Origin of the sequence: Streptomyces sp. L-9-10, assembly GCF_004151105.1 — a bacterium.
Lineage (GTDB): Bacteria > Actinomycetota > Actinomycetes > Streptomycetales > Streptomycetaceae > Streptomyces.
This window is the reverse complement of the sequence record NZ_PHRF01000162.1, coordinates 91,409-148,157: the sequence shown is the minus strand read 5'-3', so window position 1 is coordinate 148,157 and position 56,749 is coordinate 91,409. Positions and strand designations below refer to the sequence as shown.

General features: G+C 69.8%; 51 protein-coding genes, 1 tRNA gene and 1 pseudogene (1 of these 53 only partly in view). 16 read left to right on the top strand and 37 right to left on the bottom strand.

The window, feature by feature from the left end:
- From CU044_RS34115 to CU044_RS34080, 8 genes are all read right to left on the bottom strand, one after another.
- A protein-coding gene (locus CU044_RS34115; protein WP_129772622.1) for a hypothetical protein crosses the window boundary here: on the bottom strand, positions 1–9 show its beginning. It extends 189 nt beyond the left edge of the window; only the first 9 of its 198 coding nucleotides appear in the window; its start codon is at positions 7–9; the stop codon falls past the left edge of the window.
- Between the two features lie 79 nt (positions 10–88).
- Positions 89–349 (bottom strand): hypothetical protein, encoded by a 261-nt coding sequence (locus CU044_RS34110; protein ID WP_129772621.1) that lies wholly within the window; start codon positions 347–349, stop codon positions 89–91.
- A gap of 35 nt (positions 350–384) precedes the next feature.
- On the bottom strand, positions 385–1,341 hold the full coding sequence (locus tag CU044_RS34105) for a WYL domain-containing protein (RefSeq protein ID WP_129772620.1): 957 nt from the start codon (positions 1,339–1,341) through the stop codon (positions 385–387).
- Positions 1,342–1,358: 17 nt separating this feature from the next.
- Complete coding sequence (locus CU044_RS34100) at positions 1,359–2,315, bottom strand: WYL domain-containing protein (RefSeq protein WP_129772619.1); 957 nt, start codon at positions 2,313–2,315, stop codon at positions 1,359–1,361.
- Positions 2,316–2,453: 138 nt separating this feature from the next.
- On the bottom strand, positions 2,454–2,828 hold the full coding sequence (locus tag CU044_RS34095) for an FKBP-type peptidyl-prolyl cis-trans isomerase (protein ID WP_129772618.1): 375 nt from the start codon (positions 2,826–2,828) through the stop codon (positions 2,454–2,456).
- 42 nt (positions 2,829–2,870) lie between these two features.
- Positions 2,871–3,806: an FKBP-type peptidyl-prolyl cis-trans isomerase gene (locus tag CU044_RS34090; protein WP_129772617.1), complete on the bottom strand. Its 936-nt coding sequence runs from the start codon at positions 3,804–3,806 to the stop codon at positions 2,871–2,873.
- A gap of 122 nt (positions 3,807–3,928) precedes the next feature.
- A complete protein-coding gene (gene pafA / locus CU044_RS34085; RefSeq protein WP_030354603.1) occupies positions 3,929–5,290 on the bottom strand; it encodes a Pup--protein ligase in 1,362 nt (453 codons plus the stop codon).
- Positions 5,291–5,299: 9 nt separating this feature from the next.
- Positions 5,300–6,559: an MFS transporter gene (locus CU044_RS34080; protein WP_129772616.1), complete on the bottom strand. Its 1,260-nt coding sequence runs from the start codon at positions 6,557–6,559 to the stop codon at positions 5,300–5,302.
- 148 nt (positions 6,560–6,707) lie between these two features.
- Between CU044_RS34080 and CU044_RS34075 the strand changes: the two genes are divergently transcribed.
- On the top strand, positions 6,708–7,745 hold the full coding sequence (locus tag CU044_RS34075) for a LacI family DNA-binding transcriptional regulator (RefSeq protein WP_129772615.1): 1,038 nt from the start codon (positions 6,708–6,710) through the stop codon (positions 7,743–7,745).
- A 71-nt stretch (positions 7,746–7,816) separates the two neighbouring features.
- Here CU044_RS34075 and prcA read toward each other — a convergent pair whose 3' ends face one another.
- From prcA to arc, 5 genes are all read right to left on the bottom strand, one after another.
- A complete protein-coding gene (prcA, locus tag CU044_RS34070) occupies positions 7,817–8,713 on the bottom strand; it encodes a proteasome subunit alpha (protein WP_240046003.1) in 897 nt (298 codons plus the stop codon).
- Between the two features lie 52 nt (positions 8,714–8,765).
- Positions 8,766–9,611 (bottom strand): proteasome subunit beta, encoded by an 846-nt coding sequence (prcB, locus tag CU044_RS34065; protein WP_129772614.1) that lies wholly within the window; start codon positions 9,609–9,611, stop codon positions 8,766–8,768.
- Positions 9,612–9,754: 143 nt separating this feature from the next.
- A complete protein-coding gene (locus CU044_RS34060; RefSeq protein WP_030754525.1) occupies positions 9,755–9,973 on the bottom strand; it encodes a ubiquitin-like protein Pup in 219 nt (72 codons plus the stop codon).
- A 134-nt stretch (positions 9,974–10,107) separates the two neighbouring features.
- A complete protein-coding gene (dop, locus tag CU044_RS34055) occupies positions 10,108–11,619 on the bottom strand; it encodes a depupylase/deamidase Dop (protein WP_345790167.1) in 1,512 nt (503 codons plus the stop codon).
- A gap of 242 nt (positions 11,620–11,861) precedes the next feature.
- Positions 11,862–13,628: a proteasome ATPase gene (arc, locus tag CU044_RS34050; RefSeq protein WP_129772613.1), complete on the bottom strand. Its 1,767-nt coding sequence runs from the start codon at positions 13,626–13,628 to the stop codon at positions 11,862–11,864.
- 253 nt (positions 13,629–13,881) lie between these two features.
- Between arc and CU044_RS34045 the strand changes: the two genes are divergently transcribed.
- Complete coding sequence (locus CU044_RS34045; protein ID WP_129772612.1) at positions 13,882–14,202, top strand: ferredoxin; 321 nt, start codon at positions 13,882–13,884, stop codon at positions 14,200–14,202.
- Positions 14,203–14,246: 44 nt separating this feature from the next.
- On the opposite strand, the gene CU044_RS34040 is transcribed toward CU044_RS34045, so the two are convergent.
- The 3 genes from CU044_RS34040 to CU044_RS34030 all read right to left on the bottom strand — a co-directional run bounded on the left by CU044_RS34040 (position 14,247) and on the right by CU044_RS34030 (position 17,281).
- A complete protein-coding gene (locus tag CU044_RS34040) occupies positions 14,247–14,840 on the bottom strand; it encodes a hypothetical protein (protein ID WP_129772611.1) in 594 nt (197 codons plus the stop codon).
- A 228-nt stretch (positions 14,841–15,068) separates the two neighbouring features.
- Positions 15,069–15,971 (bottom strand): tRNA (adenine-N1)-methyltransferase, encoded by a 903-nt coding sequence (locus CU044_RS34035; RefSeq protein WP_030354613.1) that lies wholly within the window; start codon positions 15,969–15,971, stop codon positions 15,069–15,071.
- Positions 15,972–16,033: 62 nt separating this feature from the next.
- Positions 16,034–17,281 carry a site-2 protease family protein gene (locus tag CU044_RS34030; protein WP_129772610.1) on the bottom strand — a complete coding sequence of 416 codons (1,248 nt, stop codon included), beginning with the start codon at positions 17,279–17,281 and terminating at the stop codon, positions 16,034–16,036.
- Between the two features lie 196 nt (positions 17,282–17,477).
- Here CU044_RS34030 and CU044_RS34025 point away from each other — a divergent pair, with 196 nt between their 5' ends.
- Together CU044_RS34025 and CU044_RS34020 are read left to right on the top strand one after the other, a co-directional pair.
- Positions 17,478–18,287, top strand: coding sequence for a PD-(D/E)XK nuclease family protein (locus CU044_RS34025; RefSeq protein ID WP_240046002.1), 810 nt, complete (start codon positions 17,478–17,480; stop codon positions 18,285–18,287).
- Between the two features lie 97 nt (positions 18,288–18,384).
- Entirely contained in the window at positions 18,385–19,056 is a 672-nt protein-coding gene (locus CU044_RS34020) for a response regulator transcription factor (RefSeq protein WP_129772608.1), read from the top strand.
- 115 nt (positions 19,057–19,171) lie between these two features.
- Here the strand turns inward: CU044_RS34020 and CU044_RS34015 are convergent, their stop codons facing one another.
- The 3 genes from CU044_RS34015 to metH form a co-directional block, all read right to left on the bottom strand.
- On the bottom strand, positions 19,172–20,773 hold the full coding sequence (locus CU044_RS34015; protein ID WP_129772607.1) for an ABC transporter substrate-binding protein: 1,602 nt from the start codon (positions 20,771–20,773) through the stop codon (positions 19,172–19,174).
- A 506-nt stretch (positions 20,774–21,279) separates the two neighbouring features.
- A complete protein-coding gene (locus CU044_RS34010) occupies positions 21,280–21,981 on the bottom strand; it encodes an HAD family phosphatase (RefSeq protein ID WP_129772606.1) in 702 nt (233 codons plus the stop codon).
- A 175-nt stretch (positions 21,982–22,156) separates the two neighbouring features.
- A complete protein-coding gene (metH, locus tag CU044_RS34005) occupies positions 22,157–25,666 on the bottom strand; it encodes a methionine synthase (protein WP_129772605.1) in 3,510 nt (1,169 codons plus the stop codon).
- Between the two features lie 236 nt (positions 25,667–25,902).
- Between metH and CU044_RS34000 the strand changes: the two genes are divergently transcribed.
- The 5 genes from CU044_RS34000 (at position 25,903) to CU044_RS33980 (ending at position 31,743) form a co-directional block, all read left to right on the top strand.
- Complete coding sequence (locus CU044_RS34000) at positions 25,903–26,667, top strand: IclR family transcriptional regulator (protein WP_129772604.1); 765 nt, start codon at positions 25,903–25,905, stop codon at positions 26,665–26,667.
- Positions 26,668–26,890: 223 nt separating this feature from the next.
- Positions 26,891–27,682, top strand: coding sequence for an MIP/aquaporin family protein (locus tag CU044_RS33995; RefSeq protein WP_129772603.1), 792 nt, complete (start codon positions 26,891–26,893; stop codon positions 27,680–27,682).
- Positions 27,683–27,720: 38 nt separating this feature from the next.
- Positions 27,721–29,271 carry a glycerol kinase GlpK gene (gene glpK / locus CU044_RS33990; protein WP_129772602.1) on the top strand — a complete coding sequence of 517 codons (1,551 nt, stop codon included), beginning with the start codon at positions 27,721–27,723 and terminating at the stop codon, positions 29,269–29,271.
- A 54-nt stretch (positions 29,272–29,325) separates the two neighbouring features.
- Positions 29,326–30,936 carry a glycerol-3-phosphate dehydrogenase/oxidase gene (locus CU044_RS33985; RefSeq protein WP_129772601.1) on the top strand — a complete coding sequence of 537 codons (1,611 nt, stop codon included), beginning with the start codon at positions 29,326–29,328 and terminating at the stop codon, positions 30,934–30,936.
- Positions 30,937–31,071: 135 nt separating this feature from the next.
- Positions 31,072–31,743 (top strand): FadR/GntR family transcriptional regulator, encoded by a 672-nt coding sequence (locus CU044_RS33980; RefSeq protein ID WP_129772600.1) that lies wholly within the window; start codon positions 31,072–31,074, stop codon positions 31,741–31,743.
- A gap of 45 nt (positions 31,744–31,788) precedes the next feature.
- Here CU044_RS33980 and CU044_RS33975 read toward each other — a convergent pair whose 3' ends face one another.
- From CU044_RS33975 to CU044_RS33955, 5 genes are read right to left on the bottom strand one after another with little or no spacing between them, the layout of a single operon-like run.
- Positions 31,789–32,817 carry an ABC transporter permease gene (locus CU044_RS33975; protein ID WP_129772599.1) on the bottom strand — a complete coding sequence of 343 codons (1,029 nt, stop codon included), beginning with the start codon at positions 32,815–32,817 and terminating at the stop codon, positions 31,789–31,791.
- Positions 32,814–34,373, bottom strand: a complete 1,560-nt coding sequence (locus CU044_RS33970) for a sugar ABC transporter ATP-binding protein (protein WP_129772598.1) — start codon at positions 34,371–34,373, stop codon at positions 32,814–32,816. The genes CU044_RS33975 and CU044_RS33970 overlap by 4 nt, the downstream gene beginning before the upstream one ends.
- A gap of 2 nt (positions 34,374–34,375) precedes the next feature.
- Positions 34,376–35,449 carry a sugar ABC transporter substrate-binding protein gene (locus tag CU044_RS33965; protein WP_129772597.1) on the bottom strand — a complete coding sequence of 358 codons (1,074 nt, stop codon included), beginning with the start codon at positions 35,447–35,449 and terminating at the stop codon, positions 34,376–34,378.
- A 43-nt stretch (positions 35,450–35,492) separates the two neighbouring features.
- Positions 35,493–36,287, bottom strand: coding sequence for an SDR family oxidoreductase (locus tag CU044_RS33960; RefSeq protein WP_129772596.1), 795 nt, complete (start codon positions 36,285–36,287; stop codon positions 35,493–35,495).
- A complete protein-coding gene (locus CU044_RS33955; RefSeq protein WP_129772595.1) occupies positions 36,284–37,603 on the bottom strand; it encodes an enolase C-terminal domain-like protein in 1,320 nt (439 codons plus the stop codon). The genes CU044_RS33960 and CU044_RS33955 overlap by 4 nt, the downstream gene beginning before the upstream one ends.
- Positions 37,604–37,854: 251 nt before the next feature.
- Between CU044_RS33955 and CU044_RS33950 the strand changes: the two genes are divergently transcribed.
- Positions 37,855–38,925: a PAC2 family protein gene (locus CU044_RS33950; protein ID WP_240046001.1), complete on the top strand. Its 1,071-nt coding sequence runs from the start codon at positions 37,855–37,857 to the stop codon at positions 38,923–38,925.
- A gap of 160 nt (positions 38,926–39,085) precedes the next feature.
- Here CU044_RS33950 and mshC read toward each other — a convergent pair whose 3' ends face one another.
- The 4 genes from mshC to CU044_RS33930 form a co-directional block, all read right to left on the bottom strand.
- Positions 39,086–40,315, bottom strand: a complete 1,230-nt coding sequence (mshC, locus tag CU044_RS33945) for a cysteine--1-D-myo-inosityl 2-amino-2-deoxy-alpha-D-glucopyranoside ligase (protein WP_129772594.1) — start codon at positions 40,313–40,315, stop codon at positions 39,086–39,088.
- Positions 40,316–40,474: 159 nt separating this feature from the next.
- Positions 40,475–41,302, bottom strand: a complete 828-nt coding sequence (locus tag CU044_RS33940; protein ID WP_129772593.1) for an SCO1664 family protein — start codon at positions 41,300–41,302, stop codon at positions 40,475–40,477.
- Positions 41,266–41,856 carry a DUF3090 domain-containing protein gene (locus CU044_RS33935; RefSeq protein WP_129772592.1) on the bottom strand — a complete coding sequence of 197 codons (591 nt, stop codon included), beginning with the start codon at positions 41,854–41,856 and terminating at the stop codon, positions 41,266–41,268. The genes CU044_RS33940 and CU044_RS33935 overlap by 37 nt, the downstream gene beginning before the upstream one ends.
- A 136-nt stretch (positions 41,857–41,992) precedes the next feature.
- Positions 41,993–42,679, bottom strand: coding sequence for a histidine phosphatase family protein (locus CU044_RS33930; RefSeq protein ID WP_129772591.1), 687 nt, complete (start codon positions 42,677–42,679; stop codon positions 41,993–41,995).
- An 84-nt stretch (positions 42,680–42,763) separates the two neighbouring features.
- On the opposite strand from CU044_RS33930, the gene CU044_RS33925 reads away from it, so the two are divergent.
- Positions 42,764–43,816, top strand: coding sequence for a magnesium and cobalt transport protein CorA (locus CU044_RS33925; RefSeq protein ID WP_129772590.1), 1,053 nt, complete (start codon positions 42,764–42,766; stop codon positions 43,814–43,816).
- Between the two features lie 72 nt (positions 43,817–43,888).
- On the opposite strand, the gene CU044_RS33920 is transcribed toward CU044_RS33925, so the two are convergent.
- Positions 43,889–44,674: a ferritin-like domain-containing protein gene (locus CU044_RS33920; RefSeq protein ID WP_129772589.1), complete on the bottom strand. Its 786-nt coding sequence runs from the start codon at positions 44,672–44,674 to the stop codon at positions 43,889–43,891.
- Between the two features lie 288 nt (positions 44,675–44,962).
- Positions 44,963–46,015 (bottom strand): LLM class F420-dependent oxidoreductase, encoded by a 1,053-nt coding sequence (locus CU044_RS33915; protein ID WP_129772588.1) that lies wholly within the window; start codon positions 46,013–46,015, stop codon positions 44,963–44,965.
- Between the two features lie 128 nt (positions 46,016–46,143).
- Between CU044_RS33915 and CU044_RS33910 the strand changes: the two genes are divergently transcribed.
- Positions 46,144–47,127, top strand: a complete 984-nt coding sequence (locus CU044_RS33910; RefSeq protein ID WP_129772587.1) for an aldo/keto reductase — start codon at positions 46,144–46,146, stop codon at positions 47,125–47,127.
- A complete protein-coding gene (locus tag CU044_RS33905; RefSeq protein WP_240046000.1) occupies positions 47,124–49,493 on the top strand; it encodes a helix-hairpin-helix domain-containing protein in 2,370 nt (789 codons plus the stop codon). Before CU044_RS33910 ends, CU044_RS33905 begins: the two co-directional genes overlap by 4 nt.
- 92 nt (positions 49,494–49,585) lie before the next feature.
- On the opposite strand, the gene CU044_RS33900 is transcribed toward CU044_RS33905, so the two are convergent.
- Positions 49,586–50,236 carry a hypothetical protein gene (locus CU044_RS33900; protein ID WP_129772585.1) on the bottom strand — a complete coding sequence of 217 codons (651 nt, stop codon included), beginning with the start codon at positions 50,234–50,236 and terminating at the stop codon, positions 49,586–49,588.
- Positions 50,237–50,283: 47 nt separating this feature from the next.
- Here CU044_RS33900 and CU044_RS33895 point away from each other — a divergent pair, with 47 nt between their 5' ends.
- Positions 50,284–50,472: a DUF5703 family protein gene (locus tag CU044_RS33895; RefSeq protein ID WP_030354641.1), complete on the top strand. Its 189-nt coding sequence runs from the start codon at positions 50,284–50,286 to the stop codon at positions 50,470–50,472.
- Positions 50,473–50,582: 110 nt separating this feature from the next.
- Here CU044_RS33895 and CU044_RS33890 read toward each other — a convergent pair whose 3' ends face one another.
- The 3 genes from CU044_RS33890 to CU044_RS33880 all read right to left on the bottom strand — a co-directional run bounded on the left by CU044_RS33890 (position 50,583) and on the right by CU044_RS33880 (position 53,238).
- Entirely contained in the window at positions 50,583–51,386 is an 804-nt protein-coding gene (locus CU044_RS33890) for a chaplin (protein ID WP_129772584.1), read from the bottom strand.
- Between the two features lie 141 nt (positions 51,387–51,527).
- Complete coding sequence (chpH, locus tag CU044_RS33885) at positions 51,528–51,761, bottom strand: chaplin ChpH (protein WP_129772583.1); 234 nt, start codon at positions 51,759–51,761, stop codon at positions 51,528–51,530.
- A gap of 151 nt (positions 51,762–51,912) precedes the next feature.
- On the bottom strand, positions 51,913–53,238 hold the full coding sequence (locus CU044_RS33880; RefSeq protein ID WP_129772582.1) for a M20/M25/M40 family metallo-hydrolase: 1,326 nt from the start codon (positions 53,236–53,238) through the stop codon (positions 51,913–51,915).
- Positions 53,239–53,473: 235 nt separating this feature from the next.
- On the opposite strand from CU044_RS33880, the gene CU044_RS33875 reads away from it, so the two are divergent.
- Both CU044_RS33875 and CU044_RS33870 read left to right on the top strand, forming a co-directional pair.
- Positions 53,474–53,558 (top strand) — tRNA-Leu (locus tag CU044_RS33875).
- Between the two features lie 188 nt (positions 53,559–53,746).
- Positions 53,747–54,190 (top strand): PAS domain-containing protein, encoded by a 444-nt coding sequence (locus CU044_RS33870; RefSeq protein ID WP_129772581.1) that lies wholly within the window; start codon positions 53,747–53,749, stop codon positions 54,188–54,190.
- Positions 54,191–54,283: 93 nt separating this feature from the next.
- Here CU044_RS33870 and CU044_RS33865 read toward each other — a convergent pair whose 3' ends face one another.
- From CU044_RS33865 to CU044_RS39905, 3 genes and pseudogenes are all read right to left on the bottom strand, one after another.
- On the bottom strand, positions 54,284–55,198 hold the full coding sequence (locus CU044_RS33865; protein ID WP_129772580.1) for a carbohydrate ABC transporter permease: 915 nt from the start codon (positions 55,196–55,198) through the stop codon (positions 54,284–54,286).
- Entirely contained in the window at positions 55,195–56,127 is a 933-nt protein-coding gene (locus CU044_RS33860; protein ID WP_129772579.1) for a sugar ABC transporter permease, read from the bottom strand. Before CU044_RS33860 ends, CU044_RS33865 begins: the two co-directional genes overlap by 4 nt.
- Positions 56,124–56,749 (bottom strand): annotated as a pseudogene (locus CU044_RS39905) (carbohydrate ABC transporter substrate-binding protein); the annotation flags it as partial. The pseudogene CU044_RS39905 and the gene CU044_RS33860, both read right to left, overlap by 4 nt.

Here is a 56,749-nt window from a genome sequence, read left to right as displayed (position 1 = left end):
CCAGAACATGGGCAGAGCCTAGACCGTTCCAGGGAGTGGTTTCAGTGGAGTGGAGGTGGGTTCAGGGGGGTGTTTCAGGGGTGGTGACTCAGGGGGTGGAGTGGAGGCGCAGGGTACGTACCCCACCGCCGGTGAGGAGTTCCACGATCCGCTCCCCGGCGGGCTTGCGCACCATGGCCTCGCACTCGGGACAGGTGAAGGAGTAGAAGGTGGTCTTCGCGCTGGCGCCTATCGCCAGCCGCAGGGCACCGGCGGAGAGCTCGAAGCGGGCGCGGCACTCGGGACAGGCCGCTTTGAAGAGGACCGGAGCGACGGCCGAAAGTCCGGACAGCCCAGCTATGGTCGACATTGCGCGTGGTTCTCCTTGTCCTCGTCCTCAGCCGTTCACCGGTGCTCGTCGTAGGCCGCGAGCGCCTCGCCCGCCGCCAGCCGCGCGCTGTCCGCCAGCTCCGGCGGGGAGACGATCCGTCCGTCACCGCCGAGCCGCAGCGCCAGCCGTCTGAGCGAGGCGGGGGCGGGGGTGCGCAGAGTGATCCGCAGCCCGCCGTCGGAGAGTTCGACCGCGCTGTCGTGGGGGTAGTACTCCGCCACCCACCGGCCGCCGGGCCCGACCTCGATCACCACCTCGGGGTCCTCGGCGGAGGGCTGCACCAGCCCTTCCGACAGATCCCTCAGCTCCAGCTCCGGGGGCGCGGCCGGCGCGTCGAGCAGTCTGATCTCGGCGACCCGGTCGAGTCGGAACGTACGCCGCGCCTCGGAGAGCCGGCACCAGGCCTCCATATAGGTGTGTCCCACGGCGAACAGCCGGATCGGGTCGACCTCGCGCTCCGTCAGCTCGTCACGCGCCGGGGAGTAGTAGCGCAGCCACAGCCGGCGCCGCTCCGAGATGGCCCGGTCGACCTCGGCGAACACCCCGCCCTCGGACTCGAAGGTCACCGAGAGCCGGGAACTGGCCCCCGCGACCTCACCGGCGGCGGTCTCCAGCTTGGCGGTGGCGCGCAGCAGCGCCTGCCGGTCGCCCTCGCGCAGCCCCGGCAGGGTGGCGACGGCGCGGGCGGCGACGAGCAGCGCCGTCGCCTCGTCGGCGGCGAGCCGCAGCGGCTCGGCGACATCGTCGGGGTTGTGCCACCAGATGCGGTCGCCGTCGGTGTCGATGTCGAGGAGGTCACCGCCGCGGAAGCTGGTGCCGCACATGGGCAGCACATCGAGGTCGGAGATCAGCTCGTCCTCGGTGATGCCGAAGGCGCGGGCGACATCGCTGACATGCGCGCCGGGGCGCTCCCGCAGATAGGTCACCAGCGAGAGCATCCGCCGGGTCTGGTCGATGGCGTTGGCTGCCATGGTTGTACGAGTCCCCCTCAGCCCTTGGCCACGGCGCGCAGCCGGTCCAGGACGTCGGCCCGCAGGTCCGCGGGCTCCAGTACGACCACGTCCGGGCCGAACTCCACCAGCCAGGCGTCCAGCCCGTGTCCGTACGGGACCTCCAGCTCGTCCCAGCCGTCGCCCAGTTCCCGTGACGACAGTGCCTTGGCCCGCAGCGGATAGCCGCACCCGGAGCGCAGTTTGATGAGCGCGGAGCGGGTCGCGGTCTCGCCCGCCCAGCTCTCCACGGTCTCCCGTACGGTGACGACGTCCGGTACGGGCGCGCTGAAGACACCCGTGCGGGAGCGGACCCGGCCGGTGATCCGGGAGAGCCGGAAGACCCGCTCGGCGCCGCGGTCCCGGTCCCAGCCGGCCAGATACCAGTGGCCGCGCCAGCACTCCAGCGTCCATGGCTCGACCTGGCGCTGCTCCGGGCGGGCGGCGTTGGCCTTGCGGTAGTCGAAGGCGACGGGACGCCGGTCCCGGCAGGCGAGCATCAGCGGTTCGAAGGCGGCCTCGTGGACAGGGATACGGGGTTCGAGCGCGCCGTGGTGGGCCTCGTACGCGTCCTCGGCCTCCGGCATCCCGGCGGCGCGCAGCTTCTGCAGGGCGCCGCTCGCCGCGCCGGCCAGCCGTGCCTGCTGCCAGACCTTGGCGGCGAGACCGAGGGCGGCGGCCTCCTCGGCGTCGAGGGTGATGGCGGGCAGCCGGTTGCTGTCGCGGCGGGCGAGATAGCCGGTGTCGCCGTCGAGGTTCTCCACCGTCTCGATGACCAGGCCGAGTTCGCGCAGATCGTCCTTGTCGCGCTCGAACATCCGGTTGAACGAGTCGTCGGTGCCGGCCTCCAGATAGGCCTCGATGGAGCCCCGCAGCTCACGCTTGCTGAGCGGACGCCGGGTCCCGAGCAGACACAGCGCCAGATTCATCAACCGCTCGGCCTTGGCAATGGCCATCGACGCCTCGCACCCCTTTGATCGTGCCGCGCTGTGATCGTGCCGCGCTCACCCCGCTGACCGTACCGCCCCGGGGTGTCGCGGTAAAAGCCGAGGGCCCATGCCGGACAGCATGGGCCCTCGGGTGTCCGGATGTGATCAGACAGCGACCAGGTCGCAGACGAAGATCAGCGCCTCACCGGGGGCGATACGGCCGCCGCCGGCGCCGCGCTCGCCGTACGCCAGGTGCGAGGGGATGATCAGCTGGCGACGGCCGCCGACCTTCATGCCCTGCACGCCCTCGTCCCAGCCCTTGATGACCTGGCCGGCGCCGAGCTGGAACTGGAGCGGGGTACCGCGGTTCCAGGAGGAGTCGAACTCCTCACCGGTGGAGAACGCGACGCCCACGTAGTGGACGGACACGGAGTCGCCCGCCTTGGCCACCGCACCATCGCCTTCGATGATGTCCTTGATCTCCAGATCGGCCGGCGGCTCGCCACCCGGGAAGTCGACCTCGGGCTTCTCGATGCTCACTGAACTGCTCCTCTAAATGATGAACGGGCAACCGGGACAGTCTTACACCTTCGCCAGGATGTCCACCGCGAAGACCAGCGTGGAGTTCTTCGGGATGCCCTGCTGCTCCTGGTTGCCGAAGGCCTGGTCCGGCGGGATCACGATGAGGACCCGGCTGCCCACCTTCTTGCCGACGATGCCCGTCTTGAGGCCCTTCAGCGTGAGCTGCGGCAGCGGGAAGGTCTGCGTGCGGCCGGTCTTGTACGTGCTGTCGAACTGCTTGCGGTCCTTCCAGAGGTACGCGGCGTAGTTCAGCACGACGGTGTCCGAGTCCTTGACGGCCTCGCCGTCGCTCTCCAGCACGTAGTTGGAGACCAGCTTCTTGGGCGGCGCGCTCTTCGGGACGGTGACGGTCGGCTCCTTGCCGTCGTCGTTCGTCCCGACCTTGGGCAGGTCGATGTTGTCCTGCGCGACCGCGGTCCCCTTGGCGGAGGCGGGGACCTGGGTGGCCTTCAGGATGTCGACGACGAAGACGAGCGTGGAGTTGGGCTTGATGTCGCCCTGGCCCTGGGCGCCGTAGCCGAGCTCCGGCGGGATGCCCAGCTCGACACGGCTGCCGACCTTCTGGCCTTCCAGACCCTGGTCCCAGCCCTTGATGACCATGCCGGCCCCGACGGTCAGGTCGAACGGCTGCTTCCGGTCGAAGCTGTTGTCGAACGGCTTGTCGGAGTCCCAGCTCTGGCCCAGATAGTTGACCTGGATCGCATCGCCCTTTTTGACCGTCGCTCCGTCACCCTTGCTGAGGACATCGACCTTCAGCTCCTTGGGCGGCGTGCCCTCCCCCTTCTCGAGGGTCGGCTTCTGACCGAACTTGGCACCCGAGCTGATCGCGGGAAGTCCGTTCTTGGACGGGGTGGAGTCGGAGCCTCCATCGCTGCCACAGGCCGCTGTCGACAACAGCAGCAACGGGACGACGATGAGGCCGGCAAGTCGGCGCACGTGTTCCTCAGATCTCAGACGGCACAGTAGTTGCCCGCCACTCTAAGGCGTGCCGAGGGCCTCGTACGCGATACGTACGAGGCCCTCCGCACATTCCACCAATGCGTGTGTCCCCGGCCCGCTCACATACCGGCGATCAGTTTCTCCACCCGTTCGTCCACCGAGCGGAACGGGTCTTTGCAGAGCACCGTGCGCTGTGCCTGGTCATTGAGCTTGAGATGCACCCAGTCGACGGTGAAGTCCCTGCGCTGCTCCTGCGCCCGGCGGATGAAGTCGCCGCGCAGTCGCGCCCTGGTGGTCTGCGGGGGCACCGACTTGCCCTCGAAGATCTTCATGTCGTTGCAGATGCGGGCGGCCTGGCCCTTCTTCTCCAGCAGGTAGTAGAGACCGCGGCGGCGGTGGATGTCGTGATAGGCGAGGTCTATCTGAGCGACCCTCGGATGCGACATCGTCATATTGTGCTTCGCCCGGTACCGCTCGATGAGCTGGTACTTCATGACCCAGTCGATCTCCGTGCCGATACGGTCGAGATCCTCGGCCTCGATCGCGTCGAGCGTGCGGCCCCAGAGCTCCAGGACCTGGTCGACGGTGCCGGTGCGGATGCCCCGGCGCTCCACGAAGTCGACGGCCTTCTCGTAGTACTCGCGCTGGACCTCAAGGGCGGAGGCCTCGCGACCGCTCGCCAGGCGCACCTTGCGCTGGCCGGTGAGGTCGTGGCTGACCTCGCGGATGGCCCGGATCGGGTTCTCCAGGGTGAGATCGCGCATCACCGTGCCCGCCTCGATCATGCGCAGGACGAGATCGGTGGCGCCGACCTTGAGCAGCATGGTCGTCTCGGACATGTTGGAGTCGCCGACGATGACATGGAGCCGGCGGTAGCGCTCCGCGTCCGCGTGCGGTTCGTCACGGGTGTTGATGATCGGACGTGAGCGGGTGGTGGCGGAGCTGACGCCCTCCCAGATGTGCTCGGCGCGCTGGCTGACGCAGTAGACCGCGCCCCGCGGGGTCTGGAGTACCTTGCCGGCGCCGCAGAGCAGCTGACGGGTGACGAGGAAGGGGATGAGGATGTCCGCGAGCCGGGAGAACTCCCCGTGGCGGGCGACGAGATAGTTCTCGTGGCAGCCGTAGGAGTTTCCGGCGGAATCGGTGTTGTTCTTGAAGAGATAGACGTCGCCCGCGATTCCCTCCTCGTGCAGGCGGCGTTCGGCGTCGACGAGCAGCCCCTCCAGAATGCGCTCGCCCGCCTTGTCGTGCGTGACCAGCTCGGAGATGTTGTCGCATTCGGGAGTTGCGTATTCCGGATGCGAACCCACGTCGAGGTAGAGGCGGGCGCCGTTCCGCAGGAAGACATTGCTGCTGCGGCCCCATGAGACAACACGGCGGAAGAGGTAGCGCGCCACTTCGTCAGGTGACAGTCGGCGCTGTCCCCTGAACGTGCACGTGACGCCGTACTCGTTCTCCAGCCCGAAAATGCGGCGGTCCATGTCTGAACATTACGCCTGATGACCAGAGCTGAAACCGGGTTGGGCCGCACCGCTTCGATCATTTTCCGTCCGGATGGTGGCATCCGAAGGGGCGGTGGGAGCCTTCAGGACCCGCTGGGTGGCCAGGAGTACCAGGAGCGCGGCGAAACCCCCTCCCCCCGCCACGGCGAAGCCGGCCACGGTACCGCCGGCCTCCACGGCGGGGCCGGCGGCGCCGGTGCCGAGCGCGGCGCCGACACCGAACGTGGTGACGAGCCAGGAGAACGCCTCGGTGACCGTGCCGCGCGGGGCGTGCCGGTCGACGACGATGAAGGCGCAGGCCAGCGCCGGCGCCAGGAAGACACCCGCGAGGGCGGACAGCGCGGTCATCGCGACCACCCCGGGGGTGAGCATCAGCGGGAGGTAGCAGAGGGCCAGCAGGGCGACGATGCCCCGCAGCCGGCGCTCGGGGCCTCCGGCCCACTGCCGCGATCCGTACGCCACGCCGCCGATCAGCGCGCCGAGACCGAGGGCGGCCATCAGCCAGCCGTACACGGACTCGTCGCCGTGGTCGTCGGCGTAGGCGACGCCCGCGACGGTGATGGAGCCGAGGGCCATGCCGACGAAGAGGAAGGCGCCGAGCAGGGCGAGCAGTCCCGGCGAGCGCAGGGCACCGAGCCAGTGCGCCTCACGGGGCGCGGAACGCCAGGCCCTGGAGGGCCCGGACAGGACGACGGAGAGCGCGCCGAGTACGCCGACGATGTTGATGACGAGCAGCGCGGCGCCCGGGGACCAGAGCGCGACCAGCAGGGTCACGAAGAGCGGGCCGACCGTGAACATGACCTCCTGGGCCACGGCGTCCATGGCGTAAGCCCGGTGCACCCGGTCCTCGCTGCCCAGCACGCTCGGCCACAGCGCCCTGAGGCCGCCCTCCAGCGGCGGGGTGAAGAGGCCCGCGATCGCCACGGCCGGGTACGCGAGGGCCGGCACGTCTGTTCCGACGGCCACGAAGACCACCATGCCGAGGCCCGAGACCAGCGCCGCCGGGAGCTGCACACGGGGCTGTCCGAACAGGTCCACGGCCCGGCCCAGCAGCGGCTGGCCGATGGCCGTGGCGATGCCGTAGAGCGCCACGAACACCCCGGCCAGGGTGTAGCCGCCGTCCTCGGCCCGGATGAACAGGACGATCGCGATCGGGCCCGTGGCGTTCGGCAGCCGGCCCACCAGCGTGCCGGTGAGCAGCCGTGCGGCGTACGGCGCCTTGAGGATGTCCAGATACCCCGTGGCCATATCGCCTCTTCTTCCCCTTGGCTCGTCCCGGGCCGCCCGATCCGGCCCCGTCCGTGCAGTTTTACGTATAACGTGCAGCGCCATACGTACCATGATCGTAGTCCGCGGGTCCACCGCGATCGTCACCGCGCGACGGAGAACGGCAGTCATGACAGAGCAGTCCGCGAGGCCCACCAGCAAGGACGTGGCGCGCGCCGCGGGCGTGTCCCAGGCGACGGTCTCCCTCGTCCTCGGCGACAAGTGGCGGGGCAGGGTCTCGGAGCGGACCGCCGGGCTGGTGCGGGAGGCCGCGCGCGCCCTGGGCTACCGGCCCAATCTCGCGGCCCGCAATCTGCGGCTCGGCACCACCAGAACGGCGCTCCTGGTCGTTCCCGCGCTCACCAACGAGTTCTTCGCCCGTGTCTACACGGGAGCGGCCAGGGTCGCCGCGGAGCACGGCTTCGGAGTCGTCCTCTACCCGTCGCCGGCGGGGGTCGGTCCCGCCAGGGACCCCTTCGCCTCCGCGCGGGCCGCGCTGGACGGGGTGATCGCCTCCTCGATGGCGACGGACGCGCTGGACGCGATCCGCGGTTCGGACGGCGCGGATCTGCCGCTGGTGATGCTCGACAGCGATCCGGCGGCGCCCGGAGCCGCCGCTCGGGTGAATCTCGACATCGCCGACGGCATGCGGCAGGTCGCCGGGCATCTGCTGGACCTCGGCCACCGGCGGCTGGTCCATCTCTCCTCCGCCGTCGCCTCCTGGACCTTCGACGTACGGGCCGCGACACTCGCCGAGACGGTACGTGGGGTGCCGGGCGCGGTCCTGAGCACGATCTCCGCGCCGCTGGAGGTGGGCGCCGCGCGGGAGGCCACCGAGCGCGCCCTCGCCGGTCCCGGGCCCCGGCCGACGGCGCTGGTGTGCGACGACGACATCCTGGCCGCGGGCGCCTGCAAGGCCGTACGGAGGCTCGGTCTGCAGGTGCCGGAGGACATCTCGGTCAGCGGCTTCGACGATCTGGCGCTCGCGACGGCGGTCGAGCCGGAGCTGACGACGGTACGACTGCCCGCCGAACGGGTGGGCGAGCGCGGGATGTCGGCCCTGCTGGCCGTCCTGGACGGCCGCCGGCCGGAGACCGGCGACCTCCCGGTCTCGCTGGCGGTCCGGGACTCCACGGCGCCCCCGCCGCCCGCACGCCCCGTGCCCTGACACGAGCCGTGGCACGACGATGCCCCGGCGCGTACGAGCGCGCCGGGGCATGGTGAGACGTTTCCGCCGGGCTACTCGCCGGCGTCCTTGTCCTTCCCGTCCGGCTTGCCGCTGTCCTTGGCCTCGGTGCCCTCAGACGCCTTGGACTCCGGCTTCTCCGTGGACTCCGACGCCTCGGGGGCCTCGGACGGCGTCTTGGCCGGGGCGGGCGTGGCGCCGTCCGGCTCCTCGGTGTCCGAGGGGGCGTCGGTCGGCGTGGAGGCCGCGCCGTCCGCCTCCAGCAGCCGGGAGAGCTGGCGGCCGACGATCCGCTTGAACTTGCGCTGCTGCGGCCGCGTACGGTCCAGGACCGCCACCTCCAGCCGCTCGGCCGGGATCTCCCGCTCGCCGCCGTTGGTGTCCCTGGAGAGCGCCTGGACGGCCAGCTTCAGGGCCTCGGCGAGCGACATGCCGTCGCGGTGCCGCTGGTCCAGATAGGAGCTGATCTGCTCCGAGCTGCCGCCGACCGCGACCGAGCCGTGCTCGTCCACGATCGAGCCGTCGTGCGGCAGCCGGTAGATCTGGTCGCCGTCCGGCGTGGCGCCCACCTCGGCGACCACCAGTTCCACCTCGTACGGCTTCTCACCGGCGCTGGAGAAGATCGTGCCGAGCGTCTGGGCGTAGACATTCGCGAGACCGCGGGCGGTCACGTCGTCGCGGTCGTAGGTGTATCCGCGCAGATCCGCGTAGCGCACGCCGCCGATGCGCAGATTCTCGTACTCGTTGTACTTGCCGGCGGCCGCGAAGCCGATCCGGTCGTAGATCTCGCTGAACTTGTGAAGTGCGCGGGACGGGTTCTCGCCGACGAAGACAATGCCGTCGGCGTACTGCAGCACGACCAGGCTGCGACCGCGTGCGATGCCCTTGCGGGCGTATTCCGCCCGGTCGGCCATGGCCTGCTGGGGTGAGACATAGAACGGCGTCGACACCGGCTATCCGTCCCTTTCTGTCAGTGGCATGTTTTTTCAGAAGAGAGCGGCATCAGAGCAGCGCGGCGCGCGGGCCGTCGGGCTGTTCCAGCCGGCGCTCCAGGATCGAGCGGGCGATCTCGGCGGATTCCTCGTCGGTCAGCTTCCGGAAGCCCTGTTCGGTGATGACGGTGACGATGGGATAGATCCGGCGGGCCACATCGGGGCCGCCCGTCGCCGAGTCGTCATCCGCGGCGTCGTAGAGCGCCTGGATGACCAGGGTGGTGGCCTGGTCCTCGGTCAGATCCTCGCGGTAGAGCTTCTTCATCGCGCCACGGGCGAAGATCGAGCCGGAGCCGGTGGACGCGTAGCCCACCTCCTCGGAACGGCCGCCCGTCACGTCGTACGAGAAGATGCGGCCCTTCTCGCGGTCCACGTCCCAGCCCGCGAAGAGCGGGACGACGGCCAGGCCCTGCATGGCCATGGCCAGGTTGCTGCGGATCATCGTGGAGAGCCGGTTGGCCTTGCCCTCCAGGGAGAGCTGCGCTCCTTCGACCTTCTCGAAGTGCTCCAGCTCCAGTTGGAAGAGCTTGACCATCTCCACGGCGAGACCCGCAGTGCCCGCGATGCCCACGGCCGAGTACTCGTCGGCCGGGAAGACCTTCTCGATGTCGCGCTGGGCGATCATGTTGCCCATCGTCGCCCGCCGGTCACCGGCGAGCACCACACCGCCGGGGAAGCTGACCGCGACGATCGTCGTGCCGTGCGGCGCCTCGATGGCGCCCTGGAGGGGCGGCAGCGAGCGCTTGCCGGGCAGCATGTCCGGCGACTGGTGGGACAGGAAGTCCATGAACGAGGACGAGCCGGGCGTCAGGAAGGCCGCCGGCAGACGCCCGTTGTTACGAGGGTTGGCTTCCACGCGTTTCCTTCCGGATGGGCGGCGGCCCGCCGCTCGCGCCGGGCCGATCTTAAGAACTGTGCACGGACCTTACCCGCGCCGCCGCGTGTCATCCGTCCCGGTGCGACCGGCTTTCACCGGCGCACCGGGACGGACAACCGCTGCTACTGGCCGCCCTTTTGGACGAAGGAGCGCACGAAGTCCTCGGCGTTCTCCTCAAGGACGTCGTCGATCTCGTCCAGGACGGAGTCCACGTCATCGGACAATTTCTCCTGGCGCTCCTTGAGGTCCTCGGACGCCTGCGCCTCCTGCGCCTGCTCCTCGGTCTCCTCGGTGGAACGCGTCGCCTTCTGCTGTCCGCCGCCGGTGTCCTTGGTCGCCATAACCCTCACCCCGCTCGGTTCGCCCCGCTCGATGTGACCTACAAGATCAGACCCTACAAGGAGGGTCCGACATCGGCCCCGCACTTCCCACAACGTCCGGGTACCACCTCGATCATTCCCGGACCGGGACCATTTCAGCCTCCGGACAGCACCCGGACCAGCTCCTCCGCCGTACGGCACCGGTCGAGCAGCTCCTTGACGTGGTTCCGGGTGCCCCGCAGGGGCTCCAGGGTGGGCACGCGCTGGAGCGAGTCACGGCCGGGCAGGTCGAAGATGACCGAATCCCACGAGGCGGCCGCCACGTCGTCCGCGTACTGCTCCAGGCACCGTCCCCGGAAATACGCCCTGGTGTCCTCCGGAGGCTTCGTCCTGGCCCGCTCGACGTCCTGGTCGTCCAGGAGCCGCCGCATCTTGCCGCGGGCCACCAGACGGTTGTAGAGGCCCTTGGCGGGGCGTACGTCGGCGTACTGGAGGTCCACGAGGTGCAGCCGGGCCTCGTCCCAGTCCAGGTTGTCCCGGCGCCGGTAGCCCTCCAGGATCTCCCGCTTGGTGATCCAGTCGAGCTCTCCCGACAGGCTCATCGGATCGTTCTCCAGCCGGTTGAGGGTGTCCTCCCAGCGGCCCAGGACGTCCTTGGTCTGCTCGTCGGCGTCGACGCCGTAGCGCTCCTCCACGTACTTTCTGGCCAGCTCGTAGTACTCCATCTGGAGCTGGACAGCGGTGAGTGTCCGTCCGCTGCGGAGCGTGACCAGCCGGCCGAGGCCGGGGTCGTGCGAGACCTGGTGCAGCGTGCGGACCGGCTGGTCGACGGCGAGATCGACGTTGATGAAGCCGTCCTCGATCATGGAGAGGACGAGCGAGGTCGTGCCGAGCTTGAGATAGGTGGAGATCTCCGACAGATTCGCGTCGCCGATGATCACATGCAGCCGGCGGTATTTCTCGGCGTCGGAATGGGGTTCGTCGCGGGTATTGATGATGGGGCGCTTGAGCGTGGTCTCCAGGCCGACCTCGACCTCGAAATAATCCGCGCGCTGGCTGATCTGGAAGCCGTGCTCGTGCCCGTCCTGGCCGATGCCGACCCGGCCCGCACCGGTGACGACCTGCCGGGAGACGAAGAACGGCGTCAGATGGCGCACGATGTCCGAGAACGGGGTCTCCCGTTTCATCAGATAGTTCTCGTGCGTGCCGTAGGAAGCGCCCTTGTTGTCGGTGTTGTTCTTGTACAGATGGATCGGCTGGGCGCCCGGAAGCTGTGCCGCTCGTTCCGCGGCCTCGGCCATGATGCGCTCGCCCGCCTTGTCCCAGAGAACGGCGTCGCGCGGATTGGTGATCTCGGGAGAGCTGTATTCCGGGTGGGCGTGGTCGACGTACAGTCGTGCGCCATTCGTGAGAATCACATTGGCCAGCCCGATGTCCTCGTCGGTGAGCTGGCTGGAATCGGCCGTCTCGCGGGCGAGGTCGAAGCCACGGGCGTCCCGCAGCGGATTCTCCTCCTCGAAATCCCAGCGAGCACGTCGTGCCCGGTGCATCGCCGCCGCGTAAGCGTTGACGATCTGGGACGAGGTGAGCATGGCATTGGCGTTCGGGTGACCCGGAACGGAGATGCCGTACTCCGTCTCGATGCCCATTACTCGCCGTACGGTCATGCGGCCCTCCTTGCCCGGCGGCACTCCCCTCCGGAAGCGCCGCTCAAGTACCGCTGTCTCTCCGTCGCGTATGCGTGTGCGGTGCCCGACCCCGCACTGCGCGACGCGGCGGTAGGAAAGAGCCTAGAACGCCTCCGGGCCGGTGGGGAGATCATTTCCGTCATTGGCCTGGTGTGGTGGAAGGTACGGGGAAAGCAACCGGCTGCGGATGCCCTTCCGGACATCCGCAGCCGGGCCGCGCTCTACAGGTACTGACCGGTGTTCGCCACCGTGTCGATGGAGCGTCCGGTGTCCGCGCCCTGCTTTCCGGTCACCAGGGTACGGATGAAGACAATCCGCTCACCCTTCTTACCGGAGATACGGGCCCAGTCGTCCGGGTTCGTGGTGTTCGGCAGGTCCTCGTTCTCCTTGAACTCATCCACGCAGGCCTGGAGGAGATGGGAGACCCGAAGGCCCTTCTGGTCGTGGTCGAGGAATGCCTTGATGGCCATCTTCTTGGCCCGGTCGACAATGTTCTGGATCATCGCGCCGGAGTTGAAGTCCTTGAAATACAGGACTTCCTTGTCGCCGTTCGCGTACGTGACCTCCAGGAAGCGGTTCTCCTCGGATTCCGCGTACATCTGCTCCACGACGGACTGGATCATCCCGTGGGCCGCGGCCTCCTTGGAGCCGTTGTGCTCCGAGACGTCGTCCACGTGCAGCGGCAGCGAGGGCGTCAGATACTTCGCGAAGATGTCCTTCGCCGCCTCCGCGTCCGGACGCTCGATCTTGATCTTCACATCGAGCCGGCCGGGCCGCAGGATCGCGGGGTCGATCATGTCCTCGCGGTTGGAGGCGCCGATGACGATGACGTTCTCCAGGCCCTCCACACCGTCGATCTCGGCGAGCAGCTGGGGGACGATGGTGTTCTCCACGTCCGAGCTGACACCGGATCCGCGGGTGCGGAAGAGGGATTCCATCTCGTCGAAGAAGACGATGACGGGCGTGCCCTCGCTCGCCTTCTCCCGCGCACGCTGGAAGACCAGGCGGATGTGGCGCTCGGTCTCACCGACGTACTTGTTGAGGAGCTCGGGACCCTTGATGTTGAGGAAGTAGCTCTTCCCCGCGGGCCGGCCGGTCACCTCGGCGACCTTCTTGGCGAGGGAGTTCGCCACGGCCTTGGCGATCAGTGTCTTGCCGCAGCCGGGAGGGCCGTAGAGCAGGATGCCCTTCGGCGGTCGCAGTTCGTGCTCCTTGAAGAGGTCCGGGTGGAGGTACGGAAGCTCGACCGCGTCGCGGATCATCTCGATCTGGCCGCCCAGACCGCCGATCTTGTTGTAATCGACGTCCGGAACCTCTTCGAGGACGAGCTCCTCGACCTCGCTCTTGGGAACCACTTCGTAGACGTAGCCGGAGCGGGGTTCGAGCAGGAGGGCGTCGCCGGGACGGACGGTGATGTCCAGCAGCGGCTCGGCGAGCCGCACCACCCGTTCCTCGTCGGTGTGCCCGATCACCAGGGCGCGCTCGCCGTCCTCAAGGATCTCCTTGAGGGTGACGATGTCCCCGGCGCGCTCGTACTCCATGGCTTCGACCACATTGAGCGCTTCATTGAGCATGACTTCCTGGCCGCGCCGTAGCTCTTCGAGCTCGACGCCGGGGCTGACATTCACCCGGAGCTTGCGGCCCCCGGTGAAGATATCGGCCGTGCCGTCCTCATTGGCCTGCAGAAATACACCGAATCCGGCCGGCGGCTGCGCGAGCCGGTCGACCTCCTCCTTGAGGGCCACGATCTGATCGCGGGCCTCACGCAGCGTATTGGCGAGCCGCTCGTTCTGTGCGGACACACCCGCAAGATTCGTCTGCAACTCGACGATCCGCTCTTCGAGAATCCTCGTGTGCCGCGGAGAGTCGGCGAGCTTACGTCGCAGGACGGCGATTTCCTGCTCGAGATAGGCAACCTGGCCGGCTGGGTCTTCGGACCCCCGCCCGGGCCGGATGCCGCGGTTGATGTCGTCGTCGTGGGCTGCCACGGTCCTCACCTCCTCCAAGGGGAGCTGGACGCTTCCTGACCCTACCTGGGTGGGTGATGATTGAAACCCCTAGATCACAAAGACTGTCGGGGTAGGTCCGATCTTCACCCTTGCGCCCTCCCTCACGCCAGGGGAATACCCACCCAGGAACATCGGAAAGCTGTCGGTTGTATCGTCGAAGCGTTCAACACCCGTCAGGGCCGCCGCGACTTACTCCATAATGCGCTGCCCGGCGCAGTAAACGTCAGGAGAGATGACCGTGCAGCAGGAGGCTCCCACCGAAGGCGTCACCGAGAACGGTGAGCCGCTGGAGGTCTGGATCGACCAGGACCTCTGCACCGGGGACGGGATCTGTGCCCAGTACGCCCCTGATGTGTTCGAGCTGGACATCGACGGCCTGGCCTACGTGAAGAGCCCCGACGACGAGCTGCTCCAGGCCCCGGGCGCGACCACGCGCGTACCGCTGCCGCTGCTGCGCGATGTGGTGGATTCCGCCAAGGAGTGTCCTGGTGACTGCATTCATGTACGCCGTGTGACGGACCAGGTCGAGGTCTACGGCCCCGACGCGGCATAACTCCTTGTCACGGCCCGTCGCATGGTGCCATCCGTGGTGATCTTTCACACACTCCGTGCGACGGGACGCTCACCGCGTACGAACGCGCCGTTCTGCCACCGCCAGGAGACCCGCTGTTCCTCGTCGGGACAGCAGCTGGGGACCGTGGGGCCCGAGTAGCCGAACAGGGTCGCGAGGATCTCCCCGTCGCGTACGGCGAAGTCGGGGCCGACGGTGAGCTTGTCCTCGGGGTCCACCAGCGTCGCCACGATCCTGGCCCGCTCGCCCTCGCCGCCGGCCCTGGTCAGTACGTACACACCGTTGGGCGGGGTGCCGGAGCCGGCCGCGCAGCGTACGACCGCCACGGTCTCGGGGTTGCCGTCCCCGTCGAGGTCGCCCGAGGACTTCTTCGTGACGGTCGTGCCCACTCCCCCGCACTCCAGCGGGAAGTCCACTCCGGAGGGGTCTGGGGCGGGCAGCGGTGCCCGGCCCGGGTCCGCGGCCTTCGGGGATCCCGAGCCCGACTGGGACGCCGTGGCGGCGCCGGGCTGGAGCAGACCCGCCAGGGCCACGACAGCGGCCATCGCGGTGGCCGTCGCGAGCCAGTGCACGGCGCGGGGCCGGGTGTGCGCGAGGTCCGGGACGTCGGAGAGCTGCACGCGGAGTGTCTCCTGTGAAGGCGGTGACGTGTGAAGGCGGTGACGGCGAATAACCAACGGTGGGAGGGAGACAGCATCGTGCCACACGTCACAGGGCGGCGGAACAGCGGGGTCCGTAAGACCAACGTAAAGAGAGCGCCGCCGAGTTCCCCCGTTCCTGACGGGAACTCGGCGGCGCTGTCGCCGTGTTGACGGTCGCTGTGGCGAGAGGGAGAGCCGGCCGTACGGTCAGCCGCGTGAGCCGCTGCCGCTGCCGGGACCGTCGTAGTCGTCCCCGTACGCGCCCTTGGCGGGACGACGGCGGCGCAGCGGCGGCTCGACGCCGTCCGCGAGCCGGCGCGCGGTCACCAGGAAGCCGGTGTGGCCGATCATCCGGTGGTCCGGGCGTACGGCGAGACCCTCGACGTGCCAGTTGCGGATCATCGACTCCCAGGCGGCCGGCTCGTTGAACGTGCCGAACTCCCTGATCGTCTCGACGGTACGGGCGAGTTGGGTGGTCGTCGCGACGTACGCGCAGAGGATGCCGCCGGGCACGAGCGCCTTGGAGACGGCCTCGACGCACTCCCAGGGGGCGAGCATGTCGAGGATCACGCGGTCGACGTCCGTGTCGGACAGATTGTCCTGGAGGTCACCGACCGTCAGCTGCCAGGCGGGGTGCGGCTCGCCGAAGTAGCGCTCCACGTTCTGCCGGGCGATGTCGGCGAAGTCCTGGCGGCGCTCGTAGGAGTGCAGCATGCCCTGGTCCCCGATGACGCGCAGCAGGAAACTGCTGAGCGAGCCGGAGCCCACGCCCGCCTCGACGACGCGCGCGCCGGGAAAGATATCGGCGAAGGCCAGGATCTGGCCGGCGTCCTTCGGGTAGACCACCGCGGCGCCGCGGGGCATGGACAGGACATAGTCGGGGAGCAGGGGGCGCAGCGCGAGATAGGCGACGTTTCCCGTGGTACGGACAACACTGCCCTCGGGAGCACCGATCAGCTCGTCGTGCGGGAAGGACCCTTTGTGGGTGTGGAAATTCTTCCCGGCTTCGAGCGTGAAGGTGTAGTGGCGTCCCTTGGGGTCGGTGAGCTGAACCTGGTCCCCGACCTTGAAGGGGCCGCGACGTCGGGCGGCACCGGTCGGTTCGGACATGTTTGAAGCTTAGCCGCTTTTTCCGGGGGCTCGTTTCGCCCGGTGGGCGGCCCCGGCGGTGCTCACTTCCCCTGCGGGCGGGCCATCGCCGCGACAAAGGCGCGCTCGACGTCGGCGGTCGACAGGACCCCGTAGATCTCGCCCGTCTCCTCCAGCACCAGGTACTCCGTCGCGGGGCTGGCCCTGAGCCGTTCGAGGAGGGCCTCGCCCGCCAGGTCCGCGGGGACCTTCATGCCCTCCGTGAGGTCCTGGGCGAGGCCGCTGACCGCGACCCAGGGGCGTCGGTGCTGCGGTACGCCGACGATCGCGGACTCCCTGACCAGGGCCGTCGGGTCGCCCTGGCCGTCGACGACGACGAGGGCGCGGGCGCCCGCCTCGTTGGCCCGGCGCAGCGCCTCGGAGAGCGGGGTGGAGGACTCGACCGGAACCGCGCGCCGGGTGAGGGCGCGGGCCTGGAGTTCGGGGAGGTGTTCGCGGAGCCTGGCCATCCGCAGGCTGTTGCCCGCGCCGGTCCAGATGATCGCGGCGAGGATGGCGGCGAGCAGCGCGTCGGTGACGGTCTCCATGCCGCTGACGTTCCTGGCCGAGGTGCCCAGGGCGCCCGTTCGGGTGAGGAGCGGCAGGCCGATCAGCACGGCGACGGCGAGCGCCCGGCCGACCCAGGCGGCGGCGACGGTGCCGCTCATGGGCTTGCCGGTGATCTTCCAGACGACCGCGCGCAGCATCCGGCCGCCGTCCAGCGGAAGGCCGGGGAGCAGGTTGAAGGCGGCGACGATCAGATTGGAGATCGTCAGCCCCGCGAGCAGGACGCCGGGGACCGTACCGGGCTCGACGGCCAGCAGGCCGAGGTAGAAGATCCCGGAGAGCACCAGCGAGAGCAGCGGCCCGACGAAGGCCAGGATGAACTCGCGGCCCGGGGTCTCGGACTCCTTCTCGATCTCGGAGACGCCGCCGAAGAACTGGAGCTGGATCCGGCGCACCGGCAGCTTGAAGCGGAGCGCGGCGACGGTGTGGGCCAGTTCGTGGACGAGTACGGAGGCGTAGAAGGCGACGGCGAAGAAGAGCGCCAGCAGATAGCGGAGGCCGCCCAGTTGCGGGAGGACCCGCTCCAGCTGGCCGCCGAAGATCCAGGTGATGAGCGCGGCCACCAGGAACCAGCTCGGGGCGACGTAGACCGGCACGCCGAAGGGGCGGCCCATGAGAATGCCACCGCCTGGGTCTTCGCGGCGCGGTGGTTTGCCGCCGGGGCCCGTATCCCCCTTGCCGGGCTGCGACGGCTTGCTCTCGCCGCGCTCGTCGTCCTCTTTCACGGGTTCCCTTCGTCGGCAGCGTCGCTCGCTCGATCATGCAGTGCGAGAGGCTCTGTAGTCGATGGTATTCGGATCGCTGTCAGTGTCGGGCCATAGGGTCTGCGTCATGAGTACGAGCCTGCCGCCCACTTCTCCGAGCTTGCCGCCCGCCGCGTCTCCGGGCGAGCGGTCCGCCGCGTCTCCGGCCGGTCCGCCGATGTCGCTTTCGCCGTCGCGTGCGAGCGACTTCATGCAGTGCCCGCTGCTGTACCGGTTCCGGGTGATCGACAAGCTGCCGGAGAAACCGAGCGAGGCGGCGACCCGCGGCACGCTCGTTCATGCCGTGCTGGAGCGGCTCTTCGACGCACCGGCCGTGGAGCGTACGGCGCCCCGGGCGAAGGCGCTGGTCCCCGGCCAGTGGGACCGGCTGCTGGAGTCCCGTCCCGAGCTGGCCGGGCTGTTCGCGGAGGACGCGGACGGCGAGAGGCTGGCGCGCTGGCTGGCGGAGGCGGAGCGGCTGGTCGAGCGGTGGTTCTCGCTGGAGGACCCGACCCGGCTGGAGCCGGCCGAGCGGGAGCTGTTCGTCGAGACGGAGCTGGAGTCGGGGCTGCGGCTGCGCGGGGTGATCGACCGCGTCGACGTGGCGCCCACGGGCGAGGTGCGGATCGTCGACTACAAGACGGGCAAGGCGCCCCGGCCCGAGTACGCGGACGGGGCGCGGTTCCAGATGTCGTTCTACGCGCTGGTGGTCTGGCGGCTGAAGCGGGTGGTGCCGCGCCGGCTCCAGCTGGTGTATCTGGGCAGCGGGGAGGTCGTCACGTACGACCCGGTGCAGGCCGATCTGGAGCGGGTGGAGCGGAAGCTGCTCGCGCTCTGGGAGGCGATCAGGCTGGCCACCGAGACGGGTGACTGGCGTCCCCGTCCCACGAAGCTGTGCGGCTGGTGCGACCACCAGGCGGTCTGTCCGGAATTCGGCGGTACGCCTCCCGTCTATCCGCTGACGGTCGGTGTGCCGGGGAGCGCGTAGACGACGCGTCCGGCCGGCGGGACCGGCCGCCGCTCCCGGCGGAGTCACGGTGGGGTGGTCAGGGCAGAATGGGGCCGGTCTAGTGAAGGAGTTCCCTGTGACTGTCCGCGTCCTACTGGTCGATGACCAGCCGCTGCTGCGCACCGGCTTCCGGATGATCCTGGAGGCCGAGCAGGACATCGCGGTCGTCGGCGAGGCCGGGGACGGCCTCCAGGCCATCGACCAGGTCCGCGCGCTCCAGCCCGATGTGGTGCTGATGGACATCCGGATGCCCCGGATGGACGGCGTGGAGGCGACCCGTCAGATCACCGGCCCCGGCCGGGACGGTCCGGCGAAGGTACTGGTCCTGACGACCTTCGATCTCGACGAGTACGTGGTGGAGGCGCTGCGCGCGGGGGCCAGCGGCTTCCTGCTCAAGGACGCGCCCGCCAATGAGCTGGTCCAGGCGATCCGGGTGGTCGCGGCGGGTGAGGCGATGCTGGCGCCGAGCATCACGCGCCGGCTGCTCGACAAGTACGCGGATCACCTGCCGTCCGGCGAGGAGCCGGTGCCCGACACGCTGCACACACTGACCGACCGCGAGGTCGAGGTGCTCAAGCTGGTCGCCCGGGGGTTGTCCAACGCGGAGATCGCGGCGGACCTCTTCGTCAGTGAGACCACGGTCAAGACGCATGTGGGCCATGTGCTGACCAAGCTGGGGCTGCGCGACCGGGTACAGGCCGCGGTGTACGCGTACGAGAGCGGGCTGGTGCGCCCCGGCGCACAGTGACGACCCAGTGACGACGGCGGACCGCCGCCCCGACCCGTCCGGCCGCGTGGGCCTCGCCCACGCGGCCGGACCGCTGTTCAGAAGCTTCCGTAAGTCTCCCGGTGGCCCGGGAAGGTCACGCGCCGGGGCCGCGGCGGAGCTCCCAGAGGAGCAGTTCCGCCGAGGAGTTGACCGCCCACTCCACACCCGCGATGTCATCGCGCGAGGCGACGTACTGCTTGCCCTGCCACAGCGGCAGCACCGGCACGTCGTCGGCGACGATGTCCTGGATCCGGCTGAAGGTCTTCGTGGCGGCGCTGCGGTCGGCCTCGCGGCGCGACTGCGGGATCAGCTCGCCGCGCAGTGTGGCGTTGTTGTAGGGCATGTTGAGGAAGTTGTCCTTGTCCAGGAAGGGCGCCGTGTAGCTGTCCGGGTCCGGGAAGTCGGGGAACCAGCCCATCCCGTAGACCGAGTAGTCACCCTTGATCTGGTTCGGGCGGAAGGTCTTCCACTCCGTGCCCTTGATGGAGACGTCGAACAGCTTGCTGCTGTTGAGCTGGTCCCTGAGGTTCTCGAACTCCTGCTTCGTCGCCTCGCCGTAGTGGTCGGTCGTGTAGTCCAGCGAGAGCTTCACGGGGGTTTCGATCCCGGCGCTCTCCAGCAGGTCGGCGGCCTTGGGCAGGTTGCGGTCGCCGTACTTGTTGAAGAACGAGTTGGTGTGCGTGGCGATGCTCGACGGGATGAGCGAGTACAGCGGCTCGGCCATCGCGCCGTACACCTTGGTGATCAGGTCGCCGCGGTCGATGGTGTACGCCATGGCCTGGCGCACCGCCTTCTCCTTGACGGTCGGGGCGTCGGTGTCGAAGACGAGGTAGCGGATCTCCAGACCCGGCATCTCGGTGAGCTGGATGCCGTCCTTGGGCTTCTCGACCATCGACTGCACCTGGCCCGGCGTCATCGCGCGGGTCATCACGTCGATGTCGCCGGCGTCGAGCGCCTTGCCCATGTCGTCCGCGTCCGTGAAGGGCCGCAGCTCGACCTTGTCGTTCTGGATGTTCAGGTCGCCCCTGTAGTCGGGGTTCTTGGTGAAGGTCGCCTTGGTGACGGTGTCGCCCTTGACGTCCGCCGCGAAGTTGTACGGGCCGGAGCCGGACACGTCGAAGCCCGCGCGGAGCTTCGTCGGCGGGTAGTCCTTCTTGCTGACGATGCCGGCGGGCGGCGTGGACAGCTTGTACGGGAAGGTCGCGTCGGGCGTCTTGAGATGGAAGATGATCTCGCGGGCGCCGTCGCTCTCCATCGTGTCGATGTTGGTCAGCAGACCGGCCACCCCGCCGGGGTCGTTGATCTTCAGGACCCGTTCCATGGAGTACTTCACGTCATCGGCCGTGATGGGGTCGCCGCCGGCGAACTTCAGCCCCTCGCGCAGAGTGCAGCGGTAGCTCTCGTTCGCCCGGTCGGTGAACGCGCACTTGGAGGCGGCGTCCGGGACCGGCTTGCCGCCGCCGCGGGGCACGTGCATCAGTGTCTGGATGGTCTGACGCAGGACGTTCCAGGAACCGGTGTCGTACGCGGCGGCCGGGTCCAGCGGGGCGACGGCCTCCTTCGTCGCGATGTACTGGTCCGTGGTGCCCACGACAATGGCCTCGCCGCCGGAGCCACCGTCCGAGCCACCGCAACCGGCGAGCACGGGCACAAGCAGGCCGATCGCGGCCGACAGCGCCAAAGTCTTGCGGTTCATCCTGGACGTACTCCCTCATCCGGCACTGAGATACAGCTGTGCAAATGGGAGACTCCGCCGCGCCCACCCGTTCGGGGCAGATGCGATCGGGCCGGGATACAGGGCGATCGGTCCTGTGCGCGTGGCGACTTGGTGGGTCGTCGGGACACGTCGTTGAAGCGGCGAAGTGCTCGCGATGAGATTAGTCGGAGGCTCCGGGAATGCCGGACCGGGCCCGATCTGAAACGTAATCACACAGTGATCGGAAATAGCGGCGCGTGGATATCCGGGTCACGACATGAATCACACACCGGCCGATAAACCGGGACACAAGGGCACAGTCGGCCCCACCTCGGACCGGCGTGGATCAGCCCCGCCCTCCGCTGTCGATGCGCAGGACAGTGACAAAGGTCACTTACACGGTGTTTGAAAGTGACCCGGATTGGAGTCATGGAGGTCACGGAAAATATCCGTGCCAATGCCGAGAGTTTCCGTTCGGCATTCCGGTGCGACTCTCAGTACGCGCCTCAGCGCCCGTGTGTCATCAAACCGCGCAGGAATACCAGATCGACCTCTTCGAGCGAGCCGACGATCGTGCGGCCGGCCGCCGGGGCGATCGGTGCGACGGAGGGTACGGCGACCACCCGGCAGCCCGCGGCCTCGGCGGCGGCCACACCGGTGGCCGTGTCCTCGATGACGGCGCAGCGCGCCGGATCGGCGCCCAGGCCCCGCGCGGCGAGCAGATACGGGTCGGGGTGCGGCTTGGTACGGGGCACCTCGTCGCCCGCCACCGTGAGCGCGAAGTTCTCGGGCCCCAGGGAGGCCAGCACCCGGTCGATGATGCGCCGGTGCGAGGCGGATACCAGGGCGGTGGGCACCTCGTGGGCGGCCAGCTCGGTGAGCAGCCGGGTCGCGCCGGGCATCAGGGGCAGATCGCTCCCGATCCGGTGCTCGAAGGTGTCGTTGAGCAGCACGGTGAGCTCGCTGAGGGTGATGGCGGCGCCGGTGGCCTCGATGAGGAAGCTCGCACTGCGGGTCATGGGCCCGCCGACCACCACTTCGCGCCAGGTCTCGTCGAGGACGTGCCCGAGGGCCTTGAAGACCTCCACCTCGGCGTCCCACCAGAATCCCTCGGTGTCGACCAGGGTGCCGTCCATGTCGAGAAGGACGGCCTGAAGCGCGGAGCCTTCGGCCGTTCGGGTCAGGGACGCGGGGACCGTACTGGTCATCCGGCACACCTCCATGAGGGACGAGAAGGCCGGTCACCTTGCCCGCGGGGTTGCCCCTCCGGGACAGGCGACCGGCCTGCACTGGACCGATAAGTGTACGACTCGTCCGCCGCCCGCGCCGCTCGGTTCCCGGCGGAGGGGACCCGAGGGCCGGCGCGGGCCGCGAGGACGGGGCTCAGCGCGCGTTGAAGTACTTCGCCTCGGGGTGGTGGATCACGATGGCGTCGGTGGACTGCTCGGGGTGGAGCTGGAACTCCTCGGAGAGCTGGACACCGATGCGCTCCGGCTCCAGCAGCTCCGCGATCTTCGCGCGGTCCTCCAGATCCGGGCAGGCGCCGTAGCCGAGCGAGAAGCGCGCGCCCCGGTACTTCAGGGCGAACATGTCCTCGACCTCGGCCGGGTCCTCGCCGGCGAAGCCCAGCTCCGAGCGGACCCGGGCGTGCCAGTACTCGGCGAGCGCCTCGGCGAGCTGGACGGACAGCCCGTGCAGCTCCAGATAGTCGCGGTAGGCGTTGGCCTCGAAGAGCTCCGCGGTCGCCTCGCCGATCTTCGAGCCGACGGTGACGACCTGGAGGCCGACCACATCCGTCTCGCCGGACTCCTCCGGGCGGAAGAAGTCCGCCAGGCAGAGGCGGCGGCCGCGGCGCTGGCGCGGGAAGGTGAAGCGGGTGCGCTCGGACCCGTCGTCGTTCAGCAGGATCAGGTCGTCGCCCTTGGACACGCAGGGGAAGTAGCCGTAGACGACGGCGGCTTCCAGCATGTTCTGGGTGTGCATCTGCTCCAGCCAGCCGCGCAGATGGGGCCGGCCCTCGCTCTCCACCAGCTCCTCGTAGCTGGGACCGCCCTTGCGGGCCTCCTTGAGCCCCCACTGGCCCTTGAAGAGCGCGCCCTCGTCCAGCCAGGAGGCGTACTCCTTGAGCTGGATGCCCTTGACGACGCGGGTGCCCCAGAACGGCGGCGTCGGGATGGGGTTGTCGACGGCGACGTCCGAGCGGGCCGCGCCCTCTTCCGGCCGCTCCTCGATCTGGGTCTGGGGCCTGGCCTTGACCCGGCGCTGCTTCAGCTCGGGCAGGACGGCGCCGGGGACGCCGCGCTTGACGGCGATCAGGGCGTCCATCAGCCGGAGCCCCTCGAACGCGTCGCGCGCGTACCGGACCTCGCCCTCGTAGATCTCGTGCAGATCCTGCTCGACATAGGCCCGGGTCAGCGCCGCGCCACCGAGGATCACCGGGTAGTCGGCGGCCATCTGGCGCTGGTTGAGCTCTTCCAGGTTCTCCTTCATGATCACGGTCGACTTCACCAGCAGACCGGACATGCCGATGACATCCGCCCGGTGCTCCTCGGCCGCCTCAAGGATCGCGGCGACGGGCTGCTTGATGCCCAGATTCACCACGTTGTAGCCGTTGTTGGAGAGGATGATGTCGACGAGGTTCTTGCCGATGTCATGGACGTCGCCGCGGACGGTGGCGAGCACGATGGTGCCCTTGCCGTCGTCGTCGGTCTTCTCCATGTGCGGTTCCAGATAGGCGACCGCGGTCTTCATGACCTCGGCGGACTGGAGCACGAACGGCAGCTGCATCTGGCCGGAGCCGAACAGCTCGCCGACCACCTTCATGCCTTCGAGCAGCGTGTTGTTGACGATGTCGAGGGCCGGGGTGTCCTGGAGGGCCTCGTCGAGGTCGGCCTCCAGACCGTTCTTCTCGCCGTCGATGATGCGGCGCTGGAGGCGCTCGTCCAGCGGCAGGGCGAGCAGTTCCTCGGCCCGGCCGTCCTTCATCGACTTGGTGTTGACGCCCTCGAACAGCTCCATGAGCTTCTGGAGCGGGTCGTAGCCCTCGGCGCGCCGGTCGTAGATCAGGTCGTGCGCGGCCTTGACCTGCTCCTCCTCCAGACGTGCGATCGGCAGGATCTTGGAGGCGTGCACGATCGCCGAGTCGAGTCCGGCCTTGACGCACTCGTCGAGGAAGACCGAGTTCAGCACGATACGGGCGGCGGGGTTGAGGCCGAAGGAGATGTTGGACAGACCCAGCGTGGTCTGTACGTCGGGGTGGCGGCGCTTGAGTTCGCGGATGGCCTCGATGGTGGCGATGCCGTCGCCCCGCGACTCCTCCTGGCCGGTGCAGATCGTGAAGGTCAGACAGTCGATGAGGATGTCCGACTCGTGGACGCCCCACTTCGTGGTGAGGTCGGTGATCAGCCGCTCGGCGATGGCGACCTTGTGCTCGACGGTACGGGCCTGGCCCTCCTCGTCGATGGTCAGCGCGATGAGCGCGGCGCCGTGCTCCTTGGCCAGCTCGGTGACCTTCGTGAAGCGGGACTCCGGGCCGTCGCCGTCCTCGTAGTTGACGGAGTTGATCACCGCACGGCCGCCGAGCTTCTCCAGGCCGGCCCGCAGGACGGGCAGCTCGGTGGAGTCCAGCACGATCGGCAGCGTGGAGGCGGTGGCGAACCGGCCCGCCAGCTCGGCCATGTCGGCGACGCCGTCGCGGCCGACGTAGTCGACACAGAGGTCCAGCAGGTGGGCGCCCTCGCGGATCTGGTCGCGGGCCATCTCCACACAGTCGTCCCAGCGGCCCTCCAGCATGGCCTCGCGGAACTTCCTGGAGCCGTTCGCGTTGGTCCGCTCGCCGATCGCCAGATACGAGGCGTCCTGGCGGAACGGCACCGTCTGGTAGAGCGAGGCGGCGCCCGGCTCGGGGTGCGGTTCGCGCTCGGTGAGCCGCTGGCCGCGCACCCGCTCGACCACCTGGCGCAGGTGCTCGGGCGTCGTACCGCAGCAGCCGCCCACCAGCGACAGGCCGTACTCGCGGACGAAGGTCTCCTGGGCGTCGGCGAGCTCCGCGGCCGACAGCGGGTAGTGCGCTCCGTCCTTGCCCAGGACCGGAAGGCCGGCGTTGGGCATGCAGGAGAGCGGGATCCGCGAGTGCCGGGCGAGATAGCGCAGGTGCTCGCTCATCTCGGCCGGGCCGGTGGCGCAGTTCAGCCCGATCATGTCGATGCCGAGGGGCTCCAGCGCGGTCAGGGCCGCGCCGATCTCCGAGCCGAGGAGCATCGTGCCGGTCGTCTCGACCGTGACCGAGCAGATGATCGGCAGGTTCGTTCCGGTGGCGGCCAGCGCGCGGCGGGCGCCGAGGACGGCCGCCTTGGTCTGGAGCAGGTCCTGCGTGGTCTCCACCAGCAGCGCGTCCGCGCCGCCCGCGATCATGCCCTCGGCGTTCTGCTGGTAGGCGTCGCGCAGCGTGAGATACGGGGCGTGGCCCAGGGTCGGCAGCTTCGTGCCCGGTCCCATCGAGCCGAGCACCCAGCGCTGCTGTCCGGTGGAGGCGGTGAACTCGTCCGCGACCTCGCGGGCGATCCTGGCGCCGGACTCGGCGAGCTCGAAGACCCGCTCGGGGATGTCGTACTCGGCCAGGGCCGCGTAGTTCGTACCGAAGGTGTTCGTCTCCACGCAGTCGACGCCGACCGCGAAGTACTCCTCGTGGACGGAGCGGACGATGTCCGGGCGTGTCACGTTCAGGATCTCGTTGCAGCCTTCCAGATCCTGGAAGTCTTCCATCGTCGGATCCTGTGCCTGGAGCATCGTGCCCATCGCGCCGTCGGCGACCACCACGCGGGTGGCGAGCGCCTCGCGGAGGGCTTCGATACGGGTCCGGCTGTCAGTGGAGGGGCTCGGCGACGAGGCCATGAAAGTACTCCCGGGGATGCGACGGCTGTCGGCTTTGCGCCCGCTGGAGCAGGGCGCACCCGGCAAGGGTAGCCGGGCGGCCTCCGATCCGGTGCGGCATCCCAGCGGGCGGACGGCATCCTGTCCACGGGAAGATCCGGGGCGCGCGGTCTTGACAGATCCTCTCGATGGAGAGAGAAGGTCGGCATCGACCGATAGTGTTCAGCATTGTCGAACGTAGTGGAGGTCCGGGTCCGATGGCGAAGAACATCCAGTCGCTGGAACGGGCGGCGGCGATGCTGCGGCTGCTCGCGGGCGGCGAGCGCCGGCTCGGCCTGTCCGAGATCGCCTCCTCGGTCGGGCTGGCCAAGGGCACCGCGCACGGCATCCTGCGCACGCTCCAGGCGGAGGGCTTCGTCGAACAGGACGCCACTTCGGGCCGCTATCAGCTGGGGGCCGAGCTGCTGCGCCTCGGCAACAGCTATCTGGACGTGCACGAGCTGCGCTCCCGCGCCCTGGTGTGGACGGACGACCTGGCCAGGTCCAGCGGCGAGAGCGTCCATCTGGGGGTCGTGCACCAGCAGGGCGTCCTGATCGTCCACCACGTCTTCCGCCCGGACGACAGCCGGCAGGTGCTGGAGGTGGGGGCCATGCAGCCGCTGCACTCCACCGCGCTCGGGAAGGTGCTCTCGGCGTACGACCCGGTGGCGCACAGCGAGGCGGTGGAGGGCGACCGTACGGATTTCACCCCGCGGACCATCACCGGGTTGGCGGAGTTCGAGTCGGTGCTGGACCTGACCCGGGCGCGCGGCTGGGCCGCGGACATGGAGGAGACCTGGGAGGGCGTGGCCGCGGTGGCCGCCCCCATTCACGACCGGCGGCGGATGCCGGTCGGCGCCATCGCCATCACCGGCGCGGTCGAGCGGCTCTGCCCGGCCGGTGAACTGCGCTCCGAGCTGGTCGCGGCGGTCCGCGAATGTGCCCGCGCGGTTTCCAGGGACATCGGCGCCGGGCGGTTTTGAACCGAATGCCGGATCATCGGTACTGATCGAGGTTTCGGTCACTGAACCCTTGACGACGCTGCACCACAGGACAAAACTGCCGTTCAACGGTCGGCATTGTCGAACACTTACCGGCAATACAAGTTAGTGTGTGACAACGCCAAGGGCCGGTAGCCCTCGCCCGAGGGCGCGGACCACTGGTATGAGCCGGCGGTTTGTCTTTCCCTGGACGAAGGAGTCTCGGGTGTCCAACTTCGACATCTTCATAGGTGAGGTCACGGGCACCGCCCTGCTGATCCTCCTCGGTGGCGGCGTGGTCGCAGGCGTCGTTCTCAAGCGTTCCAAGGCTCAGAACGCGGGCTGGCTCGCCATCAGCTTCGGCTGGGGCTTCGCCGTCATGGTCGGCGCGTATGTGTCGGCCCCCTTCTCCGGCGCTCTGCTCAACCCGGCGCTCACGCTCGGTCTGGCGATCGAGGGCGGCGTCAAGTGGGGCGATGTCCCGCTCTACATCGGCTCCCAGTTGCTGGGCGCGATGATCGGCGCCTTCCTGGTCTGGGTGGCCTACCTGGGCCAGTTCAAGGCTCATCTGACCGACCCGGAGATCCTCGCGGCACAGCCCGCGGTCGAGGGGCTCGTGGACCAGAAGACGGCGCCCGCCGCGGGGCCGGTGCTCGGCGTCTTCTCCACCGGACCCGAGGTCCGTAACGTCGTGCAGAACGTGCTCACGGAGATCATCGGCACATTCGTCCTGGTCATCGCGATCCTCACACAGGGCCTGAACAACTCGGGCAACGGCCTCGGCACGCTCGGTGTCCTGATCACCTCCTTCGTCGTCGTGGCCATCGGTCTCTCGCTGGGCGGCCCCACCGGGTACGCCATCAACCCGGCCCGGGACCTCGGCCCGCGTATCGTGCACGCGCTCCTGCCGCTGCCGAACAAGGGCGGCTCCGACTGGACGTACGCCTGGATCCCGGTGGTCGCGCCTCTGATCGGCGGCGCGCTGGCGGGCGGTTACTACAACTGGGCCCTCGTGTAAGCCCCCCTCCACCCCCGCATCGAACAGGAGCAGACACCGTGAGCGACACCACCACCACCGGAACGTCCTCCCACGGGACGGGGCCGTTCATCGCGGCCATCGACCAGGGCACCACCTCCAGCCGCTGCATCGTCTTCGACCGGGACGGCCGTATCGTCGCGGTCGACCAGAAGGAGCACGAGCAGATCTTTCCCCGGCCCGGCTGGGTGGAACACAACGCCAAGGAGATCTGGACGAACGTCCAGGAAGTCGTGGCGCGGGCGATCGAGAAGGCGGGCATCACCTCCGCCGACGTCAAGGCGATCGGCATCACCAACCAGCGCGAGACCACCCTTCTCTGGGACAAGAACACCGGTGAGCCCGTCCACAACGCCATCGTCTGGCAGGACACCCGCACCGACGCGCTCTGCCGTGAACTGGGCCGCAACGTCGGCCAGGACCGCTTCCGCCGCGAGACCGGCCTGCCGCTCGCGAGCTACTTCGCGGGGCCGAAGGCCCGCTGGCTGCTCGACAACGTCGAGGGCCTGCGCGAGCGCGCCGAGCGCGGCGAGATCCTCTTCGGCACGATGGATTCCTGGGTCATCTGGAATCTGACCGGTGGCACCGACGGCGGGGTGCATGTCACGGACGTCACCAACGCCTCCCGCACGATGCTGATGAATCTGCACACCATGGCGTGGGACCCGAAGATCCTGGACTCGATGGCGGTCCCGGCCGCGATCCTGCCGGAGATCCGCTCCTCCGCCGAGGTGTACGGGAACGCCAAGGGCGGCGCCCTGGACGGCATCCCGGTCGCCTCCGCGCTCGGTGACCAGCAGGCGGCGCTGTTCGGCCAGACCTGTTTCGCCGAGGGCGAGGCCAAGTCGACGTACGGCACCGGCACCTTCATGCTGATGAACACCGCGCACAAGCCGGTCAACTCGTACAACGGCCTGCTGACGACCGTCGGCTACCGCATCGGGGACCAGCAGGCGGTGTACGCGCTGGAGGGCTCCATCGCCGTCACCGGCTCGCTGGTGCAGTGGATGCGCGACCAGATGGGCCTGATCAACTCCGCGGCCGAGATCGAGACGCTGGCGTCGTCGGTCGAGGACAACGGCGGCGCGTACTTCGTCCCCGCGTTCTCCGGTCTCTTCGCCCCGCACTGGCGCCCCGACGCCCGCGGGGTGATCGCCGGTCTGACCGGCTATGTCACCAAGGCGCACATCGCCCGCGCGGTGCTGGAGGCCACCGCCTGGCAGACCCGCGAGATCAGCGACGCCATGACCAAGGACTCCGGCGTCGAGCTGACCTCGCTCAAGGTCGACGGCGGGATGACCTCCAACAACCTGCTGATGCAGACCCTGGCCGACGTCCTCGACGCACCCGTGGTGCGCCCGATGGTCGCCGAGACCACCTGCCTCGGCGCCGCCTACGCCGCAGGACTGGCCGTGGGCTTCTGGCCGGACACCGACGCGCTGCGCGCCAACTGGCGCAGGGCCGCCGAGTGGACGCCCCGGATGGACGCGAACACCCGCGACCGTGAGTACAAGAACTGGCTCAAGGCCGTCGAGCGCACCATGGGGTGGCTCGACGACGACGACAGCTGACCGACCGTCAGCCGCCTCGCCGGTGAGCCGGTGAGATCCGAAGAGGAGTGAAGAATGAGCACCCTGCAGCGCGTTCCCGCACTGGGGACGCACCCGGCCGGCGGTTCCCTGCCGACCCGCGCCGAGACCCGGGATCAACTGTCCAACGCGACGTACGACCTCCTGGTGATCGGCGGCGGCATCCTGGGCATCTCCACCGCCTGGCATGCCTCCCAGTCGGGACTGCGGGTGGCCCTGGTGGACGGGGGCGACTTCGCCGGCGCCACCTCGTCCGCCTCCTCGAAGCTGCTCCACGGCGGGCTGCGCTATCTGCAGACCGGCGCGGTGAAGCTGGTGGCGGAGAACCACTTCGAGCGCCGTGCGGTGTCCCGGCAGGTGGCACCGCATCTGGCCAACCCGCTCACCTTCTATCTGCCGGTCTACAAGGGCGGACCGCACGGCGCGGCCAAGCTCGGCGCGGGCGTCTTCGCCTACTCCGCGCTCTCCGCGTTCGGTGACGGTGTCGGCCATGTGATCAGCCCGGCCAAGGCGCGGCGGGCCGTGCCCGAGCTGCGTACGGACAATCTGAAGGCCGTCGCCGTCTACGGGGACGACCAGATGAATGACGCGCGGATGGCGCTGATGACCGTCCGCGCCGCGGTCGACTCGGGCGCCACCGTCCTCAACCACGCCGAGGTCACCGGACTGCGCTTCACCCACGGGCGGGTGACCGGCGCCGACCTCAGGGACCGGATGGACGGTACGGAGTTCGGCGTCGACGCCAGGCTCGTACTGAACGCCACCGGCCCCTGGGTCGACCATCTGCGGAAGATGGAGAACCCGGACGCGGCGCCCTCCATCCGGCTCTCCAAGGGCGCGCATCTGGTGCTCAGGCGCACCGCCCCGTGGAAGGCCGCGCTCGCGACCCCGATAGACAAGTACCGCATCACCTTCGCCCTGCCCTGGGAGGACATGCTGCTGCTCGGCACCACGGACGAGGAGTACGAGGGCGAGCCGGGGGATGTCGCGGTCAACGAGAAGGACATCCACCAGATCCTGGACGAGGCGGCCTTCTCGGTCCGCGACCAGCAGCTGAGCCGCGATCTGATGACCTACTCCTTCGCGGGTCTGCGGGTGCTGCCCGGCGGTCCCGGCGACACCTCCAAGGCCAAGCGCGAGACGGTGGTGACCGAGGGCCGCGGCGGCATGCTGTCGGTCGCCGGCGGCAAGTGGACGACCTTCCGGCATATCGGCCGTACGGTGCTCGCCAAGCTGGAGTCCCTGCCGGGCCATCCGCTCGGCCAGGGCATGGAGCCCGTCTCCCGGCTGCCGAAGAAGCTGCCGCTGCCCGGTATCGCCAGCCCGAACGCGGTCGCCCACCGGCTGCTGATCGACGGCGGCGGTACGGGGCCGTCGATGGCGGTGGACACCGCCCGCCATCTCGCCACCCACTACGGCTCGCTGGCCTTCGACATCGTGCGGCTGGCGAACGAGTACCCGGCGCTGAGCGAGCGGATCCACCCGGACGCCCCGGAGATCTGGGCCCAGGTCGTCTACGCCCGGGACCACGAGTGGGCCGAGACCGTGGACGACGTACTGCGCCGCCGTACGACGCTGACGATCCGCGGCCTGGACACGGAGGGCATCCGCTCCCGGGTCGAGGCGCTGCTCCGCGACCGGGGTTGAGACGCTCGCGGCCGGAACACGGGGCCGCGGGCACATCCGTACGAAAGGAGGGGCACTCCCTGCCGGGGAGTGCCCCTCCTCGGCGTTCGGGGACGCATAATGGGAGCCGATACATCGGATGTATGGAGGTCGCCCATGGCTGTCACCGACGAGGCCATCGAGAAGATCAAGGGAATGATCGTCTCCGGCGCGCTGCGCCCGGGAGACCGCCTCCCCAAGGAGAGCGAACTCGCCGCCGAGCTGGGACTGTCCCGCAACTCACTGCGCGAGGCGGTGCGCGCCCTGTCGCTGATCCGCATCCTCGACGTACGGCAGGGCGACGGCACGTACGTCACCAGCCTCGATCCCCAGCTGCTGCTGGAAGCGCTCAGCTTCGTCGTGGACTTCCACCGGGACGACACGGTGCTGGAGTTCCTGGCCGTACGGCGCATCCTGGAGCCGGCCGCGACCGCGATGGCGAGCGCCCGGATAACCGAGGCCGAACTCGACGTGCTGAACGACCAGTTGGACGCCCTGGGAGAGCGGCCCTCGGTGGAGCAGCTGGTCGCCGCCGATCTGGAGTTCCACCGGGGGATCGTGCAGTCGTCGGGCAACTCGGTGCTCTGCTCGCTCCTGGACGGGCTCTCCGGACCGACGACGCGGGCCAGGATCTGGCGCGGGCTGACCCAGGAGGACGCGGTCAGCCGGACGCTCCACGAGCACCGGGCGATCCTGGCCGCGCTCAGGGACCGGGACGCCGAAGCGGCCCGGTCCTGGGCGACGGTCCATATCGCGAGCGTGGAGATGTGGCTGCGATCCACACTCTGAGGTTCCGCAGGGGGCCCGCCTCGGAGGGCGGGCCCCATGGGGCGGTCAGTCCTGCTTCTCGCCGCTCGCGAAACGCGAGATGACCAGCGCGACGATGATGATCGCGCCGTTCAGGAACTGGTTCCAGAGCGCGGGCACACCCCCGAGGGTCATCACATTGACCACCAGCTGAAGGGTCAGCACCCCGGTCAGCGCCCCGAAGAGCGTGCCGCGCCCGCCCTTCAGGCTGATGCCGCCGATCACCGCGGCGGCGAAGACCTGGAAGATCCAGCCGTTGCCCTGGGTGGCCGCGACCGAGCCGTAGTGGCCGGTGTAGAGGATGCCCGCGAAGGCCGCGAGCAGCCCGCCGATGGCGAGCACGATCCAGGTGATCCGGTCCACCCGGATGCCGGCGGCGCGGGCCGCCTCCGGGTTGCCGCCGATGGCGTACAGCGAACGGCCGTGCCGCAGCCAGGCGAGGGCCGCGCCGCCGATCGCGAAGAGCGCCAGACAGATCCAGACGGCGGCGGGGGCGCCCAGCCAGTCGGTCTTGCCCAAGTACCGGAAGGACTCCGGGACATCGGTGATCGACTTGCCCTCGGTGATGCCGATGTGGAGTCCGCGCAGCATCGTGAGCATGCCGAGCGTGGCGATGAAGCCGTTGACGCGCAGCTTCAGCATCAGGAAGCCGTTGACCGCGCCGATGGCCATGCCGACCAGCAGACAGGCCGGGATGGCCATCCAGACCGGCAGCAGGTCGAGTCCGGCGAACCGGCCGCCGTCCGAGGGCAGTACCAGCCACATGGCGATGACCGGCGCGATCCCGATCGTCGACTCCAGCGACAGGTCCATCCGGCCGCAGATCAGGATCAGCGCCTGGCCGAGCACCAGCAGGCTCAGCTCGGAGGACTGCTGGACGACGCTGATCAGGTTGCTGGAGGTGAGGAAGACCGGCGAGACGATGAAGCCGATCACCATCAGCACCAGGATCACCGGCACCAGCGAGAAGTCGCTCCACCGGATGAGCCGGATCCGGTTCAGCGGGCTCGCGCCGTCGGCCTTCTCGGCCACCGGCGGACGCATCGTCTCGGTCATTCCCGCTCCCCCACACCTTCCATGGCGGCGACCAGTTCGCGGTCGGTCCACCCACTTCCGAACGTAGCCACCACACGCCCGTGGAACAGGGCGAGCACCCGGTCGCACACCCGCAGATCGTCCAGCTCGTCCGAGACGATCACGGCCGCGCTGCCCTCGTCGGCCACCCGGCGCACCACGCCGAGCAGCGAGTCCTTCGATTTGACGTCGACGCCGGCGGTGGGCCGCAGCGCGATCAGCGCACTGGGTCCGCGCGCCAGGGCGCGGGCGACGACGACCTTCTGCTGATTGCCGCCCGACAGCCCGGAGACCGGCTGCTCGGGGCCCTGGGTCTTGATGTCCAGCGACTCGATCATGCCCCGGGCGAACTCCCTGGTCCGTGAGGGCAGTACGGTCCCCCACGGGCCGAGCTGGTCGGTGACCGTGAGCGTGGCGTTCTCGGCGACACTGCGGTCCAGGACGAGTCCCTGGCGGTGCCGGTCCTCGGGGATGTAGCCGATGCCCGCGTCCAGCGCGTGCGGAACGCTGCCCGGCTTCACCGTACGGCCGCGTACGGATATCCGTCCCGAGGTCGCCGCGCGCATCCCGGCGAGCGTCTCACCGAGCGCGGTGTTGCCGCTGGCCGCGGCTCCGGCCAGACCGAGCACCTCACCGGGCCGTACGGCGAGATCCAGCGGCTCGAACTCGCCGTCCAGCGCCAGCGCCTCGGCTTTCAGTACGGGCTCGGCGGCCGCGTCCCCGGCGTCCGACGGGTCCGTCGTGTCCGCGCGCGCGGCGTGCCAGGAGCCGGCCGTCCCCGCGGACTCGCCGGTCATCGCCGTCACCAGCTCCGCCTTGGACAGCTCGGCGACCGGAGCGGTCAGCACATGACGGGCGTCCCGGTAGACCGTGACGGCGGTGCACAGTTCGTACACCTCCTGGAGATGGTGGGAGATGAAGAGGAACGCCACACCCTGGTCGCGCAGTTCGCGCAGCTTGTCGAAGAGCCGCTGGATACCGCGCGCGTCGAGCTGCGCCGTGGGCTCGTCCAGGATGATGAGCCGGGCGCCGAAGGACAGCGCACGCGCGATCTCCACGAACTGCCGCTGCTCGACCGGGAGATCCTTGGCGCGGGCGTCGGGGTCGACGTCGACCCCGTACCCGGCGAGCAGTTCGCGCGCCTGCCGGCGCAGCCCCCGCCAGCTGATGAGACGGCGCGCGCCGGCCCCGGATCCGCGCACTCCGTAGTCGTTGAGGAACAGGTTCTCGGCGACGGTCAGATCGGGCACGACCATCGACTTCTGGTACACACAGGCGACCTTGGACTGCCAGGCCGAGGTGTCCCCGAAGGCGGGCGCGGGCTCGCCGCCGAAGGTCACCTCGCCCGCGTCCGGCCGGTGCAGCCCGGTGAGCACGCTGACCAGGGTGGATTTGCCCGCGCCGTTGCGCCCGACGAGCGCGTGGGACTCGCCGGGCCGTACGGTGAGCCGGACACCGTCGAGCGCCACTGTGGGACCGAAGCGCTTGACGATGCCTTCCGCGTGGACGGCGGCGGGGGCCCGCTGCTTCTGTTCCATGGCTAGCTCTTCTTCTCCAGCTGGTTCGCCCAGAGCTTCGGGTCGTCCACGTTCTCCTTGGTCACCAGCGGCGCGGGGAGCTGGTCCTCGAAGCCGTTCGGGATCTTGATGATCGTGGAGTCGTGGTCGGTCGGCCCCTCCTCGGGCGTGGTGCCCGCCAGCGCCTGCTTCGCCCAGTACAGCGCGTACTTGGCGTAGAGGTCGGCCGGCTGGGAGACCGTGGCGTCGATCTTCCCCTCCCGGATCGCGTCCAGCTCCTCGGGGATGCCGTCGTTGGAGATGATCGTGATGTGCCCCGCCTCGCCGGGTGCCTTGAGGAGCTTCTTCTGCTCCAGCAGGGCCAGGGTCGGCTGGAGGAAGACGCCGCCCGCCTGCATGTAGATACCGTTGATGTCGGGGTGGGCGGCCAGCGTCGACTGGAGCTTCGCCGAGGCCACATCGCCCTTCCACTCGGTGGCCAGCTCGAAGACCTTGATGCCGGGGAACTTCTCGTCCATGCAGGACTTGAACGCCTCCGAACGGTCACGGCCGTTGATGGAGGAGAGGTCGCCCTGGAACTCGACGACCTTGCCCTTGCCCTTGAGCTGCTCGCCCAGGTACTCGCAGGCCTTCTGGCCGTACGCGCGGTTGTCGGCCCGTACGACCATGTAGACGTCGCCCTTGTCGGGCCGGGTGTCGACGCTGATGACGGGGATCTTCTTCTCGCTCAGCGTCTGGAGCGTCTCGGCGATCGCCCCGGTGTCCTGCGGGGCCATGACGACGGCCTTGGCGCCCTGGTCGGTGAAGACCTGGACGTTGGAGACGAGCTTGCCGATGTCGTTCTGCGAGTTGGTCAGGGAGAGCGCGTCGACCTCACCGTCCTTGACGCCCTTCTCGACGTACTGCTGATAGGAGTTCCAGAAGTCGCTGTCGCTGCGCGGCAGGTCGATACCGACCTTGCCGCCGCCGGCTGCGTCGCTGCCCTGGTCGCGGTTGCAGCCCGCCAGGGCGGTCACGGCCAGCAGCACGGCGCAGGCCGAGGCGCTCGTCGTACGGAGTCTGCGAAGTGGGGGGCGCCCCACGGGGTGTCGCGGCATGGTTTGTACCGTCCTTTGTCCCTGTTGCATGCGTGAGTACGGCTCAGGCGGGGCGCAGGCGCAGGCCCTGCATTCCGCCGTCGACCGGGAGCGCCGTGCCGGTGACGGCGGCGGCGGCCGGGCTGGCGAGATAGGCGACGGCGGCGGCGACCTCGTCCGCGCCGACCAGCCGTCCCGTGGGCTGGCGCGCTTCGAGGGCGGCGCGTTCGGCCGCGGGGTCCTGGGCCTGGTCGAGCAGTCTGCCGACCCAGGGCGTATCGGCGGTACCGGGGTTGACGCAGTTGACGCGGATGCCCTCGCGGACATGGTCGGCCGCCATCGCCAGCGTCAGCGAGAGGACCGCTCCCTTGCTGGCGCTGTACAGGGCGCGCTGCGGCAGCCCCGCGGTGGCGGCGATGGAACAGGTCTGGGTGATCGAGACGCAGCCGGGCCGTTCGGCGGCCGTACGGCGCAGATGGGGCAGCGCGTGCCGTGCGGTGCGGACCATGCCGAGGACATTGATGTCGAGGACCCGCGACCACTCCTCGTCGGAGTTGTCCGCGACGGTGCCGATGGCGCCGATCCCCGCGTTGGAGACGACCGTGTGCAGCCCGCCGAACTCCTCGGCCGCCGCGTCCACGGCCGCCCGTACCGCCGCGTCGTCGGTGACGTCGGCGGTGAGGGCCAGCGTTCCGGCGGGTGCTCCGGCGGTCTCGCGGTCCAGTACGGCGACCCGGGCGCCCCGCGCGAGCAGCAGGGTCGCGACGGCCGCCCCGATCCCCGAGGCGCCGCCGGTCACGAGCGCGCCGAGCCCCGCGAAATCCCGTACCTGTCCTGCTCCTGCCTCCGCGGCGGTCATGCGCCGGCCTCCTCGGTGGTGCGACGTGCCTGCCAGACGGGCCCGTCGGGGTAGGTGTGCGCGGCGATGGACTCGGGGAGCATCCGGGCGGAGAAGCCCGGTGCGCTCGGTGCCCGATAGCGCGCGGAGACGACCACCGCCGGGTCGGCGAAGTGCTCGTGGAGATGGTCGACGTACTCGATGACCCGCCCCTCCAGGCTGCCGGAGACGGCGACGTAGTCGAACATCGAGAGATGCTGGACCAGTTCGCAGAGCCCGACACCGCCCGCGTGCGGGCAGACGGGCACGCCGAACTTGGCCGCGAGCAGCAGGATCGCCAGATTCTCGTTGACGCCGGCGACCCGCGCCGCGTCGATCTGGACATAGTCGACGGCGCCCGCCTGGAGCAGCTGCTTGAAGACGACCCGGTTGGCGACATGCTCGCCGGTGGCCACCTTGACCGGCTGGCCGGCCCGGATGGCGGCGTGGCCGAGGATGTCGTCGGGACTGGTCGGCTCCTCGATCCAGTGCGGTTCGTACGGCGCGAGGGCCGACATCCAGCGCACCGCCTCGGACACGTCCCAGCGCTGGTTGGCGTCGACGGCGATCCGGATGCCGGGGCCGACGGCGGCGCGGGCCAGCTTCATCCGCCGGACGTCGTCGTCGAGATCGCCGCCGACCTTCAGCTTGATCTGTTCGAAGCCGTCGGCGACCGCCTGCTCGGCGAGCGTCACCAGTTTGGCGTCGTCGTAGCCGAGCCAGCCGGGCGAAGTGGTGTACGCGGGGTAACCCTCGGCCCGCAGCCGGGCGGTGCGCTCGGCGCGCCCCGGCTCCGCGGCGCGCAGGATGTCCAGCGCCTCGTCCGGGGTGAGGGCGTCGGTCAGATAGCGGAAGTCGACGAGCGAGACGATCTCTTCCGGCGTCATCGCGGAGAGGAACTCCCAGACGGGTCTTCCCGCGCTCTTCGCCGCGAGATCCCAGGCGGCGTTGATGACGGCGCCCGCCGCCATGTGCATCACGCCCTTCTCCGGGCCGAGCCACCGCAGTTGCGAGTCATGGGTCAGTTCGATGGAGAGCGCGGCGAGATCGGCCGCGGTGCGGGGGGCCGGGCGCCCGACGACGTAGGGGCGCAGCGCCCCGATGGCGGCCGAGGTGACGTCGTTGCCGCGCCCGATGGTGAAGCAGAGGCCGTGCCCCTCCGCGCCGTCGTCGGTACGCAGGACCACATAGGCGGCCGAGTAATCGGGATCGGGGTTCATCGCGTCGGAGCCGTCGAGCTGTTCCGAGGTGGGGAAGCGGATGTCGTGAACCTCGAATCCCGTGACGGTCTGACTCATACACGCCCCTTGAGAAGAACATCGGATCTCTTTTGGTCATCCGATGTATAGCGCCGTGGACGCCCGATCGTCCAGGGCCGGGACGAAAATTACGATCACAGCTCGGATGAATCGTCGGTGCGGGACCGTGATTCTTTGGGCTATGCCCCGGTACGGCGAAGTTCACCCTGCCGGGCAAGGGGCTGCGGGCGGGCAGGCGTGAAGCCGTAAGGTTGGTGCGTACGAGAGGGAACTTCGGAAGGAGGCACTGGGTGATCGAGCTCGAGGGGGTTCCCGAGCTGATCGACCCGGTCATGGTGGCCGCGTTCGAGGGCTGGAACGACGCGGGCGACGCGGCCTCCACCGCGGTGGCTCATCTGGACCGGGAGTGGAAGGGCGAGGTGTTCGCGGCGCTGGACGCCGAGGACTACTACGACTTCCAGGTCAACCGGCCCACGGTCTATCTGGAGGGCGGCCTGCGGAAGATCACCTGGCCGACCACCCGGCTCTCCGTGGTGCGGGTCGGCGGTGAGAAGCCCCGTGATCTGGTGCTGGTCCGCGGGATCGAGCCGTCCATGCGCTGGCGCTCGTTCTGCAACGAGCTGCTCGGCTTCGCCCATGAGCTGGGCGTCGAGATGGTGGTCATCCTGGGCGCGCTGCTCGGCGACACCCCGCACACCCGGCCGGTGCCGGTCAGCGGGGTCACCTCCGACACGGACCTGGCCAGGACGATGGACCTGGAGGAGACCCGGTACGAGGGGCCGACCGGCATCGTCGGCATCCTCCAGGAGGCCTGCACGCACGCGGGGGTGCCCGCGGTGAGTCTGTGGGCCGCCGTACCGCACTATGTGTCGCAGCCGCCCAACCCGAAGGCCACGCTGGCGCTCCTCAACCGGCTGGAGGACCTCATCGGTCTCCGTATCCCGCAGGGTGAGCTGGCCGAGGACGCACGGGCCTGGCAGCTGGGGGTGGACCAACTGGCCGCCGAGGACAGCGAGGTGGCGGAGTACGTCCAGTCGCTGGAGGAGGCGCGGGACACCGCGGAGCTTCCCGAGGCGTCCGGCGAGGCCATCGCCCGGGAGTTCGAGCGGTATCTGCGCCGGCGTGACGGCGATCCCGGCCAGGGGCCGGGAAGCCATGCCTCGGAGAGTGGTGAAGGTCCGCCGTATCTGCGCGACGCGCCGGGTGGCCGGCGCCGCCCGCAGAAACCACCGCGCGGCGGCCCCGACACGGGCAAGGGCCCCGAGCAGGGTCCCGGTCCCGAGCGGGGCCCGGGACCCGGGCCGGACACCGGTCATGACGGGGACACAGGCACCGAGGACGACGGTCCCGCCGAGGACTGAGCACGCGACCGGAACGGGACCGGGAACGCACGGCACGAGAAGTACGCGGGAGCGGGGCGGCGCCTTTCTGGCACCGCCCCGCTCCCGTACCGCCGTACCGCTCCCGGACCAGCCGATCCTTGTCCCGTCCCGGCTCCAACACCCGCCGGGACAAGGACCCTTACAGCGCGACTCCGAGCAGCGCGTCGACGGCGCGCGACACCACTCCGGGCGCCCCCTCGTCCGTACCGCCCGTGGTGTCCTGGAGCGCCGCCCAGCGGTCGACGGCCACGAGCGCCGCGGGGGCGTCCAGATCGTCCGCCAGCGCCGCACGGATCTCGTCGACCACCGCCTCGGCCGAGGGCCCGTCGGGCCGCGACACCGCGGCCCGCCAGCGCGCCAGCCGCTCCACGGCGTCCTGGAGCACCTGGTCCGTCCACTCCCAGTCGGAGCGGTAGTGGTGCGCGAGGAGCGCGAGCCGGATCGCCGCCGGGTCCACGCCCTCGCGGCGCAGCGTCGAGACGAAGACCAGATTGCCCTTGGACTTGGACATCTTCTCGCCGTCCAGCGCGACCATTCCGGCGTGCACATAGGCACGGGCGAACGGGTGCTCGCCGGTCAGCGCCTGGGCGTGCGAGGCGCCCATCTCGTGGTGCGGGAAGGCCAGATCGCTGCCGCCGCCCTGGACGTCGAAGCCCATGCCCAGATGGTCCAGGGCGATGGCCACACACTCGATGTGCCAGCCGGGCCGGCCGCGGCCCAGACTGCCCCCGTCCCAACTGGGCTCACCGGGACGGGCGGCCAGCCAGAGGATCGGGTCGAGGGGGTTCTTCTTGCCGGGCCGGTCGGGGTCGCCGCCGCGCTCGGCGGAGAGCAGCCGCATGGTCTCCGCGTCGAGGCGTGAGACCTCGCCGAAGTGCGGGTCGGCCTCCACGGAGAAGTAGATGTCACCGTCGAGTTCATACGCGGCCCCCGCGTCGCGCAGCCGCTCCACCAGCGGCACGATGCCCGGTATCGCCTCCACGGCGCCGATGTAGTGCTGGGGCGGCAGCATGCGAAGGGCGGTCATGTCCTCCCGGAAGAGCGCCGTCTCGCGCTCCGCGAGCCCGGTCCAGTCCTCTCCGTCGCGCTGCGCGCGCTCCAGCAACGGATCGTCGATATCGGTCACGTTCTGGACGTAGTGAACCTGCCGCTTGGTGTCGAGCCACACGCGCTGAACGAGGTCGAACGCGTTGTAGGTCGCCGCGTGACCCATATGGGTCGCGTCGTACGGGGTGATGCCGCAGACGTAGATACGGGCGACGGGACCGGGCTCGAGGGTTACTCGGCCATCGGTCGCGGTGTCGTGAATCCTGAGGTCGCGGCCCTTGCCAGGCAGGGCGGGGACCTCGGAAGCGGGCCAGGCATGCATGTCATGAGCGTAACCGGATGGATGTTCCGCATACGAACCGGATGGGTGGTCCTGGCCTATTGGGCGCTCTTGCGCGATCCGCCGGGGGCTGCTCCGGGCCGCGGACGGAACCGGCGCCCCAGGTCGCACGACCCGCGCCGGTCCGGTCTCCTGCCGTGGTCAGACGGGTGGCCAGGGGATCGCGGGCCACTGTCCCGAGGGTTCCGGGTGGCGGCCCGTGTGGCGCAGTTCACCCACGCGGGACCGGATGGCGTCGGTCTCGGCCACCGTGAGCAATTCGGCCAGCCGGGTGGCGAGGGGCGCGCCCTCCGTCAGGGCCTCCTCCAGCCTGCCGAGCACCTCGATCACCGGCGCGGGCAGGGGCTCGCCGGCCCAGCCCCACAGCAGGGTGCGCAGCTTGTCCTCGACGTTGAAGGTGACGCCGTGGTCGATGGCGTACAGCCGGCCCCCGGGCGCGGGCAGCAGATGGCCGCCCTTGCGGTCACCGTTGTTGATCACCGCGTCGAGCACGGCGAGGCGGCGCAGCCGCTCGTCGTCCGCGTGCACCAGCAGGGCGGTCTCCCCCTCGCCGACCTCGGCGAGGCCGATCGCCTTCCAGCCCTCGCCCGGCTCCTCCTCCTCGACGAGAGCCAGCAGCGGCGTGGCGGTCCCGTCCGTGTCCGCCTCGATCCACAGCTGGCACATGCCCTCGCCGTGGGGTCCGTCCCGGAGCACGGTCGGGGGCACCAGCCCCCAGCCGGTCGCCTCGGAGACCTCGTACGCCGCCACCTCGCGCTGGGCCAGCGTGCCGTCGGGAAAGTCCCACAGGGGCCGTTCGCCCGCGACGGGCTTGTAGACGCAGTGGGCTTCCTCCCCCTCGTACGAGACGGAGCAGTAGAGCACCGCGTTGGACGCCTCGCGGATCCGCCCGAGCACCGTCAGCTCGCCCTTGGCGAGGAGATCGACCGCCGTCACGCTCCTCGGCGGTATCCGTTCTGGCGCGGGCATACGTGTCCTTCCGGATCGAGCGGCAGGCTGCACAGCGGGCACGGCGGGCGGCCGGCGTTGACCACGTCCAGAGCGCGTTTGGCGAAGGCCCTGGCCTGGGCGCCGGTCAGCCGGACGCGGAGCATCGGCGGACCGTTCTCCTCGTCCTGGAGCAGTCGCTCCTCGGCCTCGGCGAGATCCTCGTCGCTGTCGGCGTCCAGCTCGACGAGCGCCTGCGCCTCGACGATCATGCGCTGTTCGTCGCCGTCCCAGGCCAGCGCCATCGTGCCGACCCGGAACTCCTCCTCCACCGGGGCGTCGAGCGGCGCGGAGTCGGCGACGTCGGAGGGCACCATGGCGGGTACGGGGGCATTGCCACCGGTACGGCGTACGACCTCGTCGAGCAGCTCGTCGATCCGCTCGGCGAGCGCGGCCACCTGGGTCTTCTCCAGGGCGACGCTGGTGACGCGCCCTGCGGCGGAAGCCTGCAGGAAGAACGTACGGCGTCCAGGCAGCCCGACCGTACCGGCCACGAAGCGGTCCGGTGGGTCGTAGAGGAACACCTGACGGGACACGTCCTGATCTCCCTTGGAAATCGTCGGTTACGGCACATCGGTCTGGCACGGGGCCGGAATCGCGAAGGGCGGGCCGCGGGTCCCGGGAATCCCCTGGATCGCACGGACGGCGCGTCCACCCTACTGCGCGGAGCGATCACGGTGCTCCCGCTCCGCCTCCCACAACACCGCTGCCGCCGCCGGTGTTCTCACGCGGCGCCAGCCCGGCGAGATCACCGGTGTCGCCGAGCCGCAGCACGAAGGGGCGCAGCCGCGTGTAGCGGACCGCCGTGACCGAGCAGGGGTCCACATGGATCCGCTGGAAAAGATCCAGATGCATGCCCAGGGCGTCCGCCACGAGCGCCTTGATGATGTCCCCGTGCGAGCACATCAGGAACGCGGCGTCCTCGCCGTGCTCCTCGTCGACCCGCGCGTTCCACTCCCTTACGGCGTCCACGGCCCGCGCCTGCATCGCGCGCATCGACTCGCCCCCGGGGAAGACGGCGGCCGAGGGATGCTGCTGCACGACCGTCATCAGCGGCTCGTCGGCCAGTTCGGCGAGCTTGCGGCCGGACCAGTCGCCGTAGTGGCACTCCCCGTTCCGGTCGTCGGTCCGGAGCGTCAGCTCCGGCCGGGCGTCCAGCAGCGGCTGAAGGGTCTCCCGGCAGCGCTGCAACGGGCTGCTGACGACGGCGGCGACCGGCACCCGCGCGAGCCGTCCGGGCAGCGCCGCGGCCTGGGCGGCGCCGCGCTCGTCGAGGGCGACCCCCGGCGTCCAGCCCGCGAGCAGCCCCGCGGTGTTGGCGGTGGACCGTCCATGACGTACGAGGATCAACGTGGCCATGCCCGCCAGCGTAGGCGGTCGGTACGGCAGCGTCATGGGCCGGTACGTGCCCGGGGGATGCGGGCGGGTACCGGAAGGGGGAGAATGCCCGCCGTGATCGTGGACTGCGCCATCTACCGCGACGGACGCCGCACCGACGGCCCCGCCGACTTCTCCGACGCCCTCGCCGAGGCGCGCGCCACGGGCGACGCGTTCCTCTGGCTCGGGCTGCACGAGGCCACGACGCACGAGTTCGACCTCGTGAGCAGCGAGTTCGGGCTGCATCCCCTGGCCGTGGAGGACGCGCTCACCGCCCATCAGCGGCCCAAGCTGGAGATCTACGACGACTCGCTGTTCATGGTCCTCAAGCCGGTGCTGTACGACGACGAACACGACATCGTCACCTCCGGTGAGCTGATGGTCTTCGTCGGCGACTCGTTCGTGGTGACGGTCAGGCACGGCGAGGGCGCTCCGCTGACGGCCGTACGGCAGCGGCTCGAAGCGGAGCCCGAGGTCCTCAAGCACGGCCCCACGGCGGTCCTGTACGCGGTCAGTGACGCGATCGTGGACCACTACATCGAGGTGGCCGGGGAGCTCCAGGTCGATCTGGAGGAGCTGGAGGCGGAGGTCTTCGCGCCGAGCGGGGGCGACGGCGGGTCCGGGTCGTCCGGATCGGGACCGGGGTCGGGGCCGAAGCCCCGGTCGGGGTCGGTGACGCCGACCGCGGAACGGATCTACAACTTCAAGCGACAGGTGATGGAGTTCCGCCGGGCCACCGGCCCGCTGGCGGCGCCGATGGCCCGGCTGGCGGGCCCCGGGGTGCCGTTCGTCGACACGGGCTCGCAGCCGTTCTTCCGGGACGTCAACGACCATCTGCTGCACGCCAACGAGCAGGTGGAGGGGCTCGACCGGCTGCTCTCCGACATCCTGGCGGCGCACCTCGCGCAGATGGGGGTGCGGCAGAACGACGACATGCGGAAGATCTCGGCGTGGGCGGCGATGGCAGCCGTCCCCACGCTGGTCGCGGGGATCTACGGGATGAACTTCGAGTACATGCCGGAGCTGGGGTACGTGTGGGCGTATCCGGCCGTGATCGCCTTCATGGCGGTCGTGGTCCTCGGGCTGCACCGGGCGTTCAAGCGTCGCGGCTGGCTCTGACCCGCCGGTGCGTCCGGGGGTGGAGACACGCCGGTCCGGGCGGTCGGCGGCGCGTTCAGAAGGCCGGGGCGTTCAGAAGGCCGGTACGGCGGTCGCGGCCCCGCCGAGCGCGTCGCGCCGCTCCGGCATCGTGAGCGTGACCATCCGGCGCCAGCCGATGAGCCGTTCATACGCGTAGAGGGTGTGGATCCCCGCCGCGAGCGCCGCCGACTTGGGCGCCGGCCAGCCCAGGATCCGGCCCATCCGGCCCATCACGGCGAGGCTCACCTGACGGTAGACCCTGATCTCGGACAGCGCGCAGTGCCGCAGGGTGCGCTGGATCGTACGGCCGTGGCCCGCGCGCGCCAGCCGCAGCAACTCCTCGTGGCAGTAGGCGAGATGGTTGTCCTCGTCATTGCTGATCATCTTGACGGCCTTGCCCACCTCGGGGTTGTCGCCGAAGTACCTGACGAGCATCACCATCTGGTCGGCGGCCCGCTGCTCGGTGATCCTGCTGTGCGCGAGATAGACGAGGATGTCCTCCTCGGTCAGCGGTTTCTCACGGCGCAGCTTCGTGTGGGTGAGCCCGATGCCCTGCCGCTCCAGCAGCATGGTGTAGTCGGTCTCCGCGGGCACCGGGACCGGCCGGAGACCGCGCTTCCTCAGCAGTGCGTGGAAGATGCGCCCGTGCTTGTCCTCGTCGGCGCCGTGCCGGGCGATCTTCGGGGCGAGATGCCGCATGGAGTCCGGCACCAGGGCGGCGATCCGGCCGTTCTCCCAGCCGCCCTGGGCCTCGCCGCTGGCCGCGATGGAGCAGAAGAGCCGGAAGGAACGATCGTCGTCCAGGATTTCCTGGAACAGGCTTCGGGCCGAGAGCATCACTGCCACCTCCATACAGACATCCGCAGAAACCGAGTCAAATGGGGTGCGGGGCAACAGGCAACAGCTACGCCGGCCGGCTGAGCCGAAAGAAGGAGCGCCACGGAAGCCCCCGCGCGTAACCGAGCGGGGCCCGGAGGCGTTGTCGTACATGACGGCCGTGGCGGGGAAGACCCCCCGAGCCCCCACCACGGCCGCAGACTTCCGGCCGGGCGCCCTCGTACGTCTCCGCGGTCCCCCTCACGGGGGCGCGGGCCCGGTAGCCCGTTCGGGCTAGGCGATTCGGGGCTAGGAGACCAGTCCGGCGCGCTCCAGGGCTTCCGTGCCGACGCGGAGCGCGGCGATCCGCTCGTCGAGCGTGAAACCGGCCGGGGCGAGGGTCAGCGTCGTGACACCGGCGGCGGCGTACGCCCCCATCCGGTCGGCGATCCGCTCCATGGAGCCGAGCAGCGTCGTCGAGTCGATCAGTTCGTGCGGTACGGCCGCCGCCGCGCCGTTCTTGTCGCCGTCGAGGTACTTGTCCTGGATCTCGGCGGCCTCCTTCTCGTATCCCATGCGCCGCGCGAGCTGGTTGTAGAAGTTCTGCTCGCGGCTGCCCATCCCGCCCACATAGAGCGCGGTGTACGGACGGAAGACATCGGCCAGCGCGTTGACGTCGTCGCCGACCGCGATCGGCACGGTGGGGCAGACGTCGAAGCCGTCCATGGTCAGCCCGGCCTTCTCACGGCCGGCCCGCAGATGCCGGATCGCCGTGTCCTCCAGGTGCTCGGCGGACGGGAAGATCAGCAGCGCGCCGTCGGCGATCTCGCCGGTCTGCTCCAGGTTCTTGGGACCGATCGCGGCGATGTAGAGCGGGATGTGCTCGCGCTCCGGGTGCACGGTGAGCTTCAGCGGCTTGCCGGGGCCGCCGGGCAGCGGCAGCGTCCAGTGCTCGCCGTCGTACGACAGCCGCTCGCGGGTCATGGCCCTGCGGACGATCTCCACGTACTCCCGGGTACGGGCGAGGGGCTTGTCGAACTTCACTCCGTACCAGCCCTCGGAGACCTGGGGTCCCGAGACGCCGAGGCCGAGCCGGAAACGGCCGCCGGAGAGGGAGTCGAGGGTGGCGGCGGTCATGGCCGTCATCGCGGGCTGGCGCGCCGGGATCTGGAGGATCGCGGAGCCGACGTCGATGCTCTCGGTCTGCGCGGCGACCCAGCTCAGTACGGTCGGCGCGTCGGAGCCGTACGCCTCGGCGGCCCAGCAGACGTCGTAGCCGAGCCGGTCGGCCTCCTGAGCGACGGCGAGGTTGTCGCCGTCCATCCCCGCGCCCCAGTATCCGAGGTTGATGCCGAGCCGCATAACCACTCCCTTACCGATGAGTAACGTCCCTGTGCCCCGGGACTCTAGCGCGCGATACGGCGATCCGTCAGGGCGGGTTGTCCACAGGCTCTCTCCGCGTGGGGCCATGGCCAGTAATCTCAGCAGCCATGGAGCAGAGGCATCTCGGCCGAACCGGCCTGCGCGTGTCCAGAATCGGGCTCGGCACCCTGACCTGGGGACGGGACACCGACGAGCACGACGCCGCCGACCAGATGAAGGCCTTCTGGGAAGCGGGCGGAACGCTGATCGACACGGCGGACGTGTACGGCGGCGGGGAGGCCGAATATCTGCTCGGCCAACTCGTCGAACGGCTCGTTCCGCGCCGCGATCTGATCATCGCGACCAAGGCCGGGAGCGTGCCGGATCCCTACCGGCGCTTCGACTGTTCACGCGGTCATCTGCTCGCCGCGCTGGACGCGTCCCTGGAGCGGCTCGGCACGGACTATGTGGATCTGTGGCAGATCCACGCCTTTGACACCGGCACGCCCCTGGAGGAGACGCTCCACGCGCTGGACATCGCGGTCACCAGCGGACGGGCCAGGTACGCGGGGGTGTCGAACTTCTGCGGCTGGCAGCTGGCCAAGGCCGCCACCTGGCAGCTGGCCTCGCCGGGTATACGGACGCGGCTGGCCAGTAGTCAGATGGAGTACTCCCTGCTCCAGCGCGGGGTGGAGCGGGAGGTACTGCCGGCCGCGATCGATCTGGGGGTCGGGCTGCTGCCGTCGTCACCGCTGGGGCGCGGGGTGCTCACCGGCAAGTACCGGCACACCACACCACCCGACTCGCGGGGCGCGTCCGAGCTGCTGGCCCCGTTCGTCGAGCCGTATCTGGACGAGGCGGCGAGCCGGATCGTGGACGCGGTCGCGACGGCCGCGGAGGGGCTCGCCACGACGCCGCTGGAAGTGGCGCTGGCGTGGATCCGGGACCGTCCCGGAGTGGTGGCGCCGATCATCGGCGCGCGCAACGCGCAGCAGCTCACGGCCGCTCTGTCAGTGGAGAGCCTTACTCTTCCTGACGAGATCTGCCAGGCGCTCGACGATGTGTCGGCGCCCGTGCACCGCTATCCCGACCAGGACTGGAGCACGCTGTGAGTACGGACCGCGACACCGCCGCAGGGGCGGCCGAGACGGCCGCTGAGCACGCCACGGCGGGTGGGCCCGACGCGGAAGCCGCTGCCGGGCCTGCGCCGGACACCCACACGGACACCGACACCGACACCGTGGAGGGCGCGGACGCGTCGGACGGGGAGGCCGGAGGGGACGGGGAGGCCCAGGGCGGGACGGCGGAGGGCACCGCGTCCGAGGCGCCCGAGGTGTCCGAGGCCGCGGCCGAGCTGGCCGCCCAGCGGGAGCTGCGGGAGCGGATCGAGCAGCGCAAGGCGGAGAAGGCAGGACCCATCGCCGCCGGTACGAAACTGAGCGGGCAGGCCGCCGATCTGCTCGCCGCCGTACGGGCCGTGGAGAGCGGCGCGCCCGTGGACCGCTCCCTGCTGGGTCCGCGCGCGTCCGCCGCCCCGGAGCGCGCCCAGCCGTCCGCGCGCGCCGCTGAGCCCGCGTCGGCGCCCTCCTCCGCGCCTTCCTCCGCGCCTTCCTCGGCTCACGCTTCGACTTCTGTTTCGACTCCTGCTCCGGCGCGGCAGTCCGTTCCGGAAGAGGCGGTGTCCGCCGTACGGGCCGTGCTGGCCGAGGGCGGTGCGCCGGAGGCGCTCGCCGGGCAGGTCGCCGCCGTTCTCGGGGAGCGGGCCGCGGAGGTGCTGCGCGAGGACCCGTGGCAGCTGCTCGCCGTCCCCGGGGTACGGCCCGAGCAGGCCGACGGGTTCGCGCGTGCCCTGCTCGGGGCGGCGTGCGGTCCCGGCGACGAACGGCGGGCCGCCGCGCTCGTCGGCTGGCTGCTGGAACGGGCCGCGCTCCAGGGGCACACGGCCCTGGAGGCCGCGTCGGTACGGGGCACGCTGGCCGAGCACGCGGTGCCCGACCCCCACGAGGCGGTGCGGCACGCGATCTCCGAGGGCGCGGTGCTGGTGTTCCAGGAGGGCGCGGAGGACAGCTTCGGAGGCGATTTCGAAGACGGCTTCGAGGGCGGCTTCGAGGCTGAATCCGAGAACGGATCAGAAGGCGGCACGGATCGCGGCGGGGAGGCCGCGCGGGGCGAGGAGCCGGCCGGCGGTGCGGATCCGGCCGAAGCCGGCCCGCCGGCCCCGGTGCTGCTGGGCCTCGACCGGTACGCGCTCGCCGAGGAGAGCCTCGCCGACGGGCTCGCGCGGCTGGTCAAGACCGGCCCCGACGACTCCTGGGACGAGGCCGCGGCGGCGGCCCCGCGCGCGGCGGCCGAGCTGATCCGCGCGGTCGCCGGCCATGGACTCGTCCTGCACACCGGCGGTGAGGCCGCGCGCGCCGAGCCGGTCGCCCTGGCCGGGGCCGCCCGCGCGCTCGGGGTGCGCGCGGTCGTCGCGACCCACAGCGAGAACGGCCGCGACCGGCTGGACGCGACGGCGGGAGCCGTCACCGTGGCCGGACTGCTGGCAGGCACGGAAGGCCCCGGGCGGGACGCGGACGGCATGTTCGCGCTCGATCTCCTGGTCGTGCTGGACGCGCCACAGCTCGATGTGGAGACGGCCGCGATGATCGTCGAGTCGCTGCCCGACGGCAGCCGTCTGGTCCTCGGCGGCGACCCCGGAGTGCTGTGGTCGGCGGGCGCGGGCCGGGTGTTCGCCGATCTGCTGGCCGCCCGGGTGTGCCCGCAGATCGCCTCCCGTACACCCGACCCTGGGCCGATCGGCGAGCTGGTCTCCGGTATCGGCATCGGTGAGCTGCAGCAGGTCGAGGCCCCCGGCAAGGAGGTCGTGATCGTTCCCGTGCGGGACGCGGGCGAGGCGGTGCACCGCACGGTGCAGCTGGTGGCCGAGTCCGTGCCGCGCGCCTTCGGGATGGACGCCGGGCAGACGCAGGTGATCACCGTGGGCCATGGCGGCTCGGCCGGCACCCGCGCCCTGAACGCCTCGCTCAAGCAGCGGCTCAACCCCGGTCCCGGCCGGTTCGGCGGCTTCGACCCGGGCGACAGGATCGCCTACGTACCGTCGCCCGGCAGGACGCTCCAGGGGGCCGTGGTCTCCGCGGACGCCGAAGGGCTGCGCCTCGACTGCGCGGGCACGGCGGTCGTGGTCCCCAGGGAGCGGGTCGAGACCGCCGTACGCCACGGCTGGGCGCTCACCGCGCACCAGGCGGCGGGGATGCGCTGGCCCGCGGCGGTCGTGGTGCTCCCCGGCGATGCCGCACGCGGGCTGAGCCGCCCGTGGGTCTACACGGCCTTCAGCCGGGGTGACCGCCATCTGTCCGTGGTGCACGGCGTCGACCAGGCACTGCCGCACGCCGTGGCGGACGTCCCGTTCCAGGAGCGGACGACCAGGCTGCGCCCGCTGATCGAGAGCCTGCTGGCCCCGGCGGCGCAGCCGGGCTGACCCGCTGACCGGGCAGGGACATCCGTACCGCCCGTACCGCCCGCACCCGCCCGCGCCGCACCCACCGGGGTCCGGCGCGGGCGGTACGGACGTCAGGCGTCCTGTTCCTCCAGGTCGTCGATGTCCGCGTCGAGATCGTCCTCGTCGAAGACCGCGCTGACATCGAAGCGGCAGACCACCTGCTGGGGGTCGGCCTGGTCGAAGGGCGCCGAGAGCCACTCCCCCGGTTCGGGGAGGTCGTCCGCGGCCGACACCCAGAGGGTGGAGTCACCCTCCTCCAGGCCGAACTCCTTGTGCCGGGAGGCGATCTCGTCCGGTTCGTACTCGCCGAAGAGCACACCGAGAGCGGCGTGCACACTGCCGCCCACCACTCCTCCGTTGTCGGTGTCCCCTTCCACATCGACGATGCGCTGTGCCTGTGCGAGCAGCCGCTGCGGCTCCACGACCGCGTAGTCACGCCGGATCAGCACGCTGAGGGCGTTGGGCTCCTCGGGACCGTTGTAGGGCGGCAGGGAGTCGTCCGGGTCCGGGATCTCGAAGGGGGTGACTTCGTCGTACCGGTTGTAGAGCCGCTCGTCATAGACCTCGGCCGCGACGGCGAGGGCGTTGAACGCGTCGGAGACAGCCGGGTCGTCCTCACCCGTGCGGTGTTCGACCGCCGCGAGATGGCGGTCCAGAGCTACCTTGACCGCCTCGGCGGCAGCGCGTACCTCGGCAGCGGTGGGCTGCGCAGCATCAGACATAGTGCAGACGCTATCCGTACCTGGGCTCTGCCCGCACAATAGATGCGATGCCGGAATACGAATTTGTCGACGTGTACGTGCCGCGCGGGGTCTCCCGCAAGGAAGCGGCGCGTCTGCTCACCGACCACGCCGAGTACGGACACTGGGAATTGGACCGTCTGAGCCTGCACCGGGACGGCAGTCGCAGAGTGCGGCTGCGCCGGCGCATCATCCGTCAGGTGCGCGCCACCTGGTGAGGCTGAGGACGACGGAACGGGCCCCGCTGTTGCGAGGCCCGCCCGTGTCCTACCTTGTTCCGTTGCCGGTTCCGCTGCGAGCTGGTCCCGTACGGCGTGTATCCGTACGACTACGCGGCGGAACGGGCCCGGGAGCGGCGGTAGAGGATGGTGCCCGCGAGCAGCATGCCCGCGCCCGCCGGAATCGCGATCCCGAGCGCGCCCGCACCGGTCTGTGCGAGGACCTCGGTGCCCTTGGGCTGTGCGACGGTCTGCGTCTCGGGGTTGTTCGGGGCGCTGGGCTGACCCGGCGCCGGCGGGATGGCGCGCTCGGACGGTGGCGTTCCCGGCTCGGGCGGGGCGACCGGTTCCCCGGGCTCCCCGGGCGTGCCGGGCTGCTCGGGCTTGACCGGCGGGTGGACGGGCGCGTCGTTGGCGCAGCCGTTGCCGAAGGCGGGGTTGAGCAGGCCGACGACGTCGATCGTGTTCCCGCAGACGTTCACGGGGACGTCGACCGGCACCTCGACCGCGTTGCCGGAGCCGACGCCGGGAGAGTTGGCCGCGCCGCCTCCCGCGTGGGAGCCGCCGCCCGGCACGGTGTGCGTGGCGCCGGGGTGGGAGCCGCCGGTGTGGGCGCCGCCGCCGTATCCGCCGTCCTGGCCCCCGCCGTGTGCGCCGCCGGCCGGTTTGCCGGACACATTGGCGCAGTTGTTGCCGAAGGCGGGGTTGAGCACCCCGACGACATCGACGGTGTTCCCGCACACATTGACCGGGACATGCACCGGAACCTGAACGTTGTTGCCGGACAGCACTCCCGGGGAGTTCGCGGCGGTGCCGCTCGCTCCCGAGTCCGCGTGTGCGTAGCCGCCGCCGAGGGCGAGTACGCCGCCCGCGGCCGCCACGGTGATCAGGCCCTTGCGCGTGACCTGTCTCATAGCTTCGATCCCTGCCTTCTGCCTTCCGGAGCTGCCCTGGGCATCGGTGCCGGGGCAGGATGCCCAGCGGCCCCGGAGTGCATGGCGCGCACTCCGGGGCCACTCGGGCTCAGACCCTCACGGGGTGAGAGAGATTTGACGTCAGTTGTTGATGCACACGTTGCCGAAGGTGGGGTTCAGCAGCCCGATCACGGAGATCGTGTTACCGCACGCGTTCACCGGAACGTGGACCGGAACCTGGATCACGTTGCCCGAGAGGACACCGGGAGAACCGACAGCGGCACCCTGGGCGCCCGCGTCGGCGACGGCCATGCCCGCACCCGCGAGCACCAGACCACCAGTAACAGCCGCAGCAGCGACGACCTTCTTGATCATTGTTCCTCCTCGTTGGCAAATGCGGTCCCAGCCGCGGACCGCATCACCTGTAACGAGGAGGAAGTAATGAGGCTACGAGCGTATGGTCGCATTCACTCTTCTCAGTCGCGCCTGCACACGCTGTCGATTACCGGAATCTCCAACTCCCTTGTCAGCTGTGGTCGATGAAGCGGTCCAGCACCCGCACACCGAACTGAAGGCCGTCAACCGGTACCCGCTCGTCCACACCGTGGAACATCCCGGCGAAGTCCAGCTCCGGCGGCAGCTTGAGCGGCGCGAAACCGAAGCCGCGGATGCCGAGGTCGTCGAAGGACTTGGCGTCGGTGCCGCCCGAGAGCATGTACGGAACGGCCCGCGCGATCGGGTCCTCCGCCGACAGCGCGGTCTGCATGGCGTCCACCAACGTGCCGTCGAAGCTGGTCTCCAGGGCCTTGTCGCCGTGCACGTCCTCCCGCTTGACCCGCGGGCCGAGAATCCGGTCGAGGTCCGCCAGGAACTCCTCCTCGTACCCGGGCAGGAAACGGCCGTCGACATGCGCGGTCGCCTGGCCGGGGATCACGTTCACCTTGTAGCCGGCACCGAGCATGGTGGGCGCCGCGGAGTTGCGCAGGGTGGCGCCGATCATCTTCGCGATGCCGCCGAGCTTGGCGAGCGTGGCGTCCATGTCCTCCGGGTCGAGCGGGGTGCCCAGCGCGTCGGACAGCTCGTCCAGGAAGGACCGTACGGTCTTGGTCACCCTCACCGGCCACTGATGGCGGCCGAGCCGCCCCACGGCCTCGCACAGCTCGGTGATGGCGTTGTCGTTGTTGGTCATGGAGCCGTGCCCGGCGGTGCCGTCCACGGTCAGGCGCATCCAGTGCATGCCCTTCTGCGCCGTCTCGACGAGATAGAGCCGCAGATTCTCGTTGACGGTGAAGGAGAAGCCGCCGACCTCGCTGATCGCCTCCGTGACACCCTCGAAGAGCCCGGGGTGCTTGTCGACGAGATACCGCGCCCCGTACGTGCCGCCCGCCTCCTCGTCGGCGAGGAAGGCCAGCACGATGTCGCGCGGGGGTTTGCGGCCGCTGCGCATCCTGTCCCGTACGACCGCGAGGGTCATCGCGTCCATGTCCTTCATGTCGACCGCGCCCCGGCCCCAGACGCAGCCGTCCGCGATCTCGCCCGAGAACGGGTGGTGCCGCCAGTCCTCGGCATTGGCCGGGACGACATCCGTATGACCGTGGATGAGCAGTGCGGGTTTGGAGGGGTCCTCGCCCTCGATCCGGGCGACGGTGGAGGCACGGCCCTTGTGGGACTCGAAGATCTGGGGTTCGAGGCCCACCTCGGCGAGCTTCTCCGCGACGTACTCGGCGGCGGCCCGCTCCCCCGGTCCCGAGTGGTCGCCGTAGTTGCTGGTGTCGATCCGGATCAGATCACGGCAGAGGTCAACGACCTCGTCCTCGCCCGAGACGGTCCTGCCCGCGTTCGGCTCGCTCACGCTGCTCACTCCCACGGTCGTTGCTGGTGGTTCCCGCTGCTGTTCCTCCACATACTCCCGCGCCCCGCCCCCGCACCCCAAGACAGCCCCCGGCCTGTCATACGCCCGTCACAAGCCCCCCCGCCCCCGGGCCACCACCGGGCCGTCCCCCGGATCGGTCCGTGATCGGGCACCGTCGAATGTTTGCTATGGTTTTCCACGTCGGAACGGCCCGGGGCCGTCCGGCAGACACCTGGTCCGGGTGGCGGAATGGCAGACGCGCTAGCTTGAGGTGCTAGTGCCCTTTATCGGGCGTGGGGGTTCAAGTCCCCCCTCGGACACAAGAGTTCACGCACTGATGGTGCCGGCCGATTTTCGGTCGGCACCTTTTGCGTGCTGGCTCCGGGTACGGATCCGCCCTCTCACGACGAGCCCTTCCGAGGCACCCTTGACTCGTCGACTGCATACAATCGCTTCCGCGATCCGTAGGCTGTCGGCGACGGATCCTTCCTCGCAACGTGGAGGTCTCATGGGAGACTTGGACGCCGAAGTGATTCTCGCGATGGCGGCGGGAGCACCCGACGGTCTGGTGATCGTCGATCGTGAGGGGCTGATCCGCTACTGGAACCGGGGAGCGGAGCGGATCTTCGGCCTCTCGGCGGCCGAGGTCGCGGGTCGCAGTCTGGATGTGATCATCCCCGAGAAGCACCGGCGGCGTCACTGGGACGGCTTCGTGGCATCCATGGCGGCCGGCACCAGTAAGTACGGGGACGACGACCTCCTGGCGGTGCCCGCGCTGAGGGCGGACGGTTCGACCGTCTCCATCGAGTTCAGCGTGGTGCTGCTGACCGACTCCGAGGGCGATGCGAGCCACGTGGGGGCGGTCATCCGGGATGTCACCGCACGGCGGGCCCAGGAGAAGGAGGTACGCCGACGGCTGCTGGAAGCCACGTCGAATCAGACGGCCTCCTGACCGGACCGCCGACGGGGCGGACGGGCGGCGCCGGGTGGGCGTCCCAACGGTACGGCGGGGTTCGTGCGTCCCGCCGCTCCGGGGCCCCACGGGTCACTCCTTGGTCGCTCCGGCGAGCATGCCGGACACCAGCGTGCGCTGGGAGAACAGGAAGAGCACCAGTACGGGCAGGATGGCGACGAGAATCGCCAGAGCCAGTTCCGGAATGGTGATGTTCAGCCCGGCGCCGGCCACCGGGTTGAACGACGGGGTGGAGGTCAGCAGTTGGTTCAGGCCCACCTGGACCGGGAACTGCTCGCTGTTCGGCAGGACGAGATAGGGCAGGAAGAAGTTGTTCCAGTTGCCTACGAAGCTGAAGAAGGCGACCAGTCCGACCACCGGCTTCGCCAGCGGCAGCGCGATACGGGAGAAGAGCTGCCATTCCGTGCAGCCGTCGATCCGCGCGGCCGACAGCAGGTCCCTGGGCAGGCTGCTCCCGAAGTAGATGTAGACCAGGTAGACGCCGAACGGATAGAAGGAGAAGGGCAGGATCACCGACCAGACGGTACCGATCAGATGGAAGCGGTTGAGTTCCAGGAAGATCGGCAGCACCAGGGTGGCCTGCGGCATGATCATCGTGACCAGGGTGACGGTCAGCAGCGTTTTACGGCCCCGGAACTTCGTCAGGGCCAGCGCGTACCCGGCCGGCACACTGACCGCCAGCGTCAGGATGAGCGATCCACCGGAGTAGATCGCCGAGTTGCGCAGCCAGGTGGCCATGGCGCCGTCCTGGAAGTCGAACAGGTGCTGCCAGGCGGTGCCGATCTGCTGGAACGAGCCGAAGGACAGCGGGTTGTCGTGCACCACTTGGCCCGCGGTCTTCGACGGTGCGAGCAGCAGCCAGATCACCGGCAATACGAAGAACACCAGCAGCACGGCCAGCAGGAGGCCCACGATCAGGAGGGAGGCGGCCCGGGAGGGCCGGGCACGTCGGCCCGTGGTCGCCGGCGGAAGAGCGGTTCGGGTCATTTCTCATCCAACGTGAACAGGTTCGACCGGGCGACCAGCAGCCCGGCGGCTATGAGTCCGAGCGCCAGCAGGAATACGGAGATCGCGGCGGCGCCGTTGAAGTCGCCCTGCTGGAAGGCGTAGACGTAGGCGAGCTGGTTGGGCGACCACGAGGGGCTCACCCTGCCGAGGCTGGCGGTCTGGAGCAGTTGGGGCTCGACGAAGAGCTGGGTGCCGGTGGCGAAGGCCATGATCGTCATGTACACGATCCACTGCCGGATCATCGGTATCTGGATGTGCCAGGCGGTGCGCCAGGGCCCCGCGCCGTCCATCCGGGCGGCTTCCAGCACCTCGTCCGGGATGTTGTTCAGCGCCCCGTACATCACCACCATCCAGCCGCCGGCGCCGGTCCAGAAGGCGATCAGCATCAGGATCAGCGGCAGGTTGCCGGGCGCGAGCACGGCCGCGAAGCTGTGCATCCCCATGCTCGTGAGCAGCCAGGGCACCGGGCTGACGTCCGGGTCCAGCATGAAGAGCCAGACCAGCACGCTGGCGACCCCGGCGAGGGCGCCGGGAATGTAGTAAAGGAAGCGGAACAGCGCGGAGGTCCCGGGCCGCACCCGGCTGCGCAGGACCACCGCGACCAGCACGACGAGGACGACCAGGACGACCAGCCACATGGCCAGGTAGATCAGCATGTGGGTGAAGGCCGGGACGAAGCGGTAGTCCTGGGCGACCTTCAGGAACTGGTTGAGCCCGGTGAACTGCCCGGCGTCGTTGGTGAGCGCCAGATAGAACGAGTAACAGGTGGGGAATACGCCGAAGGCGAGCAGCAGCAGCGCGTACCCGGCGACGAAGAAGTAGCCCGCGGGGCCGCTGCCCCTCCGCCGCGGCCCCGTGCCGCGGCGGAGGGTGGAGACGGCTACGCGCCCGGTCTCCAGCAGTGTCATTCGTTGACCACCTGGTATCCCTCGGCCCGTGCCTGGTTGCTGATCTCCCGCTGCCAGGCCGGCAGGACGGAAACCAGGCTCTTACCCGAGGTCAGAGCGGGCAGTACAACGCTGGACCAGGCGGTGGCGTCCGAGAACCTGGTGTTCGACCAGCCGGTCCACACCTGGTCGGCGGCCTCCTGGAAGGGCTTGCTGACGTCGTTGGCGAAGTAGTCGCTGTTGGCCGGGTTGGCCAGCCACGCGTCGGCGGCCTTGGTGTAGGCCGGATAGGTGGGCGCGGACGCCTGGTTCTCGTCGGAGGTGGTCAGCCAGCTGACCAGGTCCGTGGACGCCTTGAGGTTGGCGCTGTGCGAGGACACCATCCACACACCGCCGCCGACGTTGCCGGTGGCGGGCGTGGTCTCCCCCTCCCAGGTCAGCGGAGACGCCGCGGCGATCTGCTTGGCCGGGGTCTTGAAGGCGGTCTTGAACAGGTACTGGCCGTACCAGGACGGTCCGTACGCCATCAGGACCTTGCCGCCGCTGTCCTTGGCGAAGCCCTGGCTGAAGAAGCCCTTGGTGGTGACGGCCTTGGCCGAGATCAGCTCGTCCAGCAGCGTCGCCATGCGGACACACTTCTCGT

Coding starts and splice junctions, on each gene's coding strand:
- CU044_RS34110 (WP_129772621.1), bottom strand. CDS start 349: ATGTCGACCATAGCTGGGCTGTCCGGACTTTCGGCCGTCGCTCCGGTC.
- CU044_RS34105 (WP_129772620.1), bottom strand. CDS start 1,341: ATGGCAGCCAACGCCATCGACCAGACCCGGCGGATGCTCTCGCTGGTG.
- CU044_RS34100 (WP_129772619.1), bottom strand. CDS start 2,315: ATGGCCATTGCCAAGGCCGAGCGGTTGATGAATCTGGCGCTGTGTCTG.
- pafA (WP_030354603.1), bottom strand. CDS start 5,290: ATGGACCGCCGCATTTTCGGGCTGGAGAACGAGTACGGCGTCACGTGC.
- CU044_RS34080 (WP_129772616.1), bottom strand. CDS start 6,559: ATGGCCACGGGGTATCTGGACATCCTCAAGGCGCCGTACGCCGCACGG.
- CU044_RS34075 (WP_129772615.1), top strand. CDS start 6,708: ATGACAGAGCAGTCCGCGAGGCCCACCAGCAAGGACGTGGCGCGCGCC.
- CU044_RS34060 (WP_030754525.1), bottom strand. CDS start 9,973: ATGGCGACCAAGGACACCGGCGGCGGACAGCAGAAGGCGACGCGTTCC.
- dop (WP_345790167.1), bottom strand. CDS start 11,619: ATGACCGTACGGCGAGTAATGGGCATCGAGACGGAGTACGGCATCTCC.
- CU044_RS34045 (WP_129772612.1), top strand. CDS start 13,882: ATGACCGTGCAGCAGGAGGCTCCCACCGAAGGCGTCACCGAGAACGGT.
- CU044_RS34035 (WP_030354613.1), bottom strand. CDS start 15,971: ATGTCCGAACCGACCGGTGCCGCCCGACGTCGCGGCCCCTTCAAGGTC.
- CU044_RS34025 (WP_240046002.1), top strand. CDS start 17,478: ATGTCGCTTTCGCCGTCGCGTGCGAGCGACTTCATGCAGTGCCCGCTG.
- CU044_RS34015 (WP_129772607.1), bottom strand. CDS start 20,773: ATGAACCGCAAGACTTTGGCGCTGTCGGCCGCGATCGGCCTGCTTGTG.
- CU044_RS34010 (WP_129772606.1), bottom strand. CDS start 21,981: ATGACCAGTACGGTCCCCGCGTCCCTGACCCGAACGGCCGAAGGCTCC.
- metH (WP_129772605.1), bottom strand. CDS start 25,666: ATGGCCTCGTCGCCGAGCCCCTCCACTGACAGCCGGACCCGTATCGAA.
- CU044_RS34000 (WP_129772604.1), top strand. CDS start 25,903: ATGGCGAAGAACATCCAGTCGCTGGAACGGGCGGCGGCGATGCTGCGG.
- CU044_RS33985 (WP_129772601.1), top strand. CDS start 29,326: ATGAGCACCCTGCAGCGCGTTCCCGCACTGGGGACGCACCCGGCCGGC.
- CU044_RS33980 (WP_129772600.1), top strand. CDS start 31,072: ATGGCTGTCACCGACGAGGCCATCGAGAAGATCAAGGGAATGATCGTC.
- CU044_RS33975 (WP_129772599.1), bottom strand. CDS start 32,817: ATGACCGAGACGATGCGTCCGCCGGTGGCCGAGAAGGCCGACGGCGCG.
- CU044_RS33970 (WP_129772598.1), bottom strand. CDS start 34,373: ATGGAACAGAAGCAGCGGGCCCCCGCCGCCGTCCACGCGGAAGGCATC.
- CU044_RS33965 (WP_129772597.1), bottom strand. CDS start 35,449: ATGCCGCGACACCCCGTGGGGCGCCCCCCACTTCGCAGACTCCGTACG.
- CU044_RS33960 (WP_129772596.1), bottom strand. CDS start 36,287: ATGACCGCCGCGGAGGCAGGAGCAGGACAGGTACGGGATTTCGCGGGG.
- CU044_RS33955 (WP_129772595.1), bottom strand. CDS start 37,603: ATGAGTCAGACCGTCACGGGATTCGAGGTTCACGACATCCGCTTCCCC.
- mshC (WP_129772594.1), bottom strand. CDS start 40,315: ATGCATGCCTGGCCCGCTTCCGAGGTCCCCGCCCTGCCTGGCAAGGGC.
- CU044_RS33940 (WP_129772593.1), bottom strand. CDS start 41,302: ATGCCCGCGCCAGAACGGATACCGCCGAGGAGCGTGACGGCGGTCGAT.
- CU044_RS33930 (WP_129772591.1), bottom strand. CDS start 42,679: ATGGCCACGTTGATCCTCGTACGTCATGGACGGTCCACCGCCAACACC.
- CU044_RS33925 (WP_129772590.1), top strand. CDS start 42,764: ATGCCCGCCGTGATCGTGGACTGCGCCATCTACCGCGACGGACGCCGC.
- CU044_RS33920 (WP_129772589.1), bottom strand. CDS start 44,674: ATGCTCTCGGCCCGAAGCCTGTTCCAGGAAATCCTGGACGACGATCGT.
- CU044_RS33915 (WP_129772588.1), bottom strand. CDS start 46,015: ATGCGGCTCGGCATCAACCTCGGATACTGGGGCGCGGGGATGGACGGC.
- CU044_RS33910 (WP_129772587.1), top strand. CDS start 46,144: ATGGAGCAGAGGCATCTCGGCCGAACCGGCCTGCGCGTGTCCAGAATC.
- CU044_RS33900 (WP_129772585.1), bottom strand. CDS start 50,236: ATGTCTGATGCTGCGCAGCCCACCGCTGCCGAGGTACGCGCTGCCGCC.
- CU044_RS33895 (WP_030354641.1), top strand. CDS start 50,284: ATGCCGGAATACGAATTTGTCGACGTGTACGTGCCGCGCGGGGTCTCC.
- CU044_RS33890 (WP_129772584.1), bottom strand. CDS start 51,386: ATGAGACAGGTCACGCGCAAGGGCCTGATCACCGTGGCGGCCGCGGGC.
- chpH (WP_129772583.1), bottom strand. CDS start 51,761: ATGATCAAGAAGGTCGTCGCTGCTGCGGCTGTTACTGGTGGTCTGGTG.
- CU044_RS33870 (WP_129772581.1), top strand. CDS start 53,747: ATGGGAGACTTGGACGCCGAAGTGATTCTCGCGATGGCGGCGGGAGCA.
- CU044_RS33865 (WP_129772580.1), bottom strand. CDS start 55,198: ATGACCCGAACCGCTCTTCCGCCGGCGACCACGGGCCGACGTGCCCGG.
- CU044_RS33860 (WP_129772579.1), bottom strand. CDS start 56,127: ATGACACTGCTGGAGACCGGGCGCGTAGCCGTCTCCACCCTCCGCCGC.